The sequence below is a fragment of the Zoogloea sp. genome (assembly GCF_028693495.1).
Classification (GTDB): Bacteria; Pseudomonadota; Gammaproteobacteria; order Burkholderiales; family Rhodocyclaceae; genus Zoogloea.
The window spans coordinates 1-46,766 of record NZ_JAQUVG010000013.1; the positions used below are offsets into that span (position 1 = coordinate 1).

44 protein-coding genes and 1 riboswitch are annotated in these 46,766 nt (G+C 63.6%); of the genes, 32 read left to right on the forward strand and 12 right to left on the reverse strand.

Annotated elements, in window-relative coordinates; translation table 11 throughout:
- From flhB to motD, 7 genes are all read left to right on the forward strand, one after another.
- The coding region (gene flhB / locus PHD22_RS03850) for a flagellar biosynthesis protein FlhB (RefSeq protein WP_299862525.1) at positions 1 to 1,001 on the forward strand (1,001 nt) is incomplete at its 5' end.
- 61 nt (positions 1,002 to 1,062) lie between these two features.
- Positions 1,063 to 3,156 (forward strand): flagellar biosynthesis protein FlhA, encoded by a 2,094-nt coding sequence (flhA, locus tag PHD22_RS03855; RefSeq protein WP_299862643.1) that lies wholly within the window; start codon positions 1,063 to 1,065, stop codon positions 3,154 to 3,156.
- 156 nt (positions 3,157 to 3,312) lie between these two features.
- Positions 3,313 to 4,854: a flagellar biosynthesis protein FlhF gene (flhF, locus tag PHD22_RS03860; RefSeq protein WP_299862528.1), complete on the forward strand. Its 1,542-nt coding sequence runs from the start codon at positions 3,313 to 3,315 to the stop codon at positions 4,852 to 4,854.
- 1 nt (position 4,855) lies between these two features.
- The gene (locus PHD22_RS03865) at positions 4,856 to 5,632 is read left to right on the forward strand and encodes a flagellar FleN (protein ID WP_299862531.1); all 777 of its coding nucleotides are present in this window, start codon (positions 4,856 to 4,858) and stop codon (positions 5,630 to 5,632) included.
- Between the two features lie 136 nt (positions 5,633 to 5,768).
- Positions 5,769 to 6,539, forward strand: a complete 771-nt coding sequence (locus PHD22_RS03870; protein WP_299862534.1) for an RNA polymerase sigma factor FliA — start codon at positions 5,769 to 5,771, stop codon at positions 6,537 to 6,539.
- Positions 6,540 to 6,558: 19 nt separating this feature from the next.
- Positions 6,559 to 7,299, forward strand: a complete 741-nt coding sequence (locus PHD22_RS03875) for a flagellar motor protein (protein ID WP_299862537.1) — start codon at positions 6,559 to 6,561, stop codon at positions 7,297 to 7,299.
- Positions 7,300 to 7,303: 4 nt separating this feature from the next.
- On the forward strand, positions 7,304 to 8,149 hold the full coding sequence (gene motD / locus PHD22_RS03880) for a flagellar motor protein MotD (RefSeq protein WP_299862541.1): 846 nt from the start codon (positions 7,304 to 7,306) through the stop codon (positions 8,147 to 8,149).
- A gap of 68 nt (positions 8,150 to 8,217) precedes the next feature.
- Here motD and PHD22_RS03885 read toward each other — a convergent pair whose 3' ends face one another.
- The 3 genes from PHD22_RS03885 to flgA form a co-directional block, all read right to left on the reverse strand.
- Positions 8,218 to 8,694, reverse strand: a complete 477-nt coding sequence (locus PHD22_RS03885) for a flagella synthesis protein FlgN (RefSeq protein ID WP_299862544.1) — start codon at positions 8,692 to 8,694, stop codon at positions 8,218 to 8,220.
- Between the two features lies 1 nt (position 8,695).
- Positions 8,696 to 9,013 carry a flagellar biosynthesis anti-sigma factor FlgM gene (gene flgM / locus PHD22_RS03890; RefSeq protein WP_299862547.1) on the reverse strand — a complete coding sequence of 106 codons (318 nt, stop codon included), beginning with the start codon at positions 9,011 to 9,013 and terminating at the stop codon, positions 8,696 to 8,698.
- 85 nt (positions 9,014 to 9,098) lie between these two features.
- Entirely contained in the window at positions 9,099 to 9,788 is a 690-nt protein-coding gene (gene flgA, locus PHD22_RS03895; protein ID WP_299862549.1) for a flagellar basal body P-ring formation chaperone FlgA, read from the reverse strand.
- 368 nt (positions 9,789 to 10,156) lie between these two features.
- Here flgA and flgB point away from each other — a divergent pair, with 368 nt between their 5' ends.
- From flgB to PHD22_RS03960, 13 genes are all read left to right on the forward strand, one after another.
- On the forward strand, positions 10,157 to 10,561 hold the full coding sequence (flgB, locus tag PHD22_RS03900) for a flagellar basal body rod protein FlgB (RefSeq protein WP_299862551.1): 405 nt from the start codon (positions 10,157 to 10,159) through the stop codon (positions 10,559 to 10,561).
- A gap of 10 nt (positions 10,562 to 10,571) precedes the next feature.
- Entirely contained in the window at positions 10,572 to 10,991 is a 420-nt protein-coding gene (flgC, locus tag PHD22_RS03905) for a flagellar basal body rod protein FlgC (protein ID WP_299862554.1), read from the forward strand.
- Positions 10,992 to 11,007: 16 nt separating this feature from the next.
- On the forward strand, positions 11,008 to 11,682 hold the full coding sequence (locus PHD22_RS03910; RefSeq protein WP_299862556.1) for a flagellar hook assembly protein FlgD: 675 nt from the start codon (positions 11,008 to 11,010) through the stop codon (positions 11,680 to 11,682).
- A gap of 12 nt (positions 11,683 to 11,694) precedes the next feature.
- Positions 11,695 to 13,374 (forward strand): flagellar hook protein FlgE, encoded by a 1,680-nt coding sequence (locus PHD22_RS03915; protein WP_299862559.1) that lies wholly within the window; start codon positions 11,695 to 11,697, stop codon positions 13,372 to 13,374.
- 140 nt (positions 13,375 to 13,514) lie between these two features.
- Complete coding sequence (gene flgF / locus PHD22_RS03920) at positions 13,515 to 14,255, forward strand: flagellar basal-body rod protein FlgF (protein WP_299862562.1); 741 nt, start codon at positions 13,515 to 13,517, stop codon at positions 14,253 to 14,255.
- Positions 14,256 to 14,388: 133 nt separating this feature from the next.
- Complete coding sequence (gene flgG, locus PHD22_RS03925; RefSeq protein ID WP_299862565.1) at positions 14,389 to 15,168, forward strand: flagellar basal-body rod protein FlgG; 780 nt, start codon at positions 14,389 to 14,391, stop codon at positions 15,166 to 15,168.
- Positions 15,169 to 15,192: 24 nt separating this feature from the next.
- On the forward strand, positions 15,193 to 15,864 hold the full coding sequence (locus tag PHD22_RS03930) for a flagellar basal body L-ring protein FlgH (RefSeq protein ID WP_299862567.1): 672 nt from the start codon (positions 15,193 to 15,195) through the stop codon (positions 15,862 to 15,864).
- 62 nt (positions 15,865 to 15,926) lie between these two features.
- Positions 15,927 to 16,988, forward strand: coding sequence for a flagellar basal body P-ring protein FlgI (locus tag PHD22_RS03935; RefSeq protein ID WP_299862646.1), 1,062 nt, complete (start codon positions 15,927 to 15,929; stop codon positions 16,986 to 16,988).
- Complete coding sequence (gene flgJ / locus PHD22_RS03940; RefSeq protein ID WP_299862570.1) at positions 16,988 to 17,971, forward strand: flagellar assembly peptidoglycan hydrolase FlgJ; 984 nt, start codon at positions 16,988 to 16,990, stop codon at positions 17,969 to 17,971. Before PHD22_RS03935 ends, flgJ begins: the two co-directional genes overlap by 1 nt.
- A 77-nt stretch (positions 17,972 to 18,048) precedes the next feature.
- Positions 18,049 to 20,007 carry a flagellar hook-associated protein FlgK gene (gene flgK / locus PHD22_RS03945; protein WP_299862573.1) on the forward strand — a complete coding sequence of 653 codons (1,959 nt, stop codon included), beginning with the start codon at positions 18,049 to 18,051 and terminating at the stop codon, positions 20,005 to 20,007.
- Positions 20,008 to 20,024: 17 nt separating this feature from the next.
- A complete protein-coding gene (flgL, locus tag PHD22_RS03950; protein ID WP_299862576.1) occupies positions 20,025 to 21,212 on the forward strand; it encodes a flagellar hook-associated protein FlgL in 1,188 nt (395 codons plus the stop codon).
- 2 nt (positions 21,213 to 21,214) lie between these two features.
- A complete protein-coding gene (locus tag PHD22_RS03955; RefSeq protein ID WP_299862579.1) occupies positions 21,215 to 21,688 on the forward strand; it encodes a hypothetical protein in 474 nt (157 codons plus the stop codon).
- Between the two features lie 112 nt (positions 21,689 to 21,800).
- Positions 21,801 to 22,106, forward strand: a complete 306-nt coding sequence (locus PHD22_RS03960; protein WP_299862582.1) for a PilZ domain-containing protein — start codon at positions 21,801 to 21,803, stop codon at positions 22,104 to 22,106.
- Here the strand turns inward: PHD22_RS03960 and PHD22_RS03965 are convergent.
- On the reverse strand, positions 22,103 to 23,017 hold the full coding sequence (locus PHD22_RS03965) for a LysR family transcriptional regulator (protein ID WP_299862585.1): 915 nt from the start codon (positions 23,015 to 23,017) through the stop codon (positions 22,103 to 22,105). The genes PHD22_RS03960 and PHD22_RS03965 overlap by 4 nt on opposite strands.
- Positions 23,018 to 23,120: 103 nt before the next feature.
- Here PHD22_RS03965 and PHD22_RS03970 point away from each other — a divergent pair, with 103 nt between their 5' ends.
- Both PHD22_RS03970 and PHD22_RS03975 read left to right on the forward strand, forming a co-directional pair.
- A complete protein-coding gene (locus PHD22_RS03970; RefSeq protein ID WP_299862588.1) occupies positions 23,121 to 24,062 on the forward strand; it encodes a sodium-dependent bicarbonate transport family permease in 942 nt (313 codons plus the stop codon).
- Positions 24,062 to 24,376: a transcriptional regulator gene (locus PHD22_RS03975; RefSeq protein ID WP_299862591.1), complete on the forward strand. Its 315-nt coding sequence runs from the start codon at positions 24,062 to 24,064 to the stop codon at positions 24,374 to 24,376. The genes PHD22_RS03970 and PHD22_RS03975 overlap by 1 nt, the downstream gene beginning before the upstream one ends.
- A 3-nt stretch (positions 24,377 to 24,379) precedes the next feature.
- Here PHD22_RS03975 and PHD22_RS03980 read toward each other — a convergent pair whose 3' ends face one another.
- The 3 genes from PHD22_RS03980 to PHD22_RS03990 form a co-directional block, all read right to left on the reverse strand.
- Complete coding sequence (locus tag PHD22_RS03980; protein ID WP_299862594.1) at positions 24,380 to 25,435, reverse strand: nitronate monooxygenase family protein; 1,056 nt, start codon at positions 25,433 to 25,435, stop codon at positions 24,380 to 24,382.
- Between the two features lie 64 nt (positions 25,436 to 25,499).
- Entirely contained in the window at positions 25,500 to 27,035 is a 1,536-nt protein-coding gene (locus PHD22_RS03985; protein ID WP_299862597.1) for a fumarate hydratase, read from the reverse strand.
- A gap of 18 nt (positions 27,036 to 27,053) precedes the next feature.
- Complete coding sequence (locus PHD22_RS03990) at positions 27,054 to 27,584, reverse strand: TIGR00645 family protein (RefSeq protein WP_299862600.1); 531 nt, start codon at positions 27,582 to 27,584, stop codon at positions 27,054 to 27,056.
- Positions 27,585 to 27,687: 103 nt separating this feature from the next.
- On the opposite strand from PHD22_RS03990, the gene purB reads away from it, so the two are divergent.
- Together purB and PHD22_RS04000 are read left to right on the forward strand one after the other, a co-directional pair.
- Positions 27,688 to 29,055, forward strand: coding sequence for an adenylosuccinate lyase (gene purB, locus PHD22_RS03995; RefSeq protein WP_299862603.1), 1,368 nt, complete (start codon positions 27,688 to 27,690; stop codon positions 29,053 to 29,055).
- A 64-nt stretch (positions 29,056 to 29,119) separates the two neighbouring features.
- Positions 29,120 to 29,437, forward strand: a complete 318-nt coding sequence (locus PHD22_RS04000) for a DUF2322 family protein (protein ID WP_299862606.1) — start codon at positions 29,120 to 29,122, stop codon at positions 29,435 to 29,437.
- Positions 29,438 to 29,510: 73 nt separating this feature from the next.
- On the opposite strand, the gene PHD22_RS04005 is transcribed toward PHD22_RS04000, so the two are convergent.
- The 3 genes from PHD22_RS04005 to PHD22_RS04015 all read right to left on the reverse strand — a co-directional run bounded on the left by PHD22_RS04005 (position 29,511) and on the right by PHD22_RS04015 (position 32,028).
- Positions 29,511 to 29,798 carry a VanZ family protein gene (locus PHD22_RS04005; RefSeq protein ID WP_299862609.1) on the reverse strand — a complete coding sequence of 96 codons (288 nt, stop codon included), beginning with the start codon at positions 29,796 to 29,798 and terminating at the stop codon, positions 29,511 to 29,513.
- A 111-nt stretch (positions 29,799 to 29,909) separates the two neighbouring features.
- Positions 29,910 to 31,640 (reverse strand): potassium channel family protein, encoded by a 1,731-nt coding sequence (locus PHD22_RS04010; protein WP_299862612.1) that lies wholly within the window; start codon positions 31,638 to 31,640, stop codon positions 29,910 to 29,912.
- A 4-nt stretch (positions 31,641 to 31,644) separates the two neighbouring features.
- Positions 31,645 to 32,028 carry a DUF6394 family protein gene (locus tag PHD22_RS04015; protein ID WP_299862615.1) on the reverse strand — a complete coding sequence of 128 codons (384 nt, stop codon included), beginning with the start codon at positions 32,026 to 32,028 and terminating at the stop codon, positions 31,645 to 31,647.
- A gap of 354 nt (positions 32,029 to 32,382) precedes the next feature.
- Between PHD22_RS04015 and PHD22_RS04020 the strand changes: the two genes are divergently transcribed.
- On the forward strand, positions 32,383 to 33,144 hold the full coding sequence (locus tag PHD22_RS04020; RefSeq protein WP_299862618.1) for a hypothetical protein: 762 nt from the start codon (positions 32,383 to 32,385) through the stop codon (positions 33,142 to 33,144).
- A 99-nt stretch (positions 33,145 to 33,243) separates the two neighbouring features.
- On the opposite strand, the gene thiC is transcribed toward PHD22_RS04020, so the two are convergent.
- Positions 33,244 to 35,160 carry a phosphomethylpyrimidine synthase ThiC gene (gene thiC / locus PHD22_RS04025; RefSeq protein WP_299862620.1) on the reverse strand — a complete coding sequence of 639 codons (1,917 nt, stop codon included), beginning with the start codon at positions 35,158 to 35,160 and terminating at the stop codon, positions 33,244 to 33,246.
- Positions 35,161 to 35,201: 41 nt separating this feature from the next.
- Positions 35,202 to 35,303: riboswitch (TPP riboswitch) on the reverse strand.
- Positions 35,304 to 35,496: 193 nt separating this feature from the next.
- Here thiC and PHD22_RS04030 point away from each other — a divergent pair.
- The 7 genes from PHD22_RS04030 to ubiD all read left to right on the forward strand — a co-directional run bounded on the left by PHD22_RS04030 (position 35,497) and on the right by ubiD (position 45,408).
- A complete protein-coding gene (locus tag PHD22_RS04030) occupies positions 35,497 to 37,002 on the forward strand; it encodes a surface-adhesin E family protein (RefSeq protein ID WP_299862623.1) in 1,506 nt (501 codons plus the stop codon).
- Positions 37,003 to 37,073: 71 nt separating this feature from the next.
- Positions 37,074 to 38,195: an efflux RND transporter periplasmic adaptor subunit gene (locus tag PHD22_RS04035; protein WP_299862626.1), complete on the forward strand. Its 1,122-nt coding sequence runs from the start codon at positions 37,074 to 37,076 to the stop codon at positions 38,193 to 38,195.
- Positions 38,192 to 41,329: an efflux RND transporter permease subunit gene (locus PHD22_RS04040; RefSeq protein WP_299862629.1), complete on the forward strand. Its 3,138-nt coding sequence runs from the start codon at positions 38,192 to 38,194 to the stop codon at positions 41,327 to 41,329. The genes PHD22_RS04035 and PHD22_RS04040 overlap by 4 nt, the downstream gene beginning before the upstream one ends.
- 127 nt (positions 41,330 to 41,456) lie before the next feature.
- A complete protein-coding gene (locus PHD22_RS04045) occupies positions 41,457 to 42,110 on the forward strand; it encodes a protein-L-isoaspartate O-methyltransferase (RefSeq protein WP_299862649.1) in 654 nt (217 codons plus the stop codon).
- Positions 42,111 to 42,122: 12 nt separating this feature from the next.
- Positions 42,123 to 42,446 carry a rhodanese-like domain-containing protein gene (locus tag PHD22_RS04050; protein WP_299862632.1) on the forward strand — a complete coding sequence of 108 codons (324 nt, stop codon included), beginning with the start codon at positions 42,123 to 42,125 and terminating at the stop codon, positions 42,444 to 42,446.
- Positions 42,447 to 42,477: 31 nt separating this feature from the next.
- Entirely contained in the window at positions 42,478 to 43,797 is a 1,320-nt protein-coding gene (locus tag PHD22_RS04055; protein ID WP_299862635.1) for a TolC family outer membrane protein, read from the forward strand.
- A 138-nt stretch (positions 43,798 to 43,935) separates the two neighbouring features.
- On the forward strand, positions 43,936 to 45,408 hold the full coding sequence (gene ubiD, locus PHD22_RS04060) for a 4-hydroxy-3-polyprenylbenzoate decarboxylase (protein WP_299862637.1): 1,473 nt from the start codon (positions 43,936 to 43,938) through the stop codon (positions 45,406 to 45,408).
- Positions 45,409 to 45,477: 69 nt separating this feature from the next.
- Here the strand turns inward: ubiD and PHD22_RS04065 are convergent, their stop codons facing one another.
- Positions 45,478 to 46,608 carry a diguanylate cyclase gene (locus PHD22_RS04065; protein WP_299862640.1) on the reverse strand — a complete coding sequence of 377 codons (1,131 nt, stop codon included), beginning with the start codon at positions 46,606 to 46,608 and terminating at the stop codon, positions 45,478 to 45,480.
- Between the last annotated feature and the right edge of the window lie 158 nt (positions 46,609 to 46,766).

The following is a 46,766-nucleotide window of genomic DNA, read 5'->3' on the forward strand; positions in this document are numbered from 1 at the left end:
GGCAGCGTCTCCTTGGTGTGATGCGGGAGGCGTTGAGCTTCCCCAGAGACATGGCCTTCGATACCCGGGGCATGGGAGGCGCCTTGCTTGAGTTGCCCATCGACGGCCTGCTGACGGCGGGGCCCCTGATGCTGGTTGTTGTGCTGGCTGCTTTTGCGCCTCCTTTCCTGATGGGGGGGTGGGTGTTTAGCACCAAGAGCCTGCAGTTCAATCCCTCTCGGCTGAACCCTCTGGCCGGGCTGGGGAGGATGTTCTCGACCCATGGCCTGGCCGAGTTGGTCAAGTCTGTTCTCAAGGCTGTGCTGGTGGGCGGTGTAGGGAGTTGGGTGCTCTGGCGGGAGCGCGATCATTTGTTTTCCCTGATGCTCCAGCCTGTTGAAACCAGCATGGACGATTTTGCCAGCCTGCTGCTTTTTTCGTCCCTGCTCATCGTTTTGAGCTTGGCGCTCATCGCCTTGATTGATGTGCCCTACCAGCTCTGGGAGTACTACCGGAAGCTGAAGATGACGAAGGAGGAGGTTCGTCAGGAAATGAAGGAGCAGGAGGGGGATCCCCAGATCAAGGCGCGCATCCGGGCTGCCCAGCGGGAGATGTCCCGCCGGCGCATGATGAGTAATGTGCCTACGGCCGATGTCGTGGTCACCAACCCTACCCATTACGCCGTTGCCCTCAAGTACGATCCCGACAGGGCAGGGGCGCCCATCGTGGTGGCCAAGGGCGTCGAGCTGGTGGCCCAGAACATTCGGGAGCTGGCCAGGGAGCATCAGGTTCCCATTCTCGAAGTCCCGCCATTGGCTCGGGCCCTGTACGCGCACACGGAACTGGAGCAGCCGATTCCCGCCCAACTCTATACGGTGGTTGCCGAAGTGATGGCCTGGGTTTTTCAGCTCAATCACTGGATTTCCGAAGGGGGGCTGCCCCCGGAGCAGCCGACCGGGCTGGCCGTGCCGCCGGGAATGGATCCCGCCGAACCAGACCCCCTGCCACCGCCCTCGAATTAAGTGTTTATTTCCTGTTTCTTTTCGCCTTCCGGACTATTCCTGAAGGCGCATCATGATCGCCATGAACGGTAGTCTGAACCTGCGCGCGCTCGTCTCTGCGAGCAACGCCCGCCAGTTGGCCGGGCCGCTTCTCATCATCCTGATTCTTGCGATGATGGTGCTGCCGCTGCCCGCTTTCGTCCTTGACCTGATGTTTACCTTCAACATCGCAGTCTCGGTGATGGTCATGCTGGTGGCGATGTACACCAAGAAGCCGCTGGATTTTTCGGTGTTCCCCACCGTTCTGCTGGTAACGACCCTGCTGCGCCTCTCCCTGAATGTGGCATCGACCCGTATCGTGCTGCTGAACGGTCACACCGGGCCGGATGCTGCAGGGAAGGTGATTGAGGCCTTCGGACACTTCCTGGTGGGGGGGAATACGGCGGTCGGTATCGTTGTGTTCGTGATCCTGACCGTCATCAACTTCGTGGTGGTCACGAAGGGCGCGGGGCGCATTGCCGAAGTGGGCGCCCGTTTCACGCTGGATGCGATGCCCGGCAAGCAGATGGCCATTGATGCCGATCTGAACGCGGGTCTCATCGACGAGAAGGAGGCCAAGCGCCGGCGTTCCGAAACTTCCCAGGAGGCCGATTTCTACGGAGCCATGGACGGCGCCTCCAAGTTCGTGCGGGGAGATGCGGTTGCAGCCATCCTGATCCTGATCATCAACATGATCGGCGGGCTCTTCGTCGGTGTTCTCCAGCACCAGATGGAGGTGGGACAGGCTGCCCATGTCTACACCTTGCTCACCATCGGTGATGGCCTGGTCGCCCAGCTGCCTGCCCTGATCATCTCCGTTGCGGCGGGTCTGGTGGTGTCCCGGGTTGGCGATGAGGGCGACATGGGCTCACAGGTCATCAGCCAGGTGTTTGCCAACCCCCAGGTCTTGCTGCTCACGGCGGCCATTCTTGGCATCATGGGCCTGATTCCCGGCATGCCCAATTTTGTCTTCCTTTTGCTGGCGTCCGGATTGGGATATCTGGCCTGGCGCGGCGGTCGCCGGCCGTCTGAGCTGGCTGCAGAGGTGGAGGCCCCTGCTGACGTTGCCGTGGCGCCCCAGGTGGAAAGTCAGGACGCAAGCTGGGCTGATGTGACTCCGGTGGATGTGCTGGGTCTGGAGGTGGGGTATCGGCTGATTCCCATGGTGGACAAGGGGCAGGACGGTGAGCTGCTCAAGCGCATCCGTGGCCTGCGCAAGAAATTCGCCCGGGACATCGGTTTTCTGGCTGCCCCGGTGCATATCCGGGATAACCTGGAGCTCAAGCCGAACGCCTACCGGATCGTTCTCAAGGGGGTGGAGATTGGTACGGGGGCTGCCTTTCCGGGGCAGTTCATGGCGATCAATCCCGGACGGGTCAGCGGTCCCCTCAGCGGACGTGAGACCACGGACCCCGCCTTTGGCCTGCCTGCCGTCTGGATCGACGCGACACAGCGGGAGCAGGCGCATGCCCTGGGATATACCGTGGTGGATGCCAGCACCGTCGTGGCCACCCACCTCAACCACCTGATCCTCAGCCATGCCTCCGAGCTGCTCGGGCGCCTCGAAACCCAGGCCTTGCTGGATCACATCGCAAAGGATACGCCCAAGCTGGTGGAGGATCTGGTGCCCAAGCTGCTGCCCTTGTCCTCGGTTCAGCGGGTGCTGCAAAATCTTCTGGACGAAGGGGTAAACATCCGCGACATGCGCACGATCGTCGAGGTGCTCGCTGAGTCTGCGCCGCGCATTCAGGATCCGCTCGAGCTGACCACCCGGGTACGTCAGGCCCTGGGACGAGCCATTGTTCAGGGACTCTTTCCAGGCAGTGGGGAGGTTCAGGTCATGGCCCTTGATCCGGCTCTGGAGCGCATCCTGATGCAGGCCATGGGGGGAGGTGGGCCCGAAGGGGGGGCGATCGAGCCTGGCCTGGCGGATACCTTGTTGAGAGAAACCGCGACCGCAGCCCAGCGCATGGAGGATACCGGTCTCCCTCCGGTCCTGCTGGTCCCGGCCCAGCTCCGCTGGTTGCTGTCCCGCTTCCTGCGGCGTGCCGTCCCGACGCTCAAGGTTGTGGCCAACTCCGAAGTCCCCGAGACCCGTCTGATCCGGGTGGCGGCGATGATCAGCGCTGCGCCCTGATCCGTTGAGCAGGGTCTTCGTTGGGCGGTAGCCGGAATAGCACCCGAAAACCCGTCTTTTCCTGAGCGTCGAAGGTGTCGGATGGCGAGATAATCGAATCTACCAAAGTGCCCGCAGTGGGCCCGTAGAACGCCTTCGTCCGCTGGAGACAGGAGCATGAACGTCAAGCGCTACTTTGCTAAAACCGCCCGAGAGGCCCTTCGCATGTTGAAGGACGACCTTGGGCCGGACGCGGTCGTGCTGTCCAACCGGGCTGCGAATGGCGGCGTCGAGATCCTCGCCTTGCCCTCCGGTGACGTTGCAACCCTGCAGACTGCCCAGCGTGCCCGCACCCAGGCCCAGCAGGCCCAGGCGTCTGCACCTGCCCGGCCGACGGTCGCGACCAGGGAGACCGCTGCGCCGGCTGTCGCGCCTCCTGTCCGACCCAAGACCGCTGCTGATTTCTTTGATGAGGACTTTCAGCTCAGCCTGTCGCGGGCTGCGCTCCAGCGGCAGGCCTCCGGCAGCCCACCCGTACCCCAGAAACCGTTGCCCGCCCGCCCTGCAGACATGCAGCCTTTCAATCCCCCTCGGGCCGAGCTGAATCGCGATGTCTTTCATGCGGCGGCGGCACAGGTTCGTCGCCCTCCTGCGGAGCCCCCTCGTTCGCCCTTGCGCAATGAGGCCCCCGTGGCGGCTCCGTCGGCCCGTCAGCGCCCTGCGGGCGTGGAGGAAGAGGCCCGTATTCGGGCCCTTGAATCGGCAAACTCGCAGATGGCGAGCGAACTGGCATCGATCCGGGAGTTGATCGAGCGTCAACTGGCTGGTTTTGCCTGGGGGGAGATGGGGCGTACCGCACCGGGACGTGCCCGCCTGATTGGAGATCTGCTGGAGGCGGGCTTCTCTGCCGTGCTGGCCCGGGAGCTGGCCGGGCATGTGCCGGAAGATGAGGCGCCCGAGGATGCGCATCGCCTGCTGCATGGGGCTCTGAAGGAACGCTTCCGGACCATGGCCAGCGATGCTGACATCATCGATCGGGGAGGTGTGTTTGCCCTGGTGGGCCCCACCGGGGTCGGCAAGACCACCACCACGGCCAAACTCGCCGCCCGCTGCGTTGTCCGTCACGGTGCCGACAAGCTGGCCCTGATCACGACTGACAGCTACCGGATTGGCGCCCACGAGCAACTCCGCATCTACGGACGGATTCTCGGGGTGCCCGTGTATGTGGTGCGGGACGCGACGGATCTGCGGGAAACCCTCGCCAGCCTTCGTGACAAGCACATGGTCCTGATCGATACGATGGGCATGAGCCAGCGTGACAAGATGGTAGCCGAGCAGGCTGCGATGTTGACTGGAGCAGGCAAGGTATCCCGCCTGCTGTTACTCAACGCCACCAGTCGGGGCGATACCCTGGATGACGTGATCCGTGCCTATTCCGGTGATGGCCTGGCCGGGGTGGTCCTTTCAAAGATGGATGAAGCCATGTCCCTGGCGCCCGTGCTGGACGTGGCGATACGCCACCAGGTGGATGTGTTCTATGTGGCCGATGGCCAGCGGGTCCCGGAAGATCTCCATCTGCCTGATCGGAACGGCCTGATCGATCAGGCCTTGCGTGAGCTTCCTCCGGGCTCTCCCTTTCGTCTCGAGCCCCTTGAGGCAGGGCTTCTGATGGCAGCGTCTGCCAAGCCCACGGCCGCCATGCTGCAGGGAGGGGCTTGAGATGTTGCATGCTGCTGATCAGGCTGCGGGTCTTCGCCGTCTTTTCCGCCGGACGCCTTCTGCGGTCGTCGCCCTGTTTGTCACGGGGCGTGTTCCCCGCAATCTTGCAGTCCAGACGCTTTGCGCCCTGACCGATGGAGCCCGAAGGGTGGTGGTGCTGGATGAGCATGCCCCTGAGCAGGGGTCCCTGCTGTCTGCCTTTGGTTTCCCTGAAGGGGGAGACTTGCTGGGTGCCCTGGAGGGGCAGCTTGATGTGACAGGCATCATGCGCGAAGTGACGGATGGCCTCTGGGTGGTTCCTGCTGCGGCGACGGTGCAGGCAGTGTCCCTCCTGGACGAAGTCCATCACGCGCGTCTGGAGGCGGGGATCTCCGAGCTGCAAAGGCGTTCGGATCTGATGGTGGTGAATGCGGCGGGTGATGTCCGTAATTTGACCCCCTTTGCCCGGGCCGCTGGTCGCCGGCTTCTGGTGGTTGAGGCCAGCGGTGTCGGAGCGCGGGGGGCCTGCCAGTGGATCAAGGGGCTTGCTGCCGCTGGCGCCAGTTCCCTGGAGGTCGTGGTTTCCGGTGCTCGGGACCGGGCCGACGCGACGGCTCTTTTTGCCAGTCTCAGTGACTACACCTCCCGTCACGTGGGTTTGCCTCTGGCCTGGCGGGGCGAGGTGGAGCGGGATGCGATTGCCGAAGCGATCGCAGAGCCTCTCGGAGAGCGTCACCCGGGAGAGGGAGCCAATGCTTTCATCCGACGTCTGCGTGCCTGGTCGGCGCAGGCGGCCTGAGGAGGATTGCCGCGGCAGGACTTGCTGCCTGTGTTAAATTTTGTCCTGCCGGCCTCGGCAATCCCCGGTGTGGTCCGTTTATTGTCCGTGATGCCGGGTTCAGTCCGGAACCCTGACCAGAAAGTCTGCCATAAAGATGTACACTGCTTCCGGCACCCTCGACAAAGAGCAACTTGTTGTCCAGTACGCGCCTCTGGTCAAGCGTATCGCCTATCACTTGATGGCCAAGCTGCCGGCCAGTGTCCAGGTGGAAGACATCATCCAGAATGGCATGATGGGTCTGCTGGATGCCATCAACCGTTACGAAGAAGGGCTGGGGGCGCAGTTTGAAACCTATGCGGTACAGCGGATCCGCGGCTCCATGCTTGACGGACTGCGGGAAAATGACTGGTTGCCCCGTAGCCTGAGGCGAGACATGCGGCGCATTGAAGCTGCAGTAAATCAGCTCGAGCAGCTCAACGGCCGTCATCCCACCGAAAAGGAACTTGCCGACGCCCTTGGCCTGCCGCTGGCCGATTATCAGCACATGCTCCAGGAAGCCAGGGGGTATCAGCTGGTCTACTTCGAGGATTTTTCCGGCGAAGGGGAAGAGGATTACCTGGAGCGCCACATTACCCTGGAGGGGAATGATCCGCTGACTCTTCTGCTGGAGGGCAGCATGCGTGATGTGCTGGTCAAGTCCATTGACGACCTGCCCGACAGGGAAAAGACTGTAATGGGCCTTTACTACGAACAGGACATGAACCTGCGGGAAATCGGTGAGGTGCTGGGCGTCTCCGAGTCCCGGGTGTGTCAGCTCCACAGTCAGGCGATTGCCCGTCTGCGTTCCCGCATTTCCGGAGCGATACAGACTGCGCCAAAGGTCAAGGGCGAGAGGCGCGGGCGGCGTCCTGCCGCCGCTTCCTGATTCTGCTCCCGGATTCCTCATGGATAGCATCAGTCTTGTTGGCATCACCCTGGCCATTGCGGCCATTCTGGTCGGACAGATTCTCGAAGGGGGACATGTCTCCTCCCTGCTGCAACCAACAGCCTTCATGATCGTCATCGGAGGGACCCTCGGTGCCGTGATGCTGCAAAGCTCCATGAAGGTTTTCCGGCTCGGGATGCAGATGTTTCGCTGGGTATTCGTTCCCCCGGTACTGGATCATCAGGCCTTGATCGACCAGGTCGTTCAGTGGAGCCATGTGGCCCGCAAGGAGGGGTTGCTGTCCCTGGAGAATCAGATTCCTTCAATTGAAGATCCCTTCATCCGGAAGGGCTTGCAGTTGTTGGTGGATGGGGTCGAGCCAGAGCGCCTGAGGGAAGTGCTTGAGGTCGAGATTGATACCTGGGAGAGCCAGATGAAGCAGGGCGCGAGGGTTTGGGAGGCGGCGGGCGGTTATGCGCCGACCATCGGTATCCTGGGTGCGGTCATGGGGCTGATCCACGTCATGGAGAACTTGTCCGATCCTTCCAAGCTCGGGGCGGGTATTGCCGTAGCCTTTGTCGCCACCATTTACGGGGTGGGCTTCGCCAACCTGATTTTCCTGCCGGTCGCCAAGAAGCTGCTGGCGGTGATTGGGTCCCTTGTCTCCATGCGGGAGATGCTGCTCGATGGCCTTGTGGGCATTGCCAATGGTGACAATCCCCGGATCATTGAAGGCCGCCTGCAGGGTTACGCGAGTTAGCTGCATGGCCCGGCGGAGCAGGAGAGGTGTGGAGGAGTACGAAAACCACGAACGCTGGATGGTCTCCTATGCGGATTTCATCACTTTGCTGTTCGCGTTTTTTGTCGTGATGTATTCCCTCTCCTCAGTCAACGAAGGCAAATACCGGATTTTGTCCGACTCGGTAGTGAATGCGTTTCGTAACGTGGCGGATCAAGGCGACACCCCCCGCCTGATCTCCAGTCCCATTCCCACCATCCGGCCCGCCACTCCGCCGCTCAACGAGACAGAAGAGGCCAGGAGCTCCCGCGCTGAGCGAGTTCGCAACATGGCAGAGGAAATTCGCAAGGTGCTGGCCCCTCTCGTCGCCGATGGTCAGGTCCAGGTAACGGAGGGGGCGTTCGGGATCACGGTCGAGATCAACGCCAGTGTCCTCTTCGCGCCGGGCGAGGCCCAGCTGGGGGTGGATGCGGTGCGGGCGTTGCAGGCGGTCGCCAGTGTGCTGGCGGGGGCCGAGTTTCCGATCACCGTGGAAGGTCACACCGACACGATTCCCATTGCCACCCCGATGTTTCCGTCCAACTGGGAATTGTCGGCTGTGCGTGCTTCCAGCGTTGTCAGGTTGTTTGTCGAGGGAGGGGTTCTCCCAGCCCGGCTTACCGCCGCCGGTTATGCGGACCAGAGGCCCTTGTCCGACAATCTCACGCCGGAGGGGCGGGCCCGCAACCGCCGGGTGACCCTGCTGATCGAGTCGCGGAGTGTGGATGCAGCGCCCTCCCGGACAGTGAAGGCCTCAGGTTTGACGGAGTCCATCCTGCCCGCGGATGCAGTACCTCCAGTGCCTGTGGGGTCAGGACAGAGTCGCCCCTGACGGGTCGGGCACGCAGCAGGACCGGGCGGGGGCGCTTCGGGAAAGGGTGGCCGCCCCTGTGCGCAGGGTCAGGCCGAGCCGAGGTGGCGACTGCCCGCGGTGGGGCGGGTCTGGCCATCCTGACCATAGATCTGTGGGTGCTCTGCGGCAGCGAGCAGGGTACTGAGGGCTTGCTGATTGTTTTGCAGACGTTCGGTGATCAGCTGACCATTCACCCGGTTGCGCTCCTTGGCGGTACTGGCCAGGGTCATCACGTCGTTCCACAGGGGCAGGGTGTCGGGGGCGTGAGCGAGTACAAGCCGAACGTTCTCGTCGGTGACCTTGGCGCCCTCCCGGGCAAACATCACCACCCGCTCGTCCGCCAGGCGCTGGAGATGACGGTATAGACCGGTTTTTTCTTCGGCCAGTACGGTCAACGTATCTACCTGCCCCGTGATCAGAAGCTGCTCTTCCCGTTCGAGCAGTGCGATGAACCCCTGAAGACCGGTGCACTCGTCGCGGATCAGCCGGGCAAGTCGGTTGACGAAAGCCTGGTCGACAGCCATGTCAAGCCTGTCCGGTCTGGGCGTCGAGCATCTGCCGAACGCTCTGGATCAGGCCATCGGCAACCTTCTCGGTGTCTACCCGGAAGCGGCCTTCGGTGATGGCCTGCTTGATTTCATTGACCCTGGCGCTGTCCACGACCGGGGTGCCGGCGATGGTTTCCTCCATCTGTTGCAGGCTTGTGGACAGGGAAGAAATCTGAACCTTCCCGTTGTCCCCGCCCTGGGCGGCATCCGTGCGGCCCGCCTTGTCGCTGGCGCGGGTTCGGGTGTCGCTGGTCGGCAGCCCTGCAGTAGCTTTCAGTGAGTTGTCGATTTTCACGGCATAACCCTTTCTTTCGGAAGTCGATGGAGTCTACGACGTGAAGGCGTCAAACTTTAGGCATTTCAGGGTCTTGGCCGAGTGCTCACGGCATCCGCACTTCCACGTGGCCACCATTACGGGCGATGCCTGTGAGGACCTGCCCGTTGGCCAGGCGTACCCGGGCCGTCTGGCCGTCACTTGCGGTGGTGAGGGCCATCCCGTCGTTGGCAACCTGGAAGCCTGGCCCTCGGGTAAGCACCTTGACCGCCTGTCCCTGGATGACTGCGGGCGGGAGGCGCAGATGGCTTGCGGCGAGGGGCCGTCCCCCGGGCAGGCTGACCCGGGCGGCATGACCGACGACCTGGCCCGGATCCGTCAGGATGTCGCCGGCCTGGGATGTCAGCTCCCCCTGTTCCAGGCGCACATCGCCGGGGCCGAGGACGTGACCTGCCGTCAGGGCATGGGTTGTGACCAGATAGTTGCCGCGGACCTTTACTTCGGCGGGAACCCAGACTGACCAGGTGGCAGGTGCCAGGCAGCGTACCCCCACCGTGACCCGGCCCCAGGCCCGGGCGCCAGGTGCAAAAAAGGCTTCCAACTGGACGCAGGGGATCAGGGCATTGGCCGGGCTGAATTCGCCAACCTGAATGCTGGCTTCTCCTGGCAGGCTCCGGGCCTGAATTTCCAGGAAGCGTGCCACCTCGGCCTTGATGGGCAGGGGGTCCTGACGGGCAAGGGCGTGCCCCGGGCTGATTTGCAGTGTCACAAGCAGCAGGAGGGCGAAAGCTTTCATCGTAAGGGGGCGGAAGGCAGAGGATGGCTTCATTGAATCATGGCAGGCGTGCCCAGGTTGTGTGGAAGAAGTGGACATTCGTGAGTCAGTTCGTTCATCGCAATGGAAGTGCAGTTGCCGGCAATCCTTGCCGGTTTGCCGGCAAGGGTGTGTGTGAGGTGAGGTGAAGGGGTTGCGGTCCGGTGTCGGGATGTCCGAAATAGCCTGCCCAATCGCAGGTTGTTCGACCGATCGGAAGTGGCGGTCTGGCCTTAGCATCAGAAATGCTGCAATGTGGCATGGAAGATGCAAAGGAAAGCTGGAGCCGTCGAAGGCTGCCCAGATGGGTTTTACGGTGCGCTCGGAGTGCAACTTTAGAGGTAAGCCAAATGGTCAACAAACTTGACGACATGCTGCGCTTTCAGCAGACCGCCCTGAACGCCCGGGCCTATCGCCAGCAGGTCATCGCCTCCAACATCGCCAACGCCGATACGCCCAACTTCAAGGCCCGCGACCTGGATTTTCAGGCTGCCCTCAAGCAGGCACTCCAGGGGAAGTCCGATGGGCTCCAGTTGAACACCACCTCTGCCCGTCATCTGGCCAGCAGTGCCGGCAGTCCGATGGCAAACAACCTCAAGTTCCGTCAGGAAGAGCAGGGCGCTGTGGACGGCAACACCGTGAACATGGACGTGGAGCGCAGCGCCTTTGCGGAAAATGCCATCCACTATCAGGCCAGCGTGACCTTCATCAATGGGCTGATCAGCGGCATGCAGCGCGCGATGCAGAGCCAGTAAGGAGGCGGTCATGAGTCTGTTGAACGTTTTTCACGTGGCGGGCAGCGCCCTTCACGCCCAGTCCCTCCGTCTCAACACCACGGCCAGCAATCTGGCCAACGCGGATAGCGTGACGTCCAGCAATGGCCAGCCCTACCGGGCCAAGCAGGTGGTGTTTGCAGCGACGCCGATGGGTGGAGCCCAGGCCGGACAGGCTTCCCAGGGGGTGCGGGTGACCCAGGTGGTGGAGAGCGCGGCACCCCTCCGGCTGGTTTACGATCCCAAGAGCCCGGCCGCCAATGCCGAGGGTTACGTATCGATGCCCAACGTCAACGTGGTTGAGGAGATGACCAACATGATCTCTGCCTCCCGGGCTTATCAGACCAATGCAGACGTCATGGGTACGGCCAAGACCCTTATGGAAAAAACCCTGACCATTGGTCAGGGCTGATTGAGGTAACCCGATCATGAGTACCGTCAGCTCCACGTCCTCGAACTCCGACATCCTTGCTGCCTTGCAGAAATCCAGGTCCGACTCGTCTGCCAGCAAGACCGATGAGGCTCAGGCCCGCTTTTTCAAGTTGCTGACGGAGCAGCTCAAGAACCAGGACCCCCTCAACCCGACCGACAATGCCCAGATGACTTCCCAGCTGGCCCAGATCAGCACGGTGGATGGCATCGAGAAGCTCAACAGCACGCTCACTACCTTGCTGCAGAACAGTCAGTCGAGCGAGGCGCTGCAGGCTGCAGCGCTGGTCGGCAAGGGCGTGATGGTCGAGGGCAAGAGCCTGAGCCTGTCTTCGGGCAAGGCGTATGGGGGGTTCGAGCTGGGTAGTGCTGCCGACAAGGTTGCAGTCACCATCAAGGATGCGAATGGCCTGGCCATCCGCAAGCTCGAGCTCGGGGATTACGATGCAGGTGTCTTCAATTTTGTCTGGGATGGCAAGAATGATGCTGGAGTGCAGGCTGTGGACGGCGCCTACAGCGTCAGCGTCAGTGCGACCAGGGGAGGGGAGGCACTGGAGTCGAAAGCCCTGACCCTGACCACGGTGAATAGCGTGCTGCGTAACGGCAGCGGGATTACCCTTGATGTGGGCACCGGCAACCTCGCCAAACTGTCCGACATCAAGCAGATTTTGTAAGCGGAGGAAAAAATGGCATTCCAGCAAGGTTTGAGTGGTCTTTCCATCGCCTCCAAGGCCCTCGACGCAATCAGTAATAACGTATCCAACGCCAACACGGTGGGCTACAAGCAGGCTTCCGCCCAGTTTTCGGACGTCTTCGCTTCGTCGCTTGCCGGGAGCCGTACCCAGGTGGGTATTGGTGCCACGGTTGCCCAGATGGCTCAGCAGTTCAATCAGGGTAACGTCACCACGACCAGTAACGCGCTGGATCTGGCGATCAATGGTGAAGGTTTCTTCCGGATGAGCGATCCGGGGGGGACGATTACCTATTCGCGGAACGGCCAGTTCCAGACCGATAAGGAAGGGTACATCGTTAATGCCCAGGGCTTGCGCCTGACCGGCAAGATTGCCGATGCGAATGGTGCCTACACTGGGGCGACGGGAGCGATCAAACTCAATTTGAGCGATGCCAAGCCCCAGGCGACCAGCAAGTCCGGCTATAACGTCAACCTGGATTCCCGCTCTGCCACGCCCACGGGATTGACGGCAGGCTCCGGCAAGAGTGCAGCGATTGCATCGCTCACGGGCGCGACGCCGTCCTTTACCCTGGCCGCCACGGACAAGCTGAAATTCCAGCTTGATGGTGAGACTGGTACCACGGAGCTGGCGCTGCCCGCAGGGACCTACAATGATGTGGGGTCCCTGGCCGCGGCCATCCAGAGCGCCATCGATCAGAGCTCCCTGAAGGGGCGGATCAAGGTGGCAGGCGACAGCACGCCGGCTCTGATCTTCTCATCCGCCCGCACAGGAAGGCTTTCAGAGATTGCTGTGACGGCGGCGACGTCTCCAGGTGCGACGACCCCCGCAGCTTTGTTGCCTACAGGTACGCCGGTGCTGGGCAGTAATGATGCGTTTAACATTAATGACCCAAGCACCTACACCAGCTCCACATCGCAGACGGTGTATGACTCGCTGGGCAATCCGCATGTCCAGACCCTGTATTTCGTCAAGACCGCCCTGGCCAATACCTGGGATGTCTATAGCAGTCTGGATGGCTTGCCGCCTCAGATCAACGAGGATGCCAAGGCGCTTGACCCGGCTACCACTGAAAATCGCTGGATGTCGATCACCTTCGACACCAATGGGGTCTTCCAGGGCAGCGCCCTCTATCAGGAGCTGCCTTCGGCGCCGGGTACGATGGGGTATGTCCCAAGTCCCAGCACCAAGGTGAATGTGGCCTATGACATCACGACGGGTGCTACCACCCAGCTGCAGTTCGAGGTGGATCTGCTGGGGACGACCCAGTTTGGCAACAGCTATGGGATCAATCAGCTGAGCCAGGATGGTTTCACTACCGGCAAGCTGTCGGGGCTGAGTGTCAGTGCGGACGGTACCGTTGAGGGCAATTTCAGCAATGGCCAGTCCCGGACGATGGGGCAGGTTTACCTGGTCGGGTTCGAAAATCCCAATGGCCTGCGCTCCCTTGGGGCCAACCAGTGGGCATCCACCAGCGATTCCGGCCCCGAGAAGCCCAACGCTCCCGGAACGGGGGTGCTGGGTGTGATCCAGTCGGCCGCGGTGGAAGAGTCCAACGTGGACCTGACCGCTGAACTGGTGAACATGATCACCCAGCAGCGTTCCTACCAGGCGAACGCTCAGTCCATCAAGACCCAGGATCAGATCCTGCAAACCCTGGTTAACCTGCGTTAAGTTTTGATGTCAATTCAGGCAAAGGCGGCCCAAGGGCCGCCTTTGCCGTGTACCGCAGGCGTGTTTTTTGCATCCGCTTGCTCACAGGCGCACGGAGTGCGCTTGCCTCTTTCTGCCAGCCATCTACCCGGGGTTTTGCCATGGACCGTTTGATCTACACCGCGATGACCGGAGCTTCTGCCACGATGGGGCAGGAAGCTTCCGTAGCTCATAATCTGGCCAATGCCACCAGTACCGGCTTCAAGGCAGAGCTCCACCGCTTGCGTGCTGTTCCAGTTCAGAATGCGCCCATGCCCAGCCGGGCTTTTGTGGTGGACGCCAGTGTGTCGAACGACTTTGCGTCCGGACCGCTGCAGCACACCAACCGACCTCTGGACATGGCCATTCATGGCGCAGGCTGGTTTGCCGTGCAGATGCCCGATGGCTCCGAAGCCTACACCCGCAACGGCAGTTTCGAAGTCAGCCCCAACGGCATTCTGCAGACCCGCACCGGCTTGCCCGTGCTGGGAGGAGGAGGACCGATCACTGTTCCGCCGGATGTGGAGGTCGTCGTAGGCGCTGACGGGACCATTTCCACCGTGCCCCGTACGGGCGCCCGCAACACCACCAACGCGGTGGATCAGCTCAAGCTGGTCAACCCCCCCGAGCAGGATCTGACCCGGGGTGCAGACGGATATTTTCGGCTTGCCGGCGGCAACGCGGCGCCGGCAGATCCTGCCGTTCGGGTGGCCTCCGGCTATCTGGAAGGCAGCAATGTGAACGTGGTCGAGCAGATGGTGAGCATGATTTCCCTGGCCCGTCAGTACGAATTGCAGACCCGGATGTTGTCCACTGCTCAGGAAATGGACCGCGCAGCCGGGCAACTGGTGGCCAAGGCCTGACCTCCGCTCAAAGGGAATTGACGGGTTTTTCACGATCTCCTTCAGAGCTGGAACGGCTCTTGCTCGGTTAGGATGAATTCCGCCCTTCCATGGTTGCCCCAGGCGGCCTGACCCTGACACCGGGAGTTGCCCCATGATCCGCTCGCTCTGGATTGCCCGTACCGGCCTAGATGCCCAGCAGACCCAGCTGGACGTCATTTCCAACAACCTCGCCAACGTCTCCACCAACGGTTTCAAGCGTGCCAGAGGTGTCTTCGAGGATCTGCTGTACCAGAACCTGCGCCAGCCGGGTGCCCAGTCCACCCAGCAGACCACCATTCCGTCCGGCCTGCAGATCGGCACCGGTGTGCGCCCGGTGGCCACCGAGCGCATCCACACCCAGGGCAACCTGGCACAGACCGGCAATGCGCTGGATGTGGCGATCCAGGGGGAGGGCTTCTTCCAGATCCTGATGCCGGATGGTTCCACGGCCTATACCCGGGACGGTGCCTTCCAGAAGGATGCCAATGGCCAGATGGTCAACAGCAACGGCTATCCGGTTCAGCCGGCCATCACGATCCCGGCCAACGCCCAGTCGGTCACCATCGGCAAGGATGGGGTGGTGAGCGTGACCCTGCCGGATCAGACCACCTCCCAGATTGGCAATCTCCAGATCACCGGCTTCGTGAACCCGGGAGGATTGCAGAGCATCGGCGAAAATCTTTATCTGGAGACGGCGGCCAGCGGAACGCCCAATCCGAATACGCCGGGGACCAATGGTGTCGGCGTGCTCAACCAGACGTACGTTGAAACTTCCAACGTCAATGTGGCCGAAGAGCTGGTCCTGATGATTCAGACCCAGCGGGCCTACGAGATCAACTCCCGGGTGGTGTCCACCTCCGATGCGATGCTCGGCAAGCTGTCGTCCCTCTGAGCCAGGCAGAGCCGAAGAGCGATCATGAAAACCTCATTCCTCGTTGCGCCGCTGTTGCTTCTGCTTGGTGGGTGTGCCGCACTCCAGGGGACACCTCCTACCGCCGTGCATCAGCCCATGAGCGTCCGTCCGGAAGTGCGCGGCGCGCAGGCGTCCCAGCCTGGGGCCATCTTTCAGGCAAACTTTTCCCGCCCCCTCTTCGAGGATCGGCGGGCGCGTTTTGTCGGCGACGTGATCACCGTCAATCTGGTCGAGCAGACTCAGGCCAGCAAGTCCTCTTCGTCCAGCGCCGAACGCAATGCCAGCCTGAACGCCAGCATTTCGACTCTGGCCACCGTACCCCTGGCCGGTCTCGCCGGGCTTGGGGCCGAGGCCAGTGATGCCAACAAGTTTGAGGGCAAGGGCGGCGCTGCAGCCAACAACCTGTTCCGGGGTACGATCACGACCACCGTGATCGAGGTCTTGCCCAACGGCAACCTTCTGGTCTCCGGCGAGAAGCAGGTGGCGATCAATCAGGGTAATGAGTTCATCCGCTTTTCCGGCGTGGTCAACCCGGTCTATGTGACCAAGGCTAACACCGTGGAGTCCATTCAGGTGGCGGATGCCCGGGTGGAATACAGAGCCAATGGTTATGCCGACGAGGCGCAGACCATGGGCTGGATGCAGCGCTTCTTTCTGAGCGTGCTGCCCTTCTGATGAGGCTTGCGATGCAATCCGTCACACGTTTGCTGGCTGGGCTGGGTATCGCTCTGGCCCTGATGGTTGGTGGTCCGGCGAATGCCGAGCGCCTGAAGGATCTGGCCTCCATTGCCGGTGTCCGCAACAACCAGCTGATTGGCTATGGTCTTGTTGTGGGTCTGGATGGCTCCGGCGACCAGACCACCCAGACCCCGTTTACCGTCCAGAGCATCATCAACATGCTGGGGAATCTGGGCATCACCATGCCCCCAGGCCAGACGCTCCAGCTCAAGAACGTCGCGGCAGTGATGGTGACGGCCAATCTGCCCCCCTTTGCCCGTCCTGGCCAGCAGATCGATGTCACCGTCTCTTCGATGGGCAATGCCCGCTCCCTGAAAGGAGGCACCCTGGTGATGACGCCGTTGAAAGGGGCCGATGGCCAGATCTACGCGATGGCCCAGGGTAGCCTGGCGGTCAGTGGTGCCGGGGGCGCGGCCCCCAGTGGCGGCAAGATTACGGTGAACCATCTGGCGGCGGGCCGGATCCCCGGTGGCGCCACTGTCGAGCGGGCTGTCCAGACGGATGTAGGTCAGGGGAGTGTGGTTCATGTGGAGCTGAACGATGCGGATTTCGGCACGGCCCAGAATGCCGTGGACGCAATCAATCGCCTGGTTCCCGGCAGTGCAGTGGCCCTGGACGGACGGCGAATCCAGGTGATGGCGCCCCAGGATCCTGGGCAGCGGGTGGCGTTCCTCGGCCGCCTCGAGAGTCTGGATGTCACGCCAGCCATCCAGGCCGCCAAGGTCATCGTGAATTCGCGCACCGGCTCCGTGGTGATGAACCAGAAGGTTGCGTTGCAGAACTGTGCCGTGGCCCATGGCAGCCTGACGGTCACGGTGACCAACGAGCAGCAGGTGAGTCAGCCCAATCCTCTCGGGCAGGGACAGACTGCAGTGACCAACAAGGGCGGGGTCGACATTCAGCAGGATGGGGGAACACTGTTCAACATCAAGGGGGGCACCAACCTTGCTGATGTGGTGAAGGCCCTCAATGCAGTGGGCGCCAATCCCCTGGACCTGATTGCCATCCTGCAGGCCATGAAGGCCAGCGGTGCCCTCCGGGCAGAACTGGAGGTGATCTGATGGCTGCCAGTGACCTCACTCAAATCAATGCCCTCGACCCGAACAGCCTGTCTGGGCTGCGGCGGCTTTCCCGGGACCGATCGCCGGAAGCCACCAAGGAAGCGGCCAAGCAATTTGAGGCCCTGCTGCTCCAGCAGGTCCTCAAGTCGATGCGGGACGCGACACCCAAGGGCGGCATGTTCGACAATGAGCAGACCAAGATGTACCAGTCCATGCTCGACCAGCAGCTTTCCCTGCAGTTGGCAACCCGCAGCGGCGGCCTGGGGTTGGCCAGGGTGATCGAACGGCAGCTGGGGGGGGACAAGAAGGGGCTGGAGTCCGGGGTTGGGGAGCTCCCTGAGCTCCCGGCAAAGGGAGGCGGGCTGGATGTGCCTTCCCTTGGGGCAGGTCTGTCTCCCCCGGCCCGACCGGCAACGATCAGGAGTGCGGCAATCGGGCCGGCAGAATCTGCCGGATCCGTGCCGGCCGGCGTGCTGTCGAGCTTGCCGGCGGGCAGTGCTCCGCGGGCTTTCGTCGAGAAGGTCTGGCCCCAGGCCGTCGAGGCCAGCAAGACGACCGGTATCCCCGCCCGCTTTCTGGTTGCTCAGGCCGCCCTGGAAACCGGGTGGGGCAAGCATGAGTTGAAGCATGCGGATGGCAGCGGCAGCCACAATCTCTTCAACATCAAGGCGGGGCGGAGCTGGGCTGGCAACACCGTGGAGACAGCGACCACGGAATACCTTAATGGGGTCAAGACCCGCGAGAATGCGCAATTCCGGGCCTATGGATCCTATGCGGAGTCCTTTCGGGATTATGCCCGGCTGATCCGCAACAATCCCCGCTATGCCGCCCTGGTGGGGGAGGGAGATGCCGCGGCATTCGCCCGGGGGTTGCAGGCTGCGGGGTATGCCACGGATCCTCAGTACGCAGACAAACTTACCCGCATCATCAACGGTAATACCCTGCGCCTGGCCTTGGCCGGGGATGCGCCCAGCCGGGGGTGATCCCGACGCCAGTGGACAAAGCTGGCAAACTTCTTGCGTTGTGATCTACAGAAATATCTGGATCAAGGACGCGGATCATGAGCAGCCTCTTCAACATCGGTCTCACAGGCCTCAATGTCGCCCAGGCAGGGTTGAGCGTGACCAGCCACAATATCTCCAATGCGGGGACCGCTGGGTATAGCCGTCAAAGCACCGTACAGAGCACCAACCCTGCTCTTTTCACCGGGGCGGGCTTCTTTGGCGAAGGGGCCAAGGTGGATACGGTCAAACGGGCCTACGACCGCTTCCTGAGCAACCAGGTGTTGTCCGCCGAGACGAAATACGCCGAATACGACACCTACAGCACCGAGATCAACCAGATCGACAACATGCTGTCCGATCCCAGCGTCGGTTTGAGTCCGGCCCTGGCCGGGTTCTTCGAGGGGGTTCAGGAGGTGGCGGCAAATCCGTCCAGCATCCCTGCCCGCCAGGCCCTGCTGTCCTCGGCAGAGAGCATGGTGGCACGCTTCCAGAATCTTTCCCTCCGCATGAATGATGTGCGTGCAGGTATTGAAGGCCAGATCCAGGAAACGGTCAGCGAGATCAGTACCTTTGCCAAGGGAATCGCCACCCTCAACAACAACATCACGGTGGCCCAGCAGGCAGGGCAATCCCAGCCAGCCAACGATCTTCTGGACAAGCGCGATGAGCTCGTCAAGGGACTCAACCAGCTGGTCCGGGTATCCACTACCATGGCCAGCGATGGCTCCATGTCGGTCTTCATCGGCACAGGGCAGCCCCTGGTGGTAGGCTCCGTTGCCACGGATCTGGAGGCTCGTCCTTCCCTGGAAGATCCGCGTCGCAACTCCGTGAACATCATTGCCCAGAGTGGTGCCGGCATCATCATCCCGGAAGCCCTGCTGGGGGGGGGCAAGCTGGGCGGACTTCTGGACATGCGTGCCAAGTCGCTGGATGTGGCCCAGAACCAGATGGGTCTCATTGCCGTGGGCCTGACCGCCGCGTTCAATGATCAGCACCGACTGGGGATCGATCTCAACAATAAAATCGGCACCGAATTCTTCACGCCTGCCACGGTCACAGTGCAGCCCTTCAGGAACACCACGACTGCGGTGCCCAAGGTGGAGTACGATGAAATTTCGAAGCTGACCGCGGACGACTACCGGCTTACCTTTACGGACAACGCAGGTGCCTATACCCTGACCCGGATCTCTGACGGGGTGTCGGTCAGTGCTTCCGCCGTCGGGCTCAAGGTGACCCCCGAGCCTGCGGGTAGCAACAAGGCAGGGGACAGCTTCCTGATCCAGCCGACCCGCGATGCTGCCGCCAACGTCGGCGTGTCGATCACCGACACGCGCATGGTTGCTGCTGCGGCACCGGTGGCCAGCGGGGCGATCAGCGCCAACCGGGGCACGGCCAGCATCACTGCGCCGGTGGTGTCTTCCACCACCGATCTTGCCAGTTTTGGTACCCCTGCAGCTCCGATGAAGCTGACCTATACGGCAGGAACCAATACCTTCGCCGGTTTTCCTGCCGGGCTTCCCATCACTTACACGCCGCTCAACGGTACTGCAGTCACGGTGGCGGCAGGCAGTGCGATCCCCTACACCAGTGGCATGAGCGTGTCCCTTGGAGGGGTCAGCTTCAGCATCGCGGGGGCGCCTCAGGATCAGGATTCCTTCACGGTCAATCAGAGCGTGGGAGGGGTTTCGGACAGCCGGAACGCCGTCCTGCTGGGCAACCTCCAGACGTCCAAGCTGATGATCTCGGCGGCCGGCCAGCCTTCGGCCACCTTCCAGTCGGTGTATTCGCAGCTGGTCAGCAATATCGGCAACAAGGCACGGGAGGTGGAGGTTAACCGGGATGCCCAGGAGAGTCTGGTGGCGCAGGCGACCCAGGCCCAGCAGTCCGTGGCTGGGGTCAATCTGGATGAGGAAGCTGCCAACCTGATCCGCTACCAGCAGTCCTACCAGGCGTCGAGCAAGGTGATGAGCATTGCTTCCAAGCTGTTCGACGAAGTCCTGGCCCTTGGCCGCTAACTTAAAGGAGCCTCATCATGCGCGTCACCTCCAGCATGATCTTCGATACCGGCCTGCAGCAAATGCAGAAGCAGAACAAGCAGCTGCTTGACACGTACACGCAGGTGGCCACAGGGCGGCGTGTGCTCCAGCCCTCCGATGATCCCGTCGCCGCAGCACGCGCGCTGGAAATCGGGCAGTCCAGGAGTGTCAATGAGTTGCACGTTGCCAATCAAGGCTACGCCAATGATGCCCTCAAGCTGGTGGACAGCAAGCTCGGTGCAGCGAACGATATCGTGACCTACGTGAGGACAAGGGCTGTTGAAGCGGGTAACGGGGGCTATTCTGCACAGGACCGGAAATATATTGCAGAAGATATTAGCCAGCAATTTGCCGCACTGCAGGAAATCGCCAACAGTCGTGATGGAACCGGAGATTACCTGTTCGGTGGTTATAACAGCAATGTTCAGCCTTTTCAGGGTGGGGTGCTCGACGGGGTGACTTACAAGGGTGATCAGGGCGTGCGGACCCTGCAGATCTCGGCAACGCGCAACTTGCCGGTCACGAACTCTGGTGATGTCATCTTCAATACCATTCGCGCGCCAGCGGGTTCCCCGTTTGCGTTGTCCGACCCCCAGAATTCGGGAAATGCCCTGTTTTCGGGTGCCGATCTTGCAGCTTACAACGGCCACTCTTACCAGATTGCTTATCAGGCCAGCCCCCTTCCGGCGGTTTTCAATGTGACGGACCAGGTAACGGGCACCACCACACCTGTGACGCCAAGCCTGGGGCCGAACGGCGAAACCCTGGTGGCATTTGACGGCATCAGTCTCAACCTTGAGGGCTCCCTCGGCGACGGGGACCGCTACACCCTGAGTCCGGTTGGGCGTGCTTTTGATCTGATGGGCAATTTCATCCAGGGCCTTGAATCCGGCAATCATCGTGTCAGCAACTTTCAATCGGGACAGACGCTCGCAGGGATGGATGGCGTTCAGGACAGCATCAACCAGACTCGGGCGGGGGTTGGATCCCGTCTTCAGGAGGTTGCAACGCAACAGGATATTTCCGGCAGCCTCGACATCAATTATGCAGAAGCGCTTTCGCGTCTCCAGGACGTGGATTATGCAGAAGCAATCAGCAGCCTGACCCAGCAGCAAACCTTCCTGCAGGCAGCCCAGCAGAGCTTCCTGCGGGTGTCCAACCTGTCGCTCTTCAACTATCTCTGAGCATGGGCAAGTCGACGCTGCGCATGCTGGCAGCCTGTGCCCTGTGTGGGGCGCTGAGCGGCTGCGGTCTTACGGCCCGGGAGTGGGGCGGCGGTGTCGCCGGGGTGCTGGTGGCGTCCGATGCAGGTTATTTGAAGGCACCGTTTGTCGGGGCGGCCTACCTCTTTTACACGGTACTGGACCCGGCTGCGCCCAACTGGGGCATTGAGGAGGCCCGTCAGGGAGAAGACCGGTACGCTCTGGTCCTGACCATGAAGGCCATCCATTCCGGCGGTGACGGTGAGGCGCGCCAGGTTTTTGGCCGACGGGCAGCCCAGTTGGGCAGGCAGGAGGGTTTCGAGGGATACGACATCCTCTCCTATCAGGAAGGCGTGGAGAGTACCCGTCCGGTGGCGCGCAAGGTCGCCTATGGAGAGGTCCGTCTGCGTCGTGCCGCAGTGGTGCCGACGGCGCCGGTGGCGGACTCCCCACGCTGAACTGTTTTTTTCGTGTCTTTTCGGGCTGTTGCCTGCCTGCAGGTGCTCCGGAGTCTTGCGGCTTTGAGCCGACTTTCGTAAGGTGCGCGCTTCGAGTGCAGGAATGGATCAGATGGGTCGCATGACCGAACGCCGCCGGGACCGCCGGATTCCGCTGGGCTGCAAGGTGGGCCTCAAGTTCAGGGGCCATGCTGCGCCTGTGGTGGGTGACTGTATCGAGCTGAGTGTGAGCGGCATGACAATTCATTCCCGTCATGTGCCCCAGATGGATGAAGTCTTCGAGGTGGCTGTCTTGCCGCCCGAGCATGGTGGCCCGTTTCAGCCTCTGCATGCCCGGGTCCGGGTGCGTCGTTGCCACAACCTGGGGCCGTCCGGATTGTACGAAATGGGTGTGGAGATCATCGAGATCATCCGTTAGGCTGGCCCTTGTCCGGTGGTTTGCCGGGTCATCGCCAGTTCTTCCAGAAAGGCAAGGGCCGGTACCGACAGCGCCTTGTTTTTCAGGTACACCACTTTCCAGGGCCGGTTCAGGGGGAAGCCCTCCACGCTCAGCTCGGTGAGTCCCTCTGTTGCCAGCCGTTCGCCCACCACGTGGCGAGAGACCACCGTCAGTCCCATCCCCGTGCCGGCCAGTTCCAGGAGTGCTTCGTTGCTGGCCAGGGCCAGGCGGACCTTCAGGCTGACGCCGAGCTCCCGCGCGAATTCGTCGATCGCCCGTCGTCCTCCCGAGCCGGCTTCCCGCAGCAGAAAGGGCTCCTCCGCCAGTGCCGCCAGGGTCAGTCGTTTATTGACCGCCCAGTGATCCTTCGGCGCGAGCACCACGAGTTCGTTGTCAAGAAAGGGGTGGACGACGATGTCGGCGTCCTCGGGGGGGTAGGACATTACATACAGATCGTCCTCGTTGTTGCGCAGACGCTCGACGATACGGTCCCGGTTGGCGATCTGCAGCTCGATGCTGATCTCGGGGTAGCGTCGGCAGAAGGCACCCAGCATGCGTGGCACGAAATATTTGGCAGTGGTGACCATGGCGACCCGGAGCTTGCCGCGCCGCAGGCCCTTGAGGGCATCAATCGAGGACTCGAACCGGTTCCAGACATCGTCCAGTGCCCGCACGGTGCCGAGGAGCGCTTCGCCTGCTGCCGTGAGATGCAGCTCCCGTCCCGATGTATCGAACAGCGCCATGCCCACGTTACCGGAGAGTTGCCGCATCTGGATGGAGACCGCTGGCTGGGTGAGATGAAGCGCCTCCGCAGCCCGGGTGAAGCTGCCAAGGCGGGCGACCGTCGAGAAGGTTTCCAGTTGACGGAGGGTGATTTGGCGGCGGGGCATGTATAAGTTTTAAATTATCAATACAAAGAAAAGCTTTAATTGGATTTTATGTCAAGCGGGGCTCATCCTTGCAAGCGTTTTGTTGCGCTGCGGTGAGTCTTCCATGCCTTTTGAACCTGTCATCCTGTTTTTTGCCCTCGGCCTGCTGGCCGGCATCGTCCGCTCCGACCTCAAGATTCCCGGTGTCGTCTATGAGGCCCTGAGCATCTTCCTGCTGCTTGCCATCGGCCTGAAGGGCGGGGTCGAGCTTTCCCGGCATCCGGTGGCAACCCTCGTGCTGCCGGCTCTGGTGGTGGTGGGCGTGGCCATGCTGATTCCCCTGGTTGCCTTTCCGGTCCTGCACCGGCTGGGTCGTTTCCCCCGGGCCGACGCGGCTTCCATCGCGGCCCACTATGGTTCGGTCAGCGTGGTGACCTTTGCCGTGGCGAGCAGCTACCTGCTGAGCCGTGGCGATGCTGCCGAAGGTTACATGGTGGTGTTCCTGGCCCTGCTGGAGCTGCCTGCCATCGTGCTGGGGGTGGCGCTGGCCCGCAAGGGGGCCACGGACACCCGTTGGGGGCCCTTGCTGCATGAGGTGCTGGCGGGCAAGAGCATCGTGCTGCTGGCCGGTGGCCTGCTGATTGGCTGGCTGGCGGGTGTTGATGGCATCCGGCCGCTGGACAAGGTCTTTTTCGACTTGTTCAAGGGCATGCTGGCCTTCTTCCTGCTGGAGATGGGGCTGGTGGCGGCGAGCCGCCTCGGGGACCTGCGCCGGGCAGGGGCCTTCCTGCTGGGCTTTGCCATGCTGATGCCCCTGTCGGGAGGGTTGCTGGGGGTAGTGACCGGCTGCCTGCTCGGTTTCTCGGTGGGAGGTGTGATGCTCCTCGGCACCTTGTATGCCAGCGCGTCCTACATCGCAGCGCCGGCAGCGATGCGGATCGCCGTGCCGGAGGCCAATCCGGCCCTGTCCATCGGCGCTGCCCTCGGCATCACCTTCCCCTTCAACCTGCTGGTGGGCATACCGGTCTACCATTGGCTGGCCACTCAACTGCATGGAGTTCTCTGATGAACCTGCCCCTGACCCTGCGCAAACTCGTCACCGTGATCTGTGAGGCCGATCTGGAGGCCCACCTGGTGGCGGATCTGACCCAGCTGGGCGTACGCGGCTACACCATTACCGATGCCCGCGGCTCGGGTGCCCATGGCCCCCGGGATGCAGCCTGGCGGGCATCCGCCAACATCCGGGTGGAGCTGCTCTGCGATGAGGCCATGGCGCAGCAGGTGGCGGAGACCCTGCACGAGCGCTACTACGCCCACTACGGGATGGTCATGTTCATCACCGATGCCGCGGTGCTGCGCCCCCAGAAATTCAGCCGCTGAGCCTCAGTGCCGCGGGAGGCCCCCGGCCAGCTGTCGGGTGAGGGTCTCGGCAGCAATGTTCTGGCACCCCTGGGCGTTCTGGCCGCACCAGAGGGGCGTGAAGTCCGTGCTGCCCCTGGCTTCGGCGGCCGTACGCAGGGGCGTGACCGCTGCCGTGGCGAGGGGAAAGGCCGGCGGCTCGGCGCCCATCGGGCCCAGCTCCCGCATCAGCCGGTTGACGATGCCGCGGGCCGGCCGGCCGGTGAATAGATGGGTCAGGGCGGTATGGGCGGCCTCCGGGCCCTGCAGCGCGGCCCGGTGCAGGGGGCTGGTGGTGGCCTCCGGGCACAGCAGGTAGGCCGTGCCCACCTGAACGCCGGCGGCCCCCAGGGCCAGAGCGGCCGCCACACCGGCTGCGTCGGCAATGCCCCCGGCCGCGACCACTGGCACATTGACTGCCTGTACGACCTGCGGCACCAGCGCCAGGCTGCCCAGCTGGGTGCTGAGGTCCGTCTCGAGGAACATGCCCCGATGGCCGCCGGCTTCAAGCCCCTGGGCGATGATCACGTCGGCGCCGTGGGCTTCGAGCCAGCGCGCTTCTGCCACGGAGGTGGCGGAGGCCAGCACCCGCGCACCCCAGCCCTTGACCCGTGTCAGCAGCGCCGGCGCCGGCAGTCCGAAGTGGAAGCTCACCACGGGTGGTCGCCAGGCTTCGATCAGGTCAGCCAGGGCGGCACTGAAGGGTGCCCGTCCCGGACCGGCGGGAATGCCTGCCGGGTCGATGTCGTACTCGGCGTAGTACGGGGCCAGCCGGGCGCGCCAGTGGGTTTCCCGGGCAGGGGCGGGGGCTGGCGGGACATGGCAGAAGAAATTGAGGTTCCAGGGGCGGGTGGTCTCCGCTGCGAGTGTCTCCAGTTCGGCCCGCAGCATTTCCGGTGTCAGCATGGCGCAGGGAAGGGCTCCCAGGCCACCGGCGCGGCAGACGGCCAGGGCCAGGGCGCTGCCCTGCACGCCCGCCATGGGCGCCTGGAGGATCGGAAGCTCGATGCCGAGCAGGGCGGTGAGGCGGGTGTCCTTCATGGGCGTGTTCCGGAAGTCGTCAAGAAAAAACCCGGCACGGGCCGGGTTCGGGAGGTGTTGCCGCTCAGGCGATGGTGACCGGGATCTTGCCGATCCTGGCCTGCCATTCCTTCGGGCCGGTGTTGTGGACGCTGGTGCCGGCGGAGTCCACGGCAACGGTCACGGGCATGTTCTCCACGTCGAACTCGTAGATGGCTTCCATGCCCAGATCGGCAAAGCCGACGACCTTGGCCGACTTGATGGCCTTGGCCACCAGGTAGGCGGCGCCGCCGACGGCCATCAGGTAAGCCGACTGGTTGTCCTTGATCGCCTCGATGGCGACGGGGCCGCGCTCGGACTTGCCGATCATCGAGATCAGGCCGGTCTGCTCCAGCATCGTGCGGGTGAACTTGTCCATCCGGGTGGCAGTGGTGGGGCCGGCCGGGCCGACCACCTCGTCACGCACCGGGTCCACCGGGCCCACGTAATAGATCACGCGGTTGGTGAAGTCCACCGGCAGCTTCTCGCCCTTGGCCAGCATGTCGGCGATGCGCTTGTGGGCGGCGTCGCGGCCGGTGAGCATCTTGCCGTTGAGGAGGAGCTTCTGGCCCGGCTTCCAGGCGGCGACCTGTTCCTTGGTCAGGGTGTTCAGATCGACCTGGGTGGCGGCCTTGAGGTCCGGGGTCCAGGTGACGGCGGGCCAGTCTTCGAGCTTGGGCGGCTCGATCTTGGCCGGGCCGGAACCGTCCAGGTGGAAGTGGCAGTGGCGGGTGGCGGCGCAGTTGGGCACCAGGGCCACCGGCAGGTTGGCGGCGTGGCAGGGGTAGTCGAGCACCTTCACGTCGAGCACGGTGGTCAGGCCGCCGAGGCCTTGTGCGCCCACGCCGAGGGCGTTGATCTTTTCCATCAGCTCAAGGCGCAGCTGTTCGGGGCGGCTGAGGGCCGCGCCGGAGGCGGCCTTGGCCTTCAGCTCATGGATGTCCACCGGCGCCATGATGGATTCCTTGGCCAGCAGCATGGCCTTCTCGGGGGTGCCGCCGATGCCGATCCCGATGATGCCCGGCGGACACCAGCCGGCGCCCATCTCGGGGATCTTCTTGAGGACCCAGTCCACCAGGTCGTCGGAGGGGTTGAGCATGGCGAACTTGGACTTGGCTTCGTAGCCGCCACCCTTGGCCGCGCAGATGACTTCCACGTGGTGGCCCGGGACGAGCTCGAAGTGGACCACCGCCGGGGTGTTGTCCTTGGTGTTCTTGCGGGCACCGGCCGGGTCGGCGAGCACGGAGGCGCGCAGGGGGTTGTCGGGGTTGGCGTAGGCGCGGCGCACGCCTTCGTCGATCATCTGCTGGACACTCATGGTGGCGTCCGGCCAGGTGACCTGCATGCCGACCTTGATGAACACCATGCCGATGCCGGTGTCCTGGCAGATCGGGCGGTGGCCTTCGGCGGCCATGCGGGAGTTGGTCAGGATCTGGGCGATGGCGTCCTTGGCGGCGGGAGATTCCTCGCGCTCGTAGGCTTCACCCAGGGCCTTGATGTAGTCCAGCGGGTGGTAGTAGCTGATGTACTGGAAGGCGTCCGCGACGGACTGGATCAGGTCTTCCTGCTTGATGGCGGTCATGGGTGAAGCTCCCTCTCTTTAGTGTTTTGACAGCAGAACGGTCTGGTTCATGATCTTGTCGACCATCGCCATGGCGAGGGCGGACAGCAGGAACACGACATGGATGATCACCTGCCACATGATCGTATGCTCGGCCAGGTTGGCGGCATTGATGAAGGTCTTCAGCAGGTGGATCGAGGAGATGCCGATGATGGCGGTGGACAGCTTGATCTTCAGTACCCCGGCGTTCACGTGGGACAGCCATTCCGGCTGGTCCGGGTGGTCGTCAAGGTCGAGCCGGGAAACGAAGGTTTCATAGCCACCGATGATCACCATGATCAACAGGTTGGCGATCATCACCACATCGATCAGGCCAAGGACCACCAGCATGGTCTCGGTCTCGCTGATGTGACCGCCGGAGCTGATCACCGAGCCCACCAGATGGGCCAGCTCGGCCATGAACAGATACACGTAGATGCCCTGGGCGACGATCAGGCCCAGGTAGAGGGGTGCCTGGAGCCAGCGGCTCCAGAAGATGAAGCGTTCGAGTTGTTGCGGACCTTTGCTCATGATGAGGTGCTGCTGTTGGGGAGGTGCGATTTTATCATCGGCGAAGCGCGCTCCAAGACGGTAAAATGGAGAACTTTGCTTTTTCGCCTCAAGGCCTTTACGCATGAATCTCCAGCCCATCACCGCGCTGTCGCCCCTCGACGGCCGCTACGAATCCAAGGTTTCCGCCCTGCGCGAGCACTTTTCCGAATTCGGTCTGATCCGCAATCGGGTGAAGGTGGAGGTGGAGTGGCTGAAGGCCCTCGCCGCCGCGCCCGAGCTGGCCGAGATCGCCCCCTTCTCGGCGGCCACCGTGGCCGAGCTCGACGCCGTGATCGCCAACTTCTCGGTCGCCGACGGCGAGGCGGTGAAGGCCATCGAGGCCACCACCAACCACGACGTGAAGGCCATGGAGTACTGGCTGAAGGAGCGCCTCGGCCATAATCCCGAGGTCACCCGCGTCACCGAGTTCATCCACTTCGGCTGCACCTCCGAAGACATCAACAACGTCTCCCATGCCCTCATGCTGCGTGACGGTCGTGACACCGTGCTGTTGCCGTCCCTCGACAAGATCATCGCCCGCCTCGTTGAGCTGGCTCACCAGCACGCCGAGCTGCCGATGCTCTCGCGCACCCACGGCCAGCCCGCCAGCCCCACCACCCTGGGCAAGGAGATGGCCAACGTGGTGTATCGCCTGCGCCGCGTGAGGAAGGCCATCGCCGCGGTCGAGCTCACCGCCAAGTTCAACGGCGCGGTGGGCAACTACAACGCCCACCTGTCGGCCTACCCCGAATTCGACTGGGAAGGCTTCAATGGCCGCTTCATCGAATCCCTGGGCCTCACCTTCAACCCCTACACCATCCAGATCGAACCTCACGATGCGATGGCCGAGCTGTTCGACGCCACTGCGCGCGCCAACACCATCGTCCTCGATATCTGCCGCGACATCTGGATGTACATTTCCCTGGGCTACTTCAAGCAGAAGCTGAAGGCCGGCGAGATCGGCTCGTCCACCATGCCCCACAAGGTCAACCCGATCGACTTCGAGAATGCCGAGGGCAACCTGGGCCTCGCCAACGGCGTGCTGCGCCACCTGGCTGACAAGCTGCCGGTGTCGCGGATGCAGCGTGACCTCACCGACTCCACCGTGCTGCGCAACATGGGCGTTGCCTTCGGCTATGCGGTGCTGGCCTATGATTCCTGTCTGCGCGGGCTGGGCAAGCTCGAAGCCGAGCCAGCCCGTCTGGCGGCCGATCTGGATGCCTGCTGGGAAGTACTGGCCGAACCCATCCAGACCGTGATGCGCCGCTACGCCGTGCCCAATCCCTACGAGCAGCTCAAGGAGCTCACCCGTGGCAAGGGGATCACCAGGGAAGCCCTGCAGCAGTTCATCGCTACCCTGGCCATCCCGGAGGCCGAGAAGGCCCGTCTGCTCGCGATGACCCCTGCCAGCTACATTGGCAAGGCGGCTGAACTGGCCAAGCGTATCTGAGCGTACGCTCACGTTTAATCCCCGTCCCCGGGCGAGTGCATTCGCCCTTGCAGGAGAACATCGAATGGCTTTTGCCGACAAGCTCAAGACCCTTCCGGGCGTTTCCCATCTGGCTGCCATTCAGCTGGTCAATGGGGCCGACGAGGTGGTGGCCACCATCGAGAACAAGCCGGGCCAGGCAGGTTCTCTGGCCGTGTACAACCACCTGGCCCAGATCCACGGGGCCATCACCCCGGAGGCGGCCAGCCAGGGCATCGAGATCTACGCCGAGCACAGCGAGGATGCCCGTCTCCATCCGGGCAAGCACCCCAACATCGACCGGCTGATCGGGCTGGTGGAGCGGGGTGAAACCCTGCGGGTCAAGCACCTCTTCGCAGCCTGATCCACCGGCTGCCTCCCGCACAAAGGGCTGCCCGCGGGCAGCCCTTTGTCAATCCAGCAGGCGCGTTGTGGTGTCAGCCTTGGGCCGCGGAGCGGGTCCCCCGGTTGCGCATCAGCAGCCAGCCGAGAGCGATGCCCAGCCCGTCGGCAAGCACATCCTGGGCTTCGCCAACCCGATTGACGGTGAGGGTTGCCTGACAGAGCTCGATCAGCACGCCATAGCCCAGCAGACCCACCGCAATCGTCCCGGGGCGCTCCCGCCAGGCCAGGCCGCCGAGCACCGTCAGAACGATGAAGGCTGCGCCGTGGTGGAGCTTGTCCTGGAATTCGACCACCGTCGGCACCACGGCCAGGGGGATCATCGCCAGGACGAAGAGAACGCAAAGAGCTGCCCAAAAAATACTGCGGAGGAGGGTGAGAGGCATCGATCAGGGACACGGGGGAGGGAGCAAGGGGGATTCTAACGTAGCCGCTCAGCGTGTCCGCGCCGTCGCCCGGCGGCGGGCCAGCCATTCCCAGACGGTGCCGCCGGGGGCGTCCTTGCCGGTCAGCACGTAGTCCAGGGTGTGGCTGTTGAACAGGGTCAGGTTCAGCTCCTTGCGGGCCTCTTCCCGGCCAACGAAGAGGAGCTGGTCGCCCAGTTGCAGGGGTTCTCCTTCTCCGGGCAGCACGAGTGGGGCGTTACCCTCCCGCAGCAGCAGGAGGGGCCGGCAGTGGAGTTGCGGTCGTCCGGTGACCGGCGCCCGCAGCAGTTCGCCGAGGGTCGGGCAGGCTTCATGACGCATCATCTTGCGATAGACCGAGGGTGCCTGGACCAGATTGAAGCTCACGCTCCATACGCTTGGAACATCCCAGCCGAAGCGCGAGGTCAGGTCGGCCAGCAACTGTTCCGCCCAGTGTTCTTCGGATGTCCGCACCGCCTGCAGGAAGGGCGCCAGCAGGGGGGTGGTCAGGATCGCCAGACACTCGTGGGCGATGATCTCGCTGGGTACCATCGTGAAGTCGGATTCGAACGCATCAAACAGGGCTCGGTTGGCCACCTGGTTCTGACGGAGGACGGTGAACAGCTGGGGATTCATCTGGTGCGCGGTGACGACGATGGACAGGTTGTTCACGTCGCTTCCGGTGGCTGCCACGATGCCTGCTGCATCTTCGATGCCGGCCGCCGCCAGGGCTGCATGGCCGGTGCCGTCTCCCTTGATCCAGGTGTAGGTTCCATCTTCCGGGGGCGCCCGGTCGATGATGGTGACGGGCATGGCGGCACTTTCGAGCGCCTGGGTCATTACCTTGCCGAAGCTGCCGTAGCCGCACAGGACCCATTTCCCGCTGGGGGGGTCCCGGTGCCGGGTCACCGTGGTCCCGGGCAGGCCGGTCAGCCACAGCAGCAGGTGATAGGCCGAGGGCGAGTGGATGGCCAGGGCCATGTATTCGCCGAACTTGTCGAAAGGGTTGATGATGTGGCGGGTGCCGAAGGAGGCCATGTTGGCGACCGTGTCGGCGTGCTTGGCCCGGCACAGGGCGGTCAGGGAAGGCGCCAGCAGGCGGGCTGCGATGGCAATCGCCAGGTTGGTGCTGTCGTCGTTGGTCAGGGCGATCACGCCCCGGCAGTACTTGCTGTTCAGGCCGGCCACGAGCAGGGTCTCGGGGTCGCCCGCATCGGCACACAGGGCGGGCATGTCCGCGGAATAGCTTTGCAGCTCCAGCTCGCCGACCTTGGCTTCATCCTTTTCGATGACCACGGCCCGGTAGCCCATTTCATCCAGGGCCTTGCAGAGCAGCCGCCCGGTTTCTCCGTAGCCGCAGACCAGGAAAAAATGCTCCCGCAGGCGTCGTACCTGACGGACAAAGCGTTGCATCGCCACCGCGCTGATGAAGGTCTTGTCCTGGAGCATCGCAAACACGGTGCCCAGGGTGTAGGCCCAGCCGACCACCGACAGGTAGATGGAGAAGGTGACCCACAGACGCTGCTGCTCCGAAAACGCATAGGGAATCTCGCCGAAGCCGATGGTGGTGGCGGTGTAGCTGAAGAAATACACCGCATGAAAGAAGCTCAGGCGCTGGAGCACGCCGTCGGCGCCAGGCGGTCCGGGGACCAGGGTCAGCCCCAGCACGGAGATCGCAAAGATCGTGATCAGGACGATCAGCGGTGTCCTCAGCCGCCGCAGGACGAGGAAGATGGTACTGGTAGCAGCGGGGCCGGGCACGGTGTCAGCGGCGCTGCATGATGGTCTCGGCGATCAGGATCACCACGGAGACCACGTTCGCGAACAAGGCACCACCGGAGAGGGAGACGATGCTGGACATGACGCCTTCGGTCAGCCCGGTTCCGGCCACGTGGGCTGCATAGCCCCAGGTCATTGCAGCGGCGAGCAGTTGCAGGTCGGCCACCAGGCTGGTGGCCAGGTGGATGGCGCCGATCTGGGTTCGGTCACCGAACTTGAGGACCGTGGCGATCAGGTTGACCACGATGGCGGCAAACAGCTCGTAGAGGTCGTGGTGGGCCGGGTTGTCGATGTCGCCTATGAAAAAGCCGAAGTTGAGGGTGGCGGCCAGGACGATGAAGAAGCCGAAGATGACTTTTTCGAGATTCATGGCGAGGGTCCGGAGAAAATGTCCCGTCATCCTAGCACCGTCGCCGGGCCCTGCCGATGACCGCCGATGGGCGTCAGGGGGCGCCTGTTGCCCCGGGTGTGGTGTCCTGTACCTGCCGTACGGCGGACCTGACCGGGGCGCTCGTCCTGGTGGAGGGTCGGGCGGAGTTCGAGATTTCAGAGCTGCCGTGTATGCTCTGCTTCGAATCATGCTCAGATCGATATGAAGTAAAGTGAAATGGCTATTCTCACAAGCCTGCCGCAGGTAGCGGGACTGCAGTCCACGTGGCGTTTTGTACCAACGAAAGTTCCGTTACGACGTCACCGGGACCGGCTGCAGGTCATGCTGAAGGGCATGGGCCCAAAGCCTTCTTTCTTCCCCTTGAAGCCTGTCGTGCCGAGGGCGGACTGGACCGTCTATTTCGTCTATGCACCGGATGGTCTCCTGACGCCTGCCCATTGCTTTACCCTGAGCCGCCTCCGTGATCTGGGGATGAATCTTTTCGTGGTCTGCGCGACCCGTACCGTGGGGGAGGTCCCGGAAGCCCTGGCGGCCTATGCGGACGCCTTGTACTGGAAGGCGTTACGGGGTTTTGACTTCTCTGCCTATGCCCTGGCCCTCAACGTCATTGCCCGGCAATCTCCCCATGCCCGGGTGCTCCTGTTGAATGATTCCGTATTTGGTCCGTTTGTGGATGTACGTCACCGGATTGACGGTGCGCCCTGGGATCTGACCGGCTTCACCGCCTCCTCCCGGATTGAGAATCACGTTCAGAGCTACTCTTTCGTCATCAAGGACGTGACCCGGGCGAGGGTCCGCAGCCTGTGGCCGGTGTTCTTTCCCCGGATTTCCCTGAATACCCATGTCGCCGTCACCCTTTGCCAGGAGACCCGTCTGGCCCGTGTCGCTGCCCGCAGCATGTCGGTAGGGGCCTACTGGTATGCCGATGCCGGCAAGATGAGCGATCCGGTGCTGGTCCGCCCGTTTGAGCTGCTCGATGCCGGATTCCCTTTCCTGAAGAAATCCCTTGTGGGCAAACACAGCAGGTTCAACCCAGAGAACGCCGCCGAGGCGTATCTGGCCATGCAACGCCACCCCCTGGAGCGGCCCCTCTGAATAAGGGACGCGCCACGGGTGCTGGTTCGAGAGGCACCCATGGCGCGGTCATGCTGGCAAGCCCTTTCATCCGGAGGGGTGGAAAGGGCGCCCTACGGCTCACACCTTGCGGTAGATCTCCGCGCCAGACTTCACAAACTCCACCGCCTTGGTCTCCATGCCCTTTTGCAGCGCCTCGGCTTCGGCGATGCCTTGTTTCGCCGCGAAGTCGCGGACGTCCTGGGTGATCTTCATGGAGCAGAAGTGGGGCCCGCACATGGAGCAGAAGTGGGCCACCTTGGCCGATTCCTTGGGCAGGGTCTCGTCGTGGAAGCTCTTGGCCTTGTCCGGGTCGAGGCCCAGGTTGAACTGGTCGTCCCAGCGGAACTCGTAGCGGGCTTTACTCAGGGCATTGTCGCGGATCTGGGCTCCCGGGTGGCCCTTGGCCAGGTCGGCGGCGTGGGCGGCCAGCTTGTAGGTGATGATGCCTTCCTTCACATCATTCTTGTCGGGCAGGCCCAGGTGCTCCTTGGGGGTCACGTAGCACAGCATCGCGGTGCCGTACCAGCCGATCATGGCGGCGCCGATGCCGCTGGTGATGTGGTCGTAGCCGGGGGCGATGTCGGTGGTCAGCGGTCCCAGGGTGTAGAACGGGGCTTCCTTGCAGTGCTTCAACTGCAGGTCCATGTTCTCCTTGATCATGTGCATGGGCACATGGCCGGGGCCCTCGATGATGGTCTGCACATCGTGCTTCCAGGCGATGTCGGTGAGCTCGCCGAGGGTTTCGAGTTCGCCCAGCTGGGCCTCGTCGTTGGCGTCGTAGATCGAACCCGGACGCAGGCCGTCGCCCAGACTGAAGGCCACGTCATAGGCCTTCATGATCTCGCAGATCTCCTCGAAGTTCGTGTAAAGGAAACTCTCCTTGTGGTGGGCCAGGCACCACTTGGCCATGATCGAGCCACCGCGGGAGACGATGCCGGTCATCCGGTTGGCGGTCATGGGGATATAGCGCAGCAGCACCCCGGCGTGGATGGTGAAGTAGTCCACGCCCTGTTCCGCCTGCTCGATCAGCGTGTCGCGGAAGATCTCCCAGGTCAGCTCTTCGGCCTTGCCATCCACCTTCTCCAGGGCCTGGTAGATGGGCACGGTGCCGATGGGCACGGGGGAGTTACGGATGATCCACTCGCGGGTCTCATGGATGTTCTTGCCGGTGGACAGGTCCATCACCGTGTCGCCGCCCCAGCGGGTGGCCCAGGTCATCTTGTCCACTTCCTCGTTGATGGAGGAGCCCAGGGCCGAGTTACCGATGTTGGCGTTGATCTTCACCAGGAAGTTGCGGCCGATGATCATCGGCTCGGATTCCGGGTGATTGATGTTGTTGGGGATGATGGCGCGGCCGCGGGCGACCTCGCTGCGGACGAACTCGGGGGTGATCTCGGCCGGAATGGCGGCGCCGAAGTCCTGGCCTTTGTGCTGGCGGCCGAGCAGGCCAGCCATTTTCTCGCCCATCGGCCCGGTGGCGCGCAGGCTCTCGATGTAGGCAGCGCGGTTGACGTTCTCGCGGATGGCGACGAACTCCATCTCGGGGGTGATTAGCCCACGGCGGGCGTAATGCATCTGGGAGACGTTCTTGCCTGGCAGGGCGCGGCGGGGCTTGCGGTGCAGGCCGGGGAAGCGCAGGTCAATGAGTTTCGGATCGGCGGCGCGGGCGCGGCCGAACTCACTGCTCAGGTCCGGCAGCACCTCGGTGTCACCGCGCTCCTCGATCCAGCCCTGGCGCAGGGCGGGCAGGCCGGAGCGGATGTCGATGCGGGCGGCGGGGTCGGTGTAGGGGCCGGAGCAGTCGTAGACGAAGATCGGCGGATTCTTCTCTCCACCGAAGCCGGTGGGGGTGTCGGCCTGGGAGATCTCGCGCATGGGCACGCGAATGTCCGGGCGGGAGCCCTCAATGTGGATCTTGCGGGAATTGGGCAGCGGGGCCACTGCAGCTTCGTCCACCTGGGCAGAGGCGGCGAGGAATTTTTCGTTGGCGTTCATGAAGGCTCCTTGGGGAGGAGGGCCGCCAGCGAGAAGGAAAGGCGGCAGGAGCCACGTTTCCCTACGCCGGCATGACCCGGATCAGGTTCGGAGGGTAAGTCTCAGCCGCGCAAGTCACCGCATCGGCACCCCTAACGTTTGCCGGCAAAGTACTGGAAGCGGGAGCTAAATGCAAGATTTGGCATAGGTTTTTGTGGGGCGCTGCGGTCACTCCAGGGGGCTCTCCAGGTGCGGCCGGGGCATGCCGCCGGGGGGGCGGCTAAAGCTTTCGCCCCTGCGTGCCGAAATCATGGGTGTCCGGGCAGAACATGGCCCACCCCTTTTCGGAGAACAAACATGCGCCATCGCATGCGTCCCATCGTTGCGCTGCTGGTTTTTGCCGGCGCGTCTGCGGCCATGGCGGCCGACTGGCAAACCGTGGCATCCGACAAGAAGCGCACGATCGAGCTGGATCGGGCCAGCATCCTCCAGTCCGACCCGGGCACCAAGGTGGCCTGGGGGCGGATCGTCCTGTCCGGCTCTGAAGCGGCGACCGCCGGCTATGTGACGGTCAAGGCCCTCAACCGCTATGACTGCCGCAACCAGACCTTCGCCACCATCAAGCGGGTGTATCTGGATGAAGATGCGGTAGTGGTCAAGGATGAGAGGGTCAAGGTCGAGAAGGACGTGCCGGTCACCCCGGGCAGTGTGGATGAAAAACTGTGGCGTGACGTCTGCAAGCCGGCGGGGAGCGGTGTGGCGGATATTTCCCAGCTGGCCAAGAAGGCGTCCAGGGCGGCTCAGGCAAGTCAGACTGCCAGCGCAGACCTGCGCGCTGCAGACTACCGTCCTGCCAGAGGGGCTGACAAGCCTGCCCTGACCCGGGTGGCTGAAGGAAAGGCCCAGGGGGCCGAGCAGGGCGCCGAGCCTTCTATTCCGATCAAGAAGAATTTCATCGACAAGCCGGCTCCCCCGCCGAAGGCCGAACTGATGGAAAAGCCCGTAGCCCGGGCAGAAGCCGCCCCACCCGAGGTTCAGCGGGTGCCTGCGTACAGCCCGCCGCCGCGTCCCAAGCCCCGGCTCGTGCGGGCGCCCGCCGTGCAGCGGGCCCCGGCGATGCTGGCCGTGGAGGGCCATGCCGGGACGCTGGCTCAGGGTGCCCCTGGCACTCCCTGGGCCCATCATCACATCCACTGGAGTTACGAGGGTGAGTTCGGGCCGCCCAACTGGGGAACACTCAAGCCCGAGTGGCAGTTGTGCAATACCGGTGAGCGTCAGTCCCCCATCGACATTCGTGACGGAATCAAGGTGGATCTGGAGCCGATCCGCTTCGACTATCGTCCGTCCTACTTCCGGATCATCGATAACGGTCACACCATTCAGGTGAATCTGGGGCATGGCAATACCCTCGAGGTGATGGGCCGGGTCTATGACCTGGTTCAGCTCCACTTCCACCGGCCTTCGGAGGAGCGGATCAATGGCCGGGGCTTCGACATGGTGGCGCACCTGGTGCACAAGGATCTGGATGGCCGTCTGGCGGTCCTGGCCGTGCTGCTGGAGCGGGGGGGCGCCCACCCGGTGATCCAGACCCTCTGGAACAACCTGCCCCTGGAAAAACAGGTGGATTATTCTCCCGAGGGGGTGGCCATCGATCTTAACCAGCTGCTTCCGGAAAACCGGAACTACTACACCTACATGGGCTCCCTGACCACGCCGCCCTGCAGCGAGGGCGTGATGTGGATGGTGATGAAGCAGCCGGTCCAGGTGGCAGCCGAGCAGATCGCGATCTTTTCGAAGCTCTATCCGATGAACGCACGACCGGTGCAGTCCATCCGCAATCGTCTGATCAAGGAGTCCCGCTGAGGTTGGCGATGGTGGATGCTCAACTGCCGCGTGTTCAGCGCGCGTGCCCTGCCGGATCCGGCGTGCTTCCGATGAAACTCCGTGCAGCCCTGTGCGTCGTTCTGGTGGGGCCGCTGCTGGCAGCCTGTCCCCGGCAGGAACTGGCCGTCGAAGCCCCGCGTCCGGTGCTGGTGCATCCTGTCGGGGATGTGTCCTTGACGGCAGGGGCTGTCTACACCGGAGAGATCCGGGCCCGCCATGAATCCGAACTGGCCTTCCGGGTAAGCGGCAAGCTGGTGGAGCGGCGGGTGGATGTGGGGGCCGCCGTGCGCCCGGGACAGGTTCTGGCGCGCCTCGATCCGGCGGATGCCGGCCTGGGGGCGGAGGCGGCCCGGGCCCAGTTGGTTGCCGCCCGAACGGAGCATGCCTTTGCCAAGGCCGAGGTGGAGCGTTACCGGGATCTGGTGGGCCGCAATTTTGTGAGCCGCAGTGTCCTTGACGGCAAGGAAGCGGCATTCAATGCTGCTGCCGCACGGGTGGCCCAGGCCACGGCCCAGGCGCAAATCGCTGCGCACCAGGCGGAGTACACGAATCTCGTCGCCAGCCAGGCGGGGGTCATCACTGAGGTGATGGCAGAGGCCGGGCAGGTGTTGCGGGAAACCACCCCGGTTTTCAAGCTGGCGCGCGACGGAGAGCGCGAGGTGCTGATCGCCGTGCCGGAAAGCCGCATTGTTGCCCTGCGCGAGGCGGGGCCGATGGAGGTGCGTTTGCCCAGTCTGCCGGAGATCCGTCACGAAGGGCGGGTGAGGGAGGTGGCTCCCAGCGCCGACCCGGCGACCCGCACCTACGCCGTGCGGGTCCGGATTCTTCAGCCGGCCCCCGAAATCCGCCTGGGCATGACCGCGAATGTGATCCTGCCGGATCCAGTGGCCGCGGCGGGGGCTGTCCGGGTGCCTTCCCGCGCCGTGTTCGAGCACCAGGGCCGGAGCGCTGTCTGGGTGCTGAAGGCGGAGGGAGAACTGGTCAGGTCTGAGCTCCGGCTGGTCAGGATTGGCCAGTACCGGGAGGACGGGGTGTGGATCCGGGACGGCCTGAAGGCCGGTGAACGCATTGCTGCAGCCGGTGTGAACAAGATTGTTGCCGGTCAGACCCTGCGTCCCCGTCCGGAGCCCGGCGTGGTTCCCGCCGGCGCACGCACGGGAGGGGGGCAGTGAGCGGTTTCAACCTGTCCGAGTGGGCCCTCCGTCATCCGCCCCTGATCCGTTATCTCATCGTGGCCCTGGCGCTGATCGGGGTGTTGTCCTACCAGAAGCTTGGCCAGTCCGAGGATCCGCCCTTCACCTTCAAGGTGATGGTGGTGCGGACCGACTGGCCAGGTGCCTCGGCGCGGGAGGTGGAAGAGCAGGTCACCGACCGCATCGAGAAGAAGCTGCAGGAAGTGCCCCACGTGGACTACCTGCGCAGTTATTCCCGGCCGGGCGAGTCGGTGGTGTTGTTCGTGGCCAAGGACCACACCCCGGCGAAGGATGTGCCGGAGGTGTTCTATCAGGTACGCAAGAAGGTCGGGGACATCAGGGAGACGCTGCCGTCGGGCATCCGGGGCCCTTATTTCAATGATGAGTTCGGCGATGTCTTCGGCAACATCTATGCCCTGACCGGCGATGGCTTTGACCATGCCCAGCTCAAGATCGAGGCCGAAAAGATCCGGGCCGAGTTGCTGCGGGTGCCGGGTGTGGCCAAGGTGGACCTGCTCGGCGAGCAGGAGCAGCGCATCCACGTGGATCTCTCCAACACCCGGCTGGCCGCCCTGGGGCTGGATGTCCAGGCGGTGACCGAGGCCCTGGCGCGGCAGAATGCGATCGCCCCGGGAGGGTACCTGGAGACCCGGGACGAGCGGATCTACCTGCGCCCCAGCGGCGCCTACGACACCGTCGAGGCGATTCGCGAAACCCGGATCCGGGCTGGAGGACGGGAGTTGCGCATCGGGGATATCGCGACCGTCCGGCGCGGCTTTGTGGAGCCCCCCGCCCCCCGTTTCCGCTACCGGGGACAGGATGCCCTGGGCATCGGGGTGGCGATGGCCAAGGGGGGAGACATCATCGCGCTGGGACGCAACCTCCAGTCCGCCATGGCGCGCATCCAGCCGGATCTGCCGGTGGGGCTCGATATCCACGAAGTGGCCAGCCAGCCCGAAGCGGTGGCCCGCTCCATCGATGAGTTCGTCAAGGCCCTGGCCGAAGCGGTGATCATCGTGCTGGTGGTGTGTTTCTTTTCCCTTGGCCTGCGCACTGGCCTGGTGGTGGCCCTGTCGATTCCCCTGGTGCTGGGGGTGACCTTCTTCGGCATGCGCCTGCTTGATGTGGGGCTTCACAAGATCTCCCTCGGCGCCCTGATCCTGGCCCTGGGCCTGCTGGTGGACGACGCGATCATCGCGGTCGAGATGATGCTGGTGAAGATGGAACAGGGCTGGGAGCGGGCGAGGGCGGCCGCCTTCGCCTTCACCAGTACGGCCGGGCCCATGCTGTCCGGCACGCTGGTGACCGTCGCCGGTTTTCTGCCCATCGCCACCGCCCAGTCTTCCGTGGGGGAATACACCCGCTCGATCTTTCAGGTGAATGCCATCGCCCTGCTGGCGTCATGGCTGGCGGCAGTGGTGGTGGTCCCCTATCTGGGTTATGTGCTGCTGCCCGACCCCCGGGCCCCCAAAAGAGCCGGCTGGCTGGCGCGTTGCTTCCCGCGTCTGGATACCCTGAAGGAGCGTATCGGTTTGGGAGAGCCCCACTACGAAGGGGATGAGGACGCGGTTTTCCGGACGCCTTTCTACAACCGCTTTCGTCACCTGGTGGATGGGTGCGTGCGTCGGCGCTGGTGGGTGATGGGCGCTACCCTGGTCCTGTTTGCCCTGGCGATGGCGGGTTTCGGACTGGTCCAGAAGCAGTTCTTCCCGAACTCCTCGCGCCTGGAACTGCTGGTGGACCTGCGGCTGCCGGAGGGCGCCAGCCTGCGGGCAACCCAGGCTGAAACGGAGCGGCTGGAGAAGTGGCTTGCCAGTGAGGGGGGCATCCGTAACTTCGTGGCCTACGTGGGTACGGGAAGCCCCCGCTTCTATCTGCCGCTCGATCAGCAACTCCCGGCGCCCAATTTTGCCCAGTTCGTGATCCTCACCGAGGATATTCCGGCCCGGGAGGCCCTGCGTCAGCGCCTCATCGCGCTGTTCAGGGAGGATTTTCCTGACGTTCGGGCCAATGTGACACGCCTCGAAAACGGTCCCCCGGTGGGCTTCCCGGTTCAGTTCCGGGTCATCGGGCCCGATATTCTGACCCTGCGCGGGGAGGCAGAGAAGGTCGCCGGGGTGCTGCGCGGCAATCCCCATCTCTCTGATGTGCAACTGGACTGGGGAGAGCAGTCCAAGGTGCTCCAGGTCCAGGTGGACCAGCACAAGGCCCGTCTGCTCGGGGTGTCCACCCAGGAAGTGGCAACGTTCCTGAATACGTCCCTGCGTGGTCTGGTGGCGACCCGCTACCGGGAAGGGATCGAGTCCATCGATGTGGTGCTGCGGGCGGATGCCCTCGAGCGGGAGGCCCTGTCCCTGATCGGCGAACTGGCCATTCCCAACCGGGCCGGCAAGGCGGTGCCCCTGGCCCAGGTGGCCACCGTCGGCTACGGGTTCGAGCCTGGCCTGATCTGGCGGCGGAATCGGGAGCCGGCCATCACCGTACGGGCTCAGGTCTATGACGGTTCGGTGCAGGCGCCGACGGTGACCGAACAGCTCCTGCCGCTCCTCGAGCCACTCCGGGCAGCCTTGCCCGACGGCTACCGGATCGAGACCGGAGGTGCGGTGGAGGAGAGTGGCAAGGGGCAGAGCTCCGTCAATGCCGGGTTTCCACTGTTCCTTGCGGTGGTGTTCACCGTGCTGATGGTGCAGATGAACAATTTCTCCCGTACGGTGATGGTGGTGCTGACGGCGCCCCTGGGGCTGATCGGGGTGGTGCTGTTCCTGCTCCTGTTCAACCAGCCTTTTGGTTTTGTGGCGATGCTGGGCACGATCGCCCTGTTTGGCATGATCATGCGTAACTCGGTGATCCTGGTGGATCAGATCGAGCAGGATGTGGAGAGGGGGCTGGCCCTGTGGGATGCCATCGTCGAATCGGCGGTACGCCGCCTGCGCCCGATTGCCCTCACGGCGGCGGCGGCCGTGCTGGCCATGATCCCGCTGACCCGCAGCACCTTCTTCGGACCGATGGCGGTGGCCATCATGGGCGGCCTGATCGTCGCGACCCTGCTGACCCTGCTGTTCGTGCCGGCCTTGTATGCGGCCTGGTACCGGGTGCGGCGGGTGCCGGGGTGACGTGGGGGCGCAGGGCAGCGTCGGCGCAGTGCACAAAGTAAGCTAGAATTCGAAAGTTTTTCGCAAGCTTGCGTGCATGCAGATCTTAAATATTAGCCTGTGCTAATATATATCCGGGAGTCAGATGATGAATTTCGAAAAAGCACGGTACAACATGGTTGAGCAGCAGATCCGCCCCTGGGAGGTGCTGGACTTCGGCGTGCTCGACCTGTTGATGAGTGTCCGCCGCGAAGAGTTCGTGCCGGAGGCCTACAAATCCCTGGCCCTGTCCGAAGGGCAGATTCCCCTTGGTCATGGTTCCAGCATGCTGGTCCCGGTGATTGAAGGCAAGATCCTCCAGGCCCTGCAGGTCAAGGGTTCCGACAAGGTGCTCGAGGTCGGTGCCGGATCCGGTTATTTTGCCGCCCTGCTGGCCGCCAAGGCGGACTGGGTGCGTACCGTGGACATCGAGCCGGCAATCGTCAATCTGGCCCATGACAACCTCAAGCGCTATGGTGTCGAGAACGTCATCGTCGAGGAAGGCGATGCCATCTCCGGCTGGCCCAGCAACGCCCCCTACGACCTGATCGTTGTTTCCGGCGGGGTGCCCTACATTCCCGAGTCCCTGCTCAAGGAGGTCAAGGTGGGCGGGCGCCTGTTCGCCTTCGTGGGCGACGAACGCCTGATGACTGCCCAACTGGTGACCTGCGTGGCAGAGGGGCAGTACCGCACCGAATCCCTGTTCGAGAACGTGGTCCCGCTGATGCGCAACGTTCCGGCCAGAAAACAGTTCAAGTTTTGACCTGACCCCTTCATGAATCAGATTACCCCGCTGCAACTGGCTGACTGGCTCAAGGACACGAGCCGGCCCGCTCCCGTGCTCCTGGATGTGCGCGAGCCCTCCGAGTTCGAGTACTGTGCGATTCCCGGTTCCGTGCCGATGCCCATGGCCACCGTGCCGGCACGCCTGCAGGAGCTCGATCCGGATGCGGAGATCGTCGTGATCTGCCATCACGGTGGGCGCAGCATGCAGGTGGCCATGTTCCTGGAGCGTCAGGGCTTTGCCAGGCTGATCAATCTGTCTGGCGGTGTCGCCCAGTGGGCAGCCCAGGTGGATGCCAGCATGCCCCAGTACTGATGTCCCCTCGACGCAACGGATGGAGAACGGAATGAAGCGGCTTGAACGAAAGGTCCTGGTGGCCCTGCTGGCCGGGTCGGTGGGCAGTGCTGCCCTGGCGGCAGATCTGGAGCAGGTCTATCGTGACGCCCTGGCTTACGACGCGGTGCTGGTGGCGGCCCAGGGCACCCTTGAGGCGGGCCGCGAGAAGCTTCCCCAGGGGCGGGCCGCTCTTCTTCCATCCGTCAGCGTGTCGGGCAACAGCAACTGGAACGAGGCCGAGGTCAAGGCCACCGGCATCAGCCGGGGGTACAACAGCAATGGCTGGCAGGTCCAGCTGACCCAGCCCTTGTTCCGCTGGCAGAACTGGGTCCAGTACCAGCAGGGCGAGCTGCAGGCATCCCTGGCCGAAGCCCAGTACCGCCTGGCCCGCCAGGATCTGACCCTGCGGGCCGCCCAGGCCTATTTCGACGTGCTGACCGCCCAGGATGTGCTGGCGGCCGTGCAGGCGCTCCACAGCGCCAATACCCAGCAACTGGAGCTGGCCAGGAAAAGCTTCGAGGTGGGCACCGTCACCATCACCGATGTGCATGAGGCCCAGTCCCGGGCGGATCTGTCGTCGGCCCAGATGATTGCCGCCGAGAGTGACCTGGCGGTCAGGCGGCATGCCCTGTCGGTCATGACCGGCAAGGAGACGGAAGTCCTCAAGGGATTGCGCAAGGGGGTGGCCCTGAGCCGCCCGGAGCCGGCGGACATCCAGGCCTGGGTTGGCGCCGCCGAAGGCAGCAGCCTGGCGGTTCAGGCCGCCCAGCTCGCCGGCGAGATCGCCAGCCGGGAGGTGGAGCGCAACCAGGCGGCCCACCTGCCGACGCTGGACCTGGTGGCGACCCATGGCAACTCCACCACTTCGAGTGCCTTCAACAATTTTGCCGGGCGTCTGGATCTGGACACCACCACGGTCGGCGTTCAGCTGGCGCTTCCCCTGTTTCAGGGGGGGGCGGTGACTTCCCGGGTGCGTGAAGCGGCAGCCCTGAAAAGCAAGGCCCAGGCCGACCTCGATCATGCGCGCCGGTCGTCGGCCCAGAGTGCCCGCCAGGCTTACCTGGGGGTGACCAGTGGTCTTGCCCAGGTCAAGGCCTTCGAGGCTGCCCAGGTGTCCTCCGGCTCGGCGCTGGAGGCCAACAAGCTGGGCTACGAGGTGGGGGTGCGGATCAATATCGATGTCCTCAATGCCCAGAGTCAGCTCTCCGATACCCGTCAGAAGCTCGCCAGGGCCCGTTACGACACGCTGATTGCCCAGTTGCGCCTCAAGGCCGCTGCGGGCGCATTGGGCGAGGAGGACGTCCGCGCCATCAATGCCTTGCTGGAGTGAGCGTCGGTTTGTCCCTGCCTGCCTGACGGCCGCTGCACTGCGGCCGTCCTCTTTTCGGGAACCGGGGGCGAGCCTGGCGGGTCCAGAGCGTGCCCCGCGGCACATCCCCTTTCCGAACCCCTACTGAGCATCCTGTCCATGCGTTATACCGACCTGCGTGACTTCATCGACCAGCTGGAGCGTCAAGGCGAGCTGAAGCGAATCTCCGTCGAAGTGGATCCCCATCTGGAAATGACCGAGATCGGCGACCGGGTGCTGCGTGCCGGCGGTCCGGCGCTGCTCTTCGAGAACCCCAGGGGCCACCGTGTGCCGGTCCTGGCCAACCTGTTCGGTACGCCCCGGCGGGTGGCCATGGGGATGGGGGTGAGCGGCGATGACTGGCAGAGTGCCCTGCGTGAGGTCGGCAAGCTGCTGTCCTTTCTCAAGGAGCCCGAACCCCCGAGGGGGCTGCGGGATGCCTGGGACAAGCTGCCCATGTTCCGTCAGGTGCTCAACATGGCCCCCAAGGTGGTGTCTTCCGCTCCCTGCCAGCAGGTGGTGAAGGAGGGCCGGGAGGTGGATCTGGCCAGTTTGCCCATTCAGCACTGTTGGCCCGGGGACGTGGCGCCCCTGATCACCTGGGGCCTGGTGGTGACCCGCGGGCCCGGCAAGACCCGCCAGAACCTGGGTATTTACCGCCAGCAGGTGCTCGGCCCCAACAAGGTGATCATGCGCTGGCTGGCCCATCGCGGCGGTGCGTTGGACTTCCTGGAGCACCAGAGGGCCAACCCCGGCCAGCCCTTTCCGGTGGCGGTGGTGCTGGGCTGTGATCCGGCGACCATCCTCGGGGCGGTGACGCCGGTACCGGACAGCTTGTCCGAGTATCAGTTCGCCGGTTTGCTGCGGGGTTCCAGGACGGAGTTGGTGAAGTGCATCGGCTCGGATCTGCAGGTTCCGTCTTCGGCCGAAATTGTGCTGGAAGGGGTGATCCATCCGGGGGAGATGGCCCTGGAGGGCCCCTATGGGGACCACACCGGCTACTACAACGAGCAGGCCGAGTTCCCCGTCTTCACCATCGAGCGCATCACCTCCCGCCGCGACCCGATCTACCACAGCACTTATACCGGCAAGCCGCCCGACGAGCCCGCCATGCTCGGCGTGGCCCTCAATGAAGTCTTTGTGCCCCTGCTCCAGAAGCAGTTCACCGAGATCGTCGACTTCTATCTGCCGCCGGAAGGCTGTTCCTACCGCCTCGCGGTGGTCAGCATCAGGAAGCAGTACCCGGGACACGCCAAGCGGGTGATGTTCGGGATCTGGAGCTTCCTGCGTCAGTTCATGTACACCAAGTTCATCATCGTGGTGGACGAGGATGTGAACATCCGCGACTGGAAGGAAGTGATCTGGGCCCTGACCACGCGGATGGACGCGACCCGTGACACCACCCTGGTGGACAACACCCCCATCGACTATCTGGACTTTGCCAGTCCGGTGGCTGGCCTGGGGTCCAAGATGGGGCTGGATGCCACCAACAAGTGGCCCGGCGAGACCACCCGGGAGTGGGGCACCCCCATCGTGATGGACCCGGCGGTCAAGCAGCGGGTCGATACCCTGTGGGAGGCGCTGGGGCTGTAGGTGGCCACCCGGCAGAGTGGCCGCCCCCGCGTCCGGCCCTGACGGTGCCGGCAAAGGCACCTGGCGCCTTCAGGCTCGCCCGGGTGGGGGACAGAGGATATAGTGGCGGTTGCCCCCCGCCCGTTTGGCGGCATACATGGCCTGGTCGGCCAGTTCGATCAGCCGCGTCAGCTCGAAGCCTTCATCCGGGTAGGTCGCAACCCCCACGCTCACACCCACCCGGCAGCCGGGCGGCGCCGGGAGATCGTTGCAGGCACGGACCAGGCGTTCACAGAACTGCTCGACATCCACCCGGTCGTGGAGCTGTGGGCAAAGCATGGCGAATTCATCACCTCCCAGGCGGGCGACCACGTCGGTGGCGCGGGCCGTGCGCATCAGCCGGTCAGCCAGGCTGACCAGCACCTCGTCGCCCGCCGCGTGACCGTAGCGGTCGTTTACCTGCTTGAATCCATCCAGATCGATCAGCAGGATGGCGCCCCCCTCGTGATCCATGCGGGCGCGCGGCAGGATTCCCAGGGCAGACTCTTCAAAGGCCTTGCGGTTGGTTACGCCTGTCAGGGGATCGTGACGGGCGAGCCGCTGCCAGCGCTGCCGGTCCTGTTCCACATGGTGGACGCGGCGCACCATGCCCAGCACGATCACCAGGAAATTGATCAGGGCCAGCACGAAGGCTCCGGTCTGGATGAGCCGCAGCTGCCGGGTGCGGCTGACGGAGTCATGTTCCAGGGTGGTGGTCAGCCGGTTCATCAGGTCGAGGATTTCCCGGTTGTTGCCCACCATGTAGCGGGCTGCCGGCTCGAGGGAGGCTCCGGGAGTGGCCGCAGCGCTGCCCAGCATGGCCGATACGGGTGCGATCAGCTGGCGGGTACGGGCAACGATCCTTGCGCTCTCGCCGCGCACGGCCTGCAGCTGAACGGCAGCACCGTCACCACCGCGGGTTGCACCTCCGTCAGCAAAAGCCACGATGGTCTGTTCAAACAGCCCGAAAGCCTGCTGGGCCTCCGCCCGGCCCAGGCTGGTCTCCTCACCCGGGGTCGGGCGTGTGGCCAGTAGCAGGGATTTGGTGGTTTGCTGGGAGAGCATGCGCTGCCGGCCCGCCAGATTGATGGCAACGGCGTCCCGGGCGACCTGCTCGGCAATCCACAGATTGATCAGCAGCACGCTCAGATCCAGGGCGATGAACAGCACGATGGCGCTCATCAGCCGGCGAGGGGATCCTAGGAGGGCGCTGACCGGGACGGGCATGAGGACATATCGCAAAACTCCGGGACCCTGATTCTAGTCTCCGTGACGGACTACACGTAAGGGCGCCTCGAAAAACCTCGACCCGCCCTCCCTTGGTAAAATTACAGCGTTCT

Coding starts and splice junctions, on each gene's coding strand:
- PHD22_RS03935 (WP_299862646.1), top strand. CDS start 15,927: ATGGTTGGTGGTCCGGCGAATGCCGAGCGCCTGAAGGATCTGGCCTCC.
- flgF (WP_299862562.1), top strand. CDS start 13,515: ATGGACCGTTTGATCTACACCGCGATGACCGGAGCTTCTGCCACGATG.
- PHD22_RS03990 (WP_299862600.1), bottom strand. CDS start 27,584: ATGAGCAAAGGTCCGCAACAACTCGAACGCTTCATCTTCTGGAGCCGC.
- PHD22_RS03930 (WP_299862567.1), top strand. CDS start 15,193: ATGAAAACCTCATTCCTCGTTGCGCCGCTGTTGCTTCTGCTTGGTGGG.
- PHD22_RS03965 (WP_299862585.1), bottom strand. CDS start 23,017: ATGCCCCGCCGCCAAATCACCCTCCGTCAACTGGAAACCTTCTCGACG.
- PHD22_RS03910 (WP_299862556.1), top strand. CDS start 11,008: ATGAGTACCGTCAGCTCCACGTCCTCGAACTCCGACATCCTTGCTGCC.
- PHD22_RS03915 (WP_299862559.1), top strand. CDS start 11,695: ATGGCATTCCAGCAAGGTTTGAGTGGTCTTTCCATCGCCTCCAAGGCC.
- ubiD (WP_299862637.1), top strand. CDS start 43,936: ATGCGTTATACCGACCTGCGTGACTTCATCGACCAGCTGGAGCGTCAA.
- flgJ (WP_299862570.1), top strand. CDS start 16,988: ATGGCTGCCAGTGACCTCACTCAAATCAATGCCCTCGACCCGAACAGC.
- PHD22_RS03955 (WP_299862579.1), top strand. CDS start 21,215: ATGGGCAAGTCGACGCTGCGCATGCTGGCAGCCTGTGCCCTGTGTGGG.
- PHD22_RS04055 (WP_299862635.1), top strand. CDS start 42,478: ATGAAGCGGCTTGAACGAAAGGTCCTGGTGGCCCTGCTGGCCGGGTCG.
- flhF (WP_299862528.1), top strand. CDS start 3,313: ATGAACGTCAAGCGCTACTTTGCTAAAACCGCCCGAGAGGCCCTTCGC.
- flgA (WP_299862549.1), bottom strand. CDS start 9,788: ATGAAAGCTTTCGCCCTCCTGCTGCTTGTGACACTGCAAATCAGCCCG.
- motD (WP_299862541.1), top strand. CDS start 7,304: ATGGCCCGGCGGAGCAGGAGAGGTGTGGAGGAGTACGAAAACCACGAA.
- PHD22_RS04045 (WP_299862649.1), top strand. CDS start 41,457: ATGAATTTCGAAAAAGCACGGTACAACATGGTTGAGCAGCAGATCCGC.
- PHD22_RS04050 (WP_299862632.1), top strand. CDS start 42,123: ATGAATCAGATTACCCCGCTGCAACTGGCTGACTGGCTCAAGGACACG.
- PHD22_RS03985 (WP_299862597.1), bottom strand. CDS start 27,035: ATGACCGCCATCAAGCAGGAAGACCTGATCCAGTCCGTCGCGGACGCC.
- PHD22_RS03870 (WP_299862534.1), top strand. CDS start 5,769: ATGTACACTGCTTCCGGCACCCTCGACAAAGAGCAACTTGTTGTCCAG.
- PHD22_RS03980 (WP_299862594.1), bottom strand. CDS start 25,435: ATGAAGGACACCCGCCTCACCGCCCTGCTCGGCATCGAGCTTCCGATC.
- purB (WP_299862603.1), top strand. CDS start 27,688: ATGAATCTCCAGCCCATCACCGCGCTGTCGCCCCTCGACGGCCGCTAC.
- PHD22_RS03875 (WP_299862537.1), top strand. CDS start 6,559: ATGGATAGCATCAGTCTTGTTGGCATCACCCTGGCCATTGCGGCCATT.
- PHD22_RS03970 (WP_299862588.1), top strand. CDS start 23,121: ATGCCTTTTGAACCTGTCATCCTGTTTTTTGCCCTCGGCCTGCTGGCC.
- flgB (WP_299862551.1), top strand. CDS start 10,157: ATGGTCAACAAACTTGACGACATGCTGCGCTTTCAGCAGACCGCCCTG.
- PHD22_RS03885 (WP_299862544.1), bottom strand. CDS start 8,694: ATGGCTGTCGACCAGGCTTTCGTCAACCGACTTGCCCGGCTGATCCGC.
- flgC (WP_299862554.1), top strand. CDS start 10,572: ATGAGTCTGTTGAACGTTTTTCACGTGGCGGGCAGCGCCCTTCACGCC.
- PHD22_RS03865 (WP_299862531.1), top strand. CDS start 4,856: ATGTTGCATGCTGCTGATCAGGCTGCGGGTCTTCGCCGTCTTTTCCGC.
- PHD22_RS04015 (WP_299862615.1), bottom strand. CDS start 32,028: ATGAATCTCGAAAAAGTCATCTTCGGCTTCTTCATCGTCCTGGCCGCC.
- flhA (WP_299862643.1), top strand. CDS start 1,063: ATGAACGGTAGTCTGAACCTGCGCGCGCTCGTCTCTGCGAGCAACGCC.
- PHD22_RS04020 (WP_299862618.1), top strand. CDS start 32,383: ATGGGCCCAAAGCCTTCTTTCTTCCCCTTGAAGCCTGTCGTGCCGAGG.
- flgK (WP_299862573.1), top strand. CDS start 18,049: ATGAGCAGCCTCTTCAACATCGGTCTCACAGGCCTCAATGTCGCCCAG.
- PHD22_RS04030 (WP_299862623.1), top strand. CDS start 35,497: ATGCGCCATCGCATGCGTCCCATCGTTGCGCTGCTGGTTTTTGCCGGC.
- PHD22_RS04065 (WP_299862640.1), bottom strand. CDS start 46,608: ATGAGCGCCATCGTGCTGTTCATCGCCCTGGATCTGAGCGTGCTGCTG.
- flgL (WP_299862576.1), top strand. CDS start 20,025: ATGCGCGTCACCTCCAGCATGATCTTCGATACCGGCCTGCAGCAAATG.
- PHD22_RS03960 (WP_299862582.1), top strand. CDS start 21,801: ATGGGTCGCATGACCGAACGCCGCCGGGACCGCCGGATTCCGCTGGGC.
- PHD22_RS04000 (WP_299862606.1), top strand. CDS start 29,120: ATGGCTTTTGCCGACAAGCTCAAGACCCTTCCGGGCGTTTCCCATCTG.
- PHD22_RS04005 (WP_299862609.1), bottom strand. CDS start 29,798: ATGATCCCCCTGGCCGTGGTGCCGACGGTGGTCGAATTCCAGGACAAG.
- flgG (WP_299862565.1), top strand. CDS start 14,389: ATGATCCGCTCGCTCTGGATTGCCCGTACCGGCCTAGATGCCCAGCAG.
- thiC (WP_299862620.1), bottom strand. CDS start 35,160: ATGAACGCCAACGAAAAATTCCTCGCCGCCTCTGCCCAGGTGGACGAA.
- PHD22_RS04035 (WP_299862626.1), top strand. CDS start 37,074: ATGAAACTCCGTGCAGCCCTGTGCGTCGTTCTGGTGGGGCCGCTGCTG.
- PHD22_RS03975 (WP_299862591.1), top strand. CDS start 24,062: ATGAACCTGCCCCTGACCCTGCGCAAACTCGTCACCGTGATCTGTGAG.